Origin of the sequence: Franzmannia pantelleriensis, from assembly GCF_900102875.1 — a bacterium.
Taxonomy (GTDB): Bacteria; Pseudomonadota; Gammaproteobacteria; order Pseudomonadales; family Halomonadaceae; genus Franzmannia; species Franzmannia pantelleriensis.
The window spans coordinates 54,729-110,328 of the sequence record NZ_FNGH01000014.1 but is presented as its reverse complement, the minus strand read 5'-3'; the positions used below and the strand labels follow the sequence as shown (position 1 = coordinate 110,328).

Below are 55,600 nucleotides of genomic sequence, written 5' to 3'. Positions count from 1 at the left end.
TTCCGCCCGCTGCACGTCAACGCGGACTCGATTTCGGCCTAAACGCTAGCATCGCCAGAAAACAGAACGCCACCGCCCACGGGCGGTGGCGTTCTTTTACGTTCGTAACGCGTTAGCCTACTCCCCCGGCTGCCAGCCGTTGACGATCGGGTAGCGGCGATCGCGCCCGAAACCGCGCGGCGTCACCCTCACGCCGACCGGCGCCTGGCGGCGCTTGTACTCGCAGCGGTCGACCAGCTGCACCACGCGATAGACATCCTCGCGGGGAAAGCCCGCCTCGATGATCGCCTCGGCGCTCAAGTCGCCCTCGATATAGCGCGTCAGGATGGCGTCCAGGGTGTCGTAGTTGGGCAGCGAGTCGCTATCCTGCTGGTCCGGTGCCAGTTCGGCAGAGGGCGGACGCGTGATGACCCGTTCGGGGATCGCCGGTTCCTGGGTGTTGCGCCAGCGCGCCAGGCGATAGACCCAAGTCTTGTAGACGTCCTTGAGTGCGTTGTAACCGCCCACCATATCGCCGTAGAGGGTCGCATAGCCCACCGCCATCTCGCTCTTGTTGCCGGTGGTCAGCACCATCAAGCCTTTCTTGTTGGAGATCGCCATCAACAGCACGCCGCGCACCCGCGACTGCAGGTTCTCTTCGGTGGTGTCGCGCTCGGTACCGGCGAAACTTTCGGCCAGGGTCTCGCTGAACGCCTCCACCATCGGCGCGATCGGCATCACCTCATAGTTGACACCAAGCAGACGTGCCTGCTCGGCGGCGTCCTGCTGGGAGATCTCAGCGGTGTAGTGGTAGGGCATCATCACCGCGTGCACCCGCTCCGGGCCCAGGGCATCCACCGCAATGGCCAGCGACAGTGCCGAGTCGATGCCGCCGGATAGCCCCAACACCACGCCCTTGAAGCCGCTCTTGTTGACGTAGTCGCGGACGCCGGTCACCAGCGCACAGTAGAGACTCTCCTCGGCCTCCACCTCTGGCTCGATCTCGCCGCCACGCGGTACCCAGCCGCTCTTCTCCTTGACCAGCTGCACCGGCATCAGTCCCACCTGCCAGTGCGGCGCCTGCACCTGCAGCTTGCCCTGAGCATCGACGCAGGCCGAGCCGCCGTCGAACACCAGCTCGTCCTGACCACCAATCTGATTGACGTAGACCAGCGGCAGCCCCACCTCAGCGGCGCGCTCGGCGAACAGCGTCAGGCGTTCGGCGGGTTTGTCCTGATGAAAAGGCGAGGCATTGAGGGTCACCAGTATTTCGGCGCCGGCCTGCTTGGCCTTGCGTGCCGGCGCTTCCTGCCACATGTCCTCGCAGATCAGAATGCCGAGCTTGGCGCCCTTGTACTCGAACACCAGCGGCTCACTACCCGGCGTGAAGTAGCGCTGTTCATCGAACACCTGGTAGTTGGGCAGCGCCTGCTTGGCATACTCGGCCTGCCACTCCCCCTGGTAGAGCAGCCCCGCAAGGTTGTAGCGCTGTCCCTCGCGCATGCCGGGGTAACCGACGATCACCAGCACCTCGCGGGACATCTTCTCAGCCATCCGAGATCGCGCCTCGCGCAGACGCGTTTCCATGGAGGGTCGTAGCAGCAGATCCTCCGGCGGGTAGCCGGTCAGGAACAGTTCCGGCAGCACGACGATATCGGCGCCATGCTCGATACGCGCCTCGCGCACCGACTCGATGGCGCGCTCGGTATTGCCGGGAATATCACCGACCAAGGGGTCGAGTTGGGCCATCACCAGCGTCAGGTCTTGCATGGGCGTGAAAATCTCTCGAAACTCATGGTTAGTCCATTGTCCCGCATGGCCGCACCGCTGGCAAAGCCGCGGTAACTGCCCGCCTCCCGCAAGGAGTCATAGAAGGATGAACCTGTTGATCATTCGGCTGATCATCTTCGCCGTGCTGTTCTTCGCCGGCCTCAAGCTGTACAGCATGTATCGCGAATGGAAGCTCGACCGCGAAGAACTGCTGGACCACGATACCGGCGACAGCGACGCCAACCAGATCGTGCGCTGCACCTACTGCAAGGTGCACCTGCCGGAGAACGACGCCCTGCGTGAGCGCGGCGAGTGGTTCTGCTCCAGCGCCCACCGCGACAAGTACCTCGAAGAGCAGAAGGATGAGTAGCAACGTGCCTAGAGCGGCGCAGGGATGGGGTCACAGCGTGTCCGTAGCGCCCTGTCGCCGATAAGCCGCGGCTTATCGGCGTGTGAGCTGTGTCATATGGTGGTGTGCAGGCGCCCTTCCAACCGATAGGGGCTCGGGTCGAGGATCGCTTCGCGCTCCAGCAGCTGATCCACCAGCAGTCGCGTCGAGGCCGGCGCCAACACCAGGCCATTACGGTAGTGGCCGGCATTGACACTGAGATTCTCGAGCCCCGGCACCCGCCCGATAAAGGGCGTCCCATCCGGCGAGCCCGGCCGCAGCCCGGCCCAGTGATGCTCCACTTCGCACTCCGCCAGCGCCGGGATAATCCGCGTGGCGCTCTCCCACAGCGACTGCCTCGCCGTCTCGTCGGTGCCCTTGTCGAAACCGACTTCTTCCAGGGTCGAGCCGGCCAGCACGCGGCCGTCGGCGCGGGGAATCACATAGCGACCATCCATCAGCACCACTCGCTGCACCAGCCCCGGCGGCGCCTTGAACAAGAGCATCTGCCCCTTGACCGGTCGCACCGGCAGGCCCACACCGAGTGACCCGAGCAGCTCGGCGGCCCAGGCACCACCGCAGACCACCACCTCACCCGCAGTAAAACGCTCGGCGCCGGCTTCCACCGCCATGACTCGTCCTGCCTGATGCGAAAGCCCGGTTACCTCGACATTCTCGACGATGCGCACCTTGGGCATTGCCGCCAGGCGCGTGCGCAGCGCCTTGAGCAACCGAGGGTTGCGAATGCTGCCCAGGGTCGGCATCCACAGCGCGCCATGGCAGCCCGGCGCCGCCGCCGGCTCCTTGGCGTAGAGGAAGTCGGCCGCCACCCGCTCCAGCGGCTTGCCCACCGCCCGCGCCCAGCCCAGTGCACGCGCCTCGTCATCGACACGCAGGTAAAGCAACCCCTTCTGGCGATACTCCGGGTCGATGCCCGTCTCTTCCAGCAGCCGCAGCGCAAGCTCGGGGTAGTAGCCCTCCGACCAGGTCGACAAACGCGAGATCGGCGCCGAATAGCGCCAGGGGTAGAGCGGCGAGACGATCCCACCACCGGCCCAGGAGGACTCACGGCCGCACTCACCGCGCTCGAGCAGGGTCACCTCGTGGCCGGCGTCGGCCAACTGCAGCGTCGTCATCATGCCGATGACACCACCGCCAACGATTAGGAAATCACTCACAGTAGAATCCGATATGGCTTACATAGGCTTGGACTAGGGTGACAAGACCGGCACCACGGATGGAGCGTGCCTGCCAGGGAGGCCCCATGCGCCCAACGTGTCACCAAGACTATCACGAGACGCCAGCGGCAAACCGCCAGCGAGTACATCATCTAACTCAGGGGTTTACGCTAATCGAGCTGCTGGTGGTCATCGCCGTGGCGGTGATCATAGCCACCTGGGCCATTCCCAGCTACCAGCAGTTTACCGCACGCAATCAGGTAGCGGCCGAGGTGATGCGGATCAAGACGACGCTGGCCACCGCACGCAACACCGCCATCACGCGGCGTACCACCATCGCCGTCTGCCCGGTCGTCTCTGCCGACTCGACTGGCTGTGACTATACGGATTGGTCGCTACCCTTGGCCGTGGTGGAAGGTCAGGCAAGCAGCGGCAACCTGAGTGACGCAACGCTACTGCGTATTCTGAAGGGTACAGGCGGTCCGACCGTAAGCTTTAACCGCAGCACACCTATTCGCTACCAATTAAACGGCTTCACCCTAGGGCATAACGGCACCTTCGAGGTGTGCGGCACGCATATGGAAGGTGTGAAGATTATAGTCAGCAATACGGGGAGAACAAGAGTCCCGATAGATGACAAACCCACCTGCTAACTGACTCATCTCTTTTAATATCCTTCAGTTATTCCAAACGCTGTCCAGCCGATGTCCAATATAAAAGTGAGAACCAGAGGTGCTCACTATCAAACTTAATAAAGCTAATGACCATCAAATGGTCTCGATCCAGCTGGCCACCCCCGGAGTCACATTCGTGCTCTGATTATTATCTCTCCAGAAGAGTTGGAGGGACTCTGGCAACAGATTAAAAGCGGCTGAGAGTGCCTCTGCATCATGTGAATAGCTTGCATTACCACCACCCGACGAACTAACCGTAGCGTCTGAGAACTGCTTGGCCTCACCGTCCTCGGAGTCCTCCATGGGCGCTAAAATAAGAGCACCACTGAGGCCACCATTACCGCCACCTGTAATCCCAAACGTATCGCCTAACACTATAATAAGACCGTCAAAACCGGGGGTGCCAGAGGTTCCATAATCACCGTCAACAATCAAAATACCTGCACCACTCGCATTCCCCTGTACGGAAGCGTCGCCAGTAACATACGTAATCATGGGGGCACTGGCATTTCCTAAATTTGTCCCATTAGAGATAGAGGAAATCTGTTGCCCGGCCCCGCCATTAGCCGTAGTATCAGCCGCATAAACCTTCAGCGACTCGACGAACTCGGAAAACTTGGCCGCGTCGGTCAATATACTCTCACTTATTTCATTTGAGATACCGCCAGAGTAATTATCGATTCGATCATCGCCGATCTGAGACTCTATATAGCTCTGCTGACCCGCCGTTGAAATCGCCGGAAGGCTACCAGAGTCAACACTATCCTCTACAGCCCCTTCAACGATAAAGGAGTTGGAAGAAGGCGCACTAAAAGGGTTAACCTGGGCTGGGAAATTCAGAGCAGAAAGCCCTAGAAAGGATGAGTCCGGATCAATATAAACTACCTGGATAGTGCGATTGAGATCGCCGGCAAGCCCTCGAGAAGTAATCCTTGCTGTCTCATTATCCAGCCTGCATGTTTCATGCTGGTATCCCACCGTAGAGTCCTGTGCATTCGACACAGATATGGTTTCACCAAGACTTGGCGGATTACTGCAGGCCGGCAGGGAAGAAATCGAGTTCCCCTTGACACTGGTGAGCCGTTGCGAAGCACCAAACTCTGCCGCCATCTGAGCATTCGCGGAACTGCGATTACTCCCTGCAGCAGTTTCTTCAACTCGAGCACTCTGCAAGCCACTCACACCCAGCACAAGCGCCAGAGACATGAGAGTCAAGCTGACAATCAGTGTCATACCGCGTTGCTTATTCTTCATTTTCATACCCTCCGAAACATTCCCATGCTTCAGCTAAAGATGTCGGAAGAACGACGGGCAAACCTGAAGGCTATCGTCTTCCCAGAACCGTCGTTTAACGTTACGGTGACATCAACAAAGGCCTCACTGCCTTCCACGATGCCCTGCGCGAAAGAAATTTCTTCTACACCAAATATTACCGGCTGCGGGGTGGGGTTAGTTGATTCACACTTTGGAGCCACAATAATGCTACCTTCATTTACATAATATTCGAGTGCCTGCAGGTCGCCAGAAGAACAGTATCCGCCATATTCACCATCGCTGATTTGGATCACGAGATTACCTGAGTCCGTAACCTTTTGCTGCTCGGACCACGGACTGACGCCAATTGAACTCCTAACTTCATAAGCAATCACGTTTGTTATAAAACTAACTACCTCTTGCCTCCTGTTGACTTCCTCGACCGTGAGAAACGTCTGCCGAGTAGTCATAAAAAGCTGCGTCGCCCCCATTACAACTAACAGGCCAAGCACCAGCGCAACCATTAACTCAACGAGTGTAAAACCTTGCTGTTTGCTGGAGGAGCCGGGTGGGGAGTTAAAGAATGACATAATATTTACGCCCCCCCTGGCAGCTGAACCACATAGACGAGTCGGGAGACATCTCCCTCATCAGAGAAACGATCATCTTGCCATTCGACAATGATTTCATACTCACATGAATTTGGTTCAAGAATAGTCGAACCAGAGGATTCCATGTGAGGCAAAATATCGTTCCATGCTTCATACCATTCCGAAGTAATACTGCCAGGTGAAGGGCAATTATCGGAATCACTCCAAAGCTCTGCCCACAGCCGTTCAACGCCATCCTGTGCAGCCGCCGTTGCAATAGTTCGCTGGTAGGCAAGATTAGCGGACTGCAGCCCCTTGAGCTGCATGGCAGCGAGCCCAAGCAGCCCGAACGAAAGCACAACCACTGCTACTAATACTTCTAATAGTGTGAAGCCAGCCTGAATGCCTACTCGAGAACCATCTCGCAACTTACAAGTGTGTTGAACGGAGGCCTTAATCATCACAGTTCTCCAGTTCATCTCGCAGGTTTCTCACCTGCCCGGAGAGGAGAATGCTAATTTCCCTATGTACATCGCCTGCTCGTGATATGCAAATTGACACCTCACCACCGGTGCGCCCGAACCTATTGAAAATCAACTCGCCCCCTGATGCCAGAGCAATCTCTATAGAAGGATGGCTAGCAGCACGCTCATAAATAGCACTTCCATCGCGCACGATGCTAATTGGCCACCCTTTATCAGCACCAAGCGTGACCTCGACGCCATCTAATCGTTTACTTACAGCCTCTCGTCTTGCAGCCAACACCATAGACAAAACATCATTGGTGCTAGCCGACAGCTGCTGCTGCTGCCGTAGTTCAAAATAGCTAGGGACTGCTATAGTGGCGAGTATGATCGCAACTGCCATGGTAACTAGCAGCTCAATCAGTGTTAGCCCTGAATTCCTAGTTACCCTACCAGCACTCATCAGGACCACGCTCCCCTCTTTGATTTAGGGTTATTGTCTGGCACGCGGTATCTGCAGTTTGAGCACCTTGCGCCGCAGCACTCAACGTAAACTCTGCAGTACCCAACGTTGGTGCGCTTATAGTGTAAAAACCCTCTTCAGAGGCGGTGGGAAAGCTGGAACAATCCTGATAAGTATTGCTGACGGTATAACAGCGCTCCAACCGACTAGCCAAGTTGAGCAACGTTGCATGAGCATCGCTGCGGCGAGCTTCAAGCACATAGCGCTGATAGCTGGGGTAGGCGATCGACGCCAGGATGGCGATGATCGCCACGGCGATCATCAGCTCGATCAGGGTGAAGCCCCTCTGCCGCGACGGCCGGCGAGAGGCGATGCTAGTCGATTGCCCTGCACTCACTGCGGTGTCCCCCGCCTATGGTTGCCCTGCCTACTCAGGTTACCTTTCGTTTCAATATGCGGCATAAGTACCAGTTCTGGTAGTCCCCAGCCGCAAAAAACCGGGCAAGATGCCCGGTTTCCTTACCAGTCTATATCGTCAGAGTAGCCCATGCTGGCTAGCACTCACTCACTGGCAATCACACGCTCTCTCAACTCGCGCGGCATGGAGAAAGTAATCGTCTCCTCACGGCCGGCGAGTTCTTCCGGCGGCGTGGCGCCGAGGCCCTGCAGCCGCTCGATGACACCCTGGACCAGCACCTCCGGGGCGCTGGCCCCGGCGGTGAGGCCGATGGCGGTGACACCGTCGAGCCAGGCCGGGTCGATCTGGCTGGCCTTGTCGATCAAGTACGCCGGGGTGCCGACACGCTCGGAGAGTTCGCGCAGGCGGTTGGAGTTGGAGCTGTTGGGGCTGCCCACCACCAACACCAGGTCGCATTCGGCAGCCAGGCCGCGCACCGCGTCCTGGCGGTTCTGAGTGGCGTAGCAGATATCGTCCTTGCGCGGCCCCTCGATCTCGGGGAAGGTCGCGCGTAGAGCGTCAATGACCTTGGCGGTATCGTCCATCGACAGGGTCGTCTGGGTCACGAAGGCCAACCGGCTGGGGTCCTTGACCTGGAGGGCGGCAACGTCTGCCTCGTCCTCGACCAGGTAGATGGCACCACCGTGGGAGGTGTCATAGCGCCCCATGGTGCCTTCGACCTCGGGGTGCCCGGCGTGACCAATCAGGATGCACTCCTGACCGCGCTTGGCGTAGCGTAGTACCTCCAGGTGGACCTTGGTCACCAGCGGGCAGGTGGCGTCGAAGACCCTGAGGCCGCGACGGTCGGCTTCTTCCTGCACTGCACGCGAGACGCCATGGGCCGAGAAGATCACGATCACGTCGTCGGGTACTTCATGCAGCTCTTCGACGAAGACCGCACCGCGTTCGCGTAGGGTATCGACCACGAAGCGGTTATGGACCACCTCGTGGCGCACATAGATCGGCGCACCGAATACGTCGATGGCACGGTTGACGATGTCGATGGCGCGGTCGACGCCGGCGCAGAAGCCGCGCGGGTTGGCCAGCTTGATGTGCATGGCGGTCTCTCTTGCCGTGGGCATCAATGGGTGGTGGCCGGGCGAACCTGAATCACCTCGACCTCGAAGTTCAGGGTACGCCCCGCCAGCGGATGATTGAAGTCGACTTCTACCTGTTCGCCGTCGATGCTGGCAATCACGCCCGGCAACTCACCCCCAGCAGCGTCGGCAAACGACATCACCGTGCCCACCTCGGGTTCGATGTCGTCGAAGTCGTCGCGCTTGAGTAGCTGCACGTTCTGCGGATTATGCTGGCCGAAAGCGTGCTCCGGGGCGATCTGATAGCTGCCAGTGTCACCCTCGGCGAGGCCTTCGAGGGGCGCCTCGAAGCCGGGCGGCAGGTTGCCATCCCCCACCTGGAAGGTGGCCGGCTGCTTGTCGCGGGTCGAGTCGACGACGGTGCCGTCCTCGAGCTTGAGGGTGAAGTGCAAGGTCACTTCCATGTCGTCGCCGATGCGATGGACGGTATCGGGTTGATCGCTCATCTGTGTCTCTCTTGCCGTTGACGGGGCGCTGCCATGAACCTGATTGGACGCGCCGGCCGCCGTGGGGTTCAGCGTCGCGCGTCGCGGATCGATTCGATGATCAGGCCGGCGGCGCCGAGGGTAATGCCGATATCGGCGACGTTGAAGGCCGGGAAGTACCAGCCGGCGGCGTGGAAAGAGAGGAAGTCCACCACGTAGCCGTGTACCAGGCGATCGTAGAGGTTGCCCAGTGCGCCGCCGATGATCAGCGCCAGCGATGGGGCCAGGAGCACCTCGTGTGCCTTGAGACGGCGCATCCAGATCGTCAGGCCGATACTCGCACCGATCGCAATCGCCGCGAAGAACCAGCGCTGCCAGCCTGGGTGGCCGGCCAGGAAGCTGAACGCCGCACCGGTGTTATGCAGCAGCGTCAGGTTGAAGAACGGCAGCACCTCCACCGGGCGGGCGTAGCTCAGCCAGGCGCTGGCGGCGTACTTGGTCACCAGGTCGAGCACGATTACCGCCGCGGCCAGCCACAGCCAGCGCAGCGGTTTATGCATCGGTGGGGCGGGTGCCTTATCAGTCATCTCAGCAGTCTCGGGCATCGTCGGTCTCAGGCATCACTTAGGCATAGCGCCGGGTTTCACCCGGACCGTCGGGCAGGTTGCTGATACAGCGCCCACACAGGTCGGGATGCTCGGGATGGCTGCCCACGTCCTCGCGGTGGTGCCAGCAGCGGTCGCACTTGCTGTGCTCACTGGCGGCCACCGCCACCTTGAGGTTGCCCAGCTCGGTGGCCTCGGCGGCAGCGCCATCCGAGAGCGGCGCCAGGTGCACGTCGCTGGTCAGCAGCACGAAGCGCAGCTCGTCGCCGAGGTTGGCCAGCGTCTGGCGCAGCCTGTCATCGACGTAGAGCGTCACCTCGGCGGCCAGGCCGCTCTTGATCTGCTTGGCGTTGCGCGCGTCTTCCAGGCACTTGTTGACCGCCTGCTTGACCTCGAGGATCTGCTCCCAGACCTCGCGGCCCAGCGGGGTGTCATCGGCCAGCGTGTCCAGCCCGGTGTAGTACTCCTCGAGCAGCACGCTGTCGACGCGCGGCCCGGGGATATGCTCGTAGATCTCCTCGGCGGTGAACGACAGGATCGGCGCCACCCAGCGCGCCAGCGCCTCGACCACATGATAGAGCGCGGTCTGGCAGCTGCGGCGGGCCAGCGAGTCGGTCTGGGTGGTGTACTGGCGATCCTTGATCACGTCGAGGTAGAAGCCGCCCAGCTCGCGAGAGCAGAAGGTGTGCACCTGCTGGTAGACGTCGAGGAAGCGGTACTCGTCATAGGCGGTCTGGATGCGCGCCTGCAGTTGAGCGGCACGGTCGACCACCCACTGGTCCAGCGCCAGCATATCGTCGAAGGCCACCGCATCGCGCTCGGGATCGAAGCCGTTGAGGTTGCTGAGCAGGAAGCGCGCGGTATTGCGGATACGCCGGTAGACGTCGGCGGTACGCTTGAGGATCTCGTCGGAGACCGCCATCTCGCCGGAGTAGTCGGTGGACGCGACCCACAGCCGCAGGATATCGGCACCGAGCTTGTCCATCACTTCCTGGGGCGCGACCACGTTGCCCATCGACTTGGACATCTTGCGACCCTGGGCGTCGACGGTAAAACCGTGGGTGAGCAGGCCGCGATACGGCGGGTGGCCGTCGATGGCACAGCCGGTCAGCAGCGACGAGTGGAACCAGCCACGGTGTTGGTCGGAGCCCTCGAGGTAGAGGTCGGCGCGCGGCCCCTCGGCGTGGCCGAGCTGGTGGGAGTCGCGCAGCACGTGCCAGTGGGTAGTGCCGGAGTCGAACCACACGTCGAGGGTATCGGTGACCTTGTCGTAATCCGCCGCCTCGTCGCCGAGCAGCTCGGTAGCATCGAGGCGGAACCAGGCGTCGATACCCTCCTTCTCGACCCGCTGAGCGACCTCTTCCATCAGTTCGACGGTGCGCGGATGCAGCTCCCCGCTAGCCTTGTGCAGGAAGAACGGGATCGGCACGCCCCAGTTGCGCTGCCGTGAGATGCACCAATCGGGGCGGTTAGCGATCATCGAGTGCAGCCGCGCCTTGCCCCAGGCGGGGGTGAACTGGGTCGCCTCGATGCCCTCCAGGGCACGCTGACGCAGGGTCTTGCCATCGTGGCCCTTGAGATCCATGCCCACGAACCACTGCGCCGTGGCGCGGTAGATCACCGGGGTCTTGTGGCGCCAGCAGTGCATATAGCTGTGGGTGATGGTCTTGTGGGCCATCAGCGTGCCAACCTCGGCGAGCTTCTCGACGATCTGCGGATTGGCCTTCCAGATCATCTGACCGCCGAAGAACGGCAGGTCGTCAGCATAGACGCCGTTGCCCTGCACCGGGTTGAGCATCTCGTCGAAGCTCATACCATGGGCACGGCAGGTGTTGAAGTCGTCCACGCCATAGGCCGGCGCCGAGTGCACGATACCAGTGCTGCCCACCTCGGACTCGACGTAGTCGGCGAGATACACCGGCGACAGGCGATCGTAGAGCGGGTGGCGGAAGTCGATCAGGTCCAGCGAGGCGCCCTTGGCGGTGGCGACCACCTCGCCGCTGAGGCCGAAGCGCTCCAGGCAGCTCTCGACCAGGTCGGCGGCCAGCACCAGGAGGCGCTGGCCAACGTCGACCAGCGCATAGTCGAACTCGGGATGCACGTTGAGCGCCTGGTTGGCGGGAATGGTCCAGGGCGTGGTGGTCCAGATCACGATGGCGGCGGGCTTGGGCAGCTGGCCCAGGCCAAAGGCGGCGGCCAGCTTGTCATCGTCGGCGCAAGGGAAGGCCACGTCGATGGCGTCGGACTGCTTGTCCTGATACTCCACCTCGGCCTCGGCCAGCGCCGAGCCGCAGTCGAAGCACCAGTTGACCGGCTTGAGCCCCTTGAACACATAGCCGCCCTTGACCATCTCGGCCAGGGCGCGGATCTCGCCGGCCTCGTTAGCAAAATCCATGGTCTTGTAGGGGTGCTTCCAGTCGCCGATCACCCCCAGCCGGATGAAGTCGCTCATCTGCCCGTGGATCTGCTCGGTGGCGTACTCGCGGCATAGGCCACGGGCCTCTTCCGGGTCGAGATGCTTGCCATGGGTGGTCTCGACCTTGTGCTCGATGGGCAGGCCGTGGCAGTCCCAGCCCGGCACATAGGGCGCATCGAAGCCGGCCAGGCTCTTCGACTTGACGATGATGTCCTTGAGGATCTTGTTGACCGCATGGCCGATGTGGATGCTGCCGTTGGCGTAGGGAGGGCCGTCGTGGAGCACGAAGCTCTCGCGGCCGCGGCGCTCGTCGCGCAGCCGCTGGTTGAGGTCGAGCCGTTCCCACTGCGCGACCCGCTCGGGCTCGCGCTTGGGCAGCATCCCACGCATCGGGAAGTCGGTTTCGGGCAGATTCAGGGTGTGCTTGTAGTCGCTCATGAGTGTCCGTCAGCGTCGCGCCCGGCAGCCAAGTGGCCGGCCGAGGAATCGGAAGTCGCAGCCTCGCGCGCCAGCGGCGCCGATGCCAGAGGAAGAGTATCGTTTAGCCCGCCGGCATGGTGGGCAAAGTAGCGCCGCGCCTGAGCCTGATCGCAGGCGATCTGGGCCTTGAGCGGCTCGAGACCGTCGAAGCGCATCTCACCACGCAGCCGGGCGCAGGGAAACACCGTCAGCCGCACGCCGTAGAGGTCACCCTCGAAGTCGAACAGATGCACTTCGAGCACCGGGCGCTCGCTGCCCACGGTGGGTCGCCAGCCGACGTTGGCCACCCCCGGCAGCTGTCGCCCATCGGGCAGCGCTACCGCCACCGCATAGACCCCGCGCAGCGCGAGTGGCAGGCGCAGCAGCGGCAGATTGGCGGTGGGCACGCCGATGGTGCGCCCCAGCTGCTGATCGCGTACCACCCGGCCGCCCAGCGCATAGGGCCGGCCCAGCATGCGCTCGGCCTGGGCGAAGTTACCGCTGGCCAGCAGGGTGCGCACCCGGGTGCTGGAGACCCGCTCATCGTCGAGGGCGAAGGTACGGGTGTGCTCGACGCCCACACCACGCTCTGCGCCGACCTCGGCGAGCAGCGCGAAGTCGCCGCTGCGATCGCAGCCAAAGCGGAAGTCGTCACCCACCACCAGGTGCTTCACGTCGAGGCCATCGAGCAGCACGCGGTCGATGAACTGCTGGGCGGTGAGGCTGCGCAGCGCGTCGTTGAACGGCAGGCAGAGCACGAAGTCGGCGCCGTGGGCGTCGAGCAGGGCGACCTTGTCGCGCAGCCGGGTCAGCCGCGGCGGGGCCTGGTCGCCGGCGAAGTACTCCCGCGGCTGCGGTTCGAAGACCACCACGGTGACCGGCACGCCCAGCGCTCTGGCGCGCTCGCGGCACTGCTCGAGGATCGCCTGGTGGCCGCGGTGAACCCCATCGAAGTTGCCGATGGTGGCCACGCAGCCGCGATGCTCGTCGCGCAGGTTGTGCAATCCTCGAATCAGTTGCATGCGTTGCTCGCGTACTCCGTGCCGTACCTCAGCGAATAAAACCATCGATTATAGCGGCCCACACTACGGGCGCCTATGCCGCCGCCTAGCCATTCAGCTTGAACTGGCTGGGCCGCACGCCCAGCGCCAGCAGCCAGGCGAAATAGACGCCAGCACCGGCCACCACCAGGGTCGCCAACCAGCCAACCCGGGTCCACACGCCCCAACCCAGCCAGGCCTGCCAGTCCGGCGCCAGCCCCCACAACAGCGCGCCCATCACCGCGCAGCCGCCGCCCAGCTGCAGCGCGAAGCGCCCCCAGCCGGGCTGGAAGACCAGCACGCCCTCGCGGCGCAGCAGATAACCCAGCAGCCCGGCGTTCATGAACGCCGACAGCGCCGTGGCCAAGGCCAGGCCGGCATGCGCCAGCGGCCAGATCAGGATCAGGTTGAAGACCATGTTGGCGACCATGGCGATGATGCCCACCTTGACCGGCGTCTTGGTGTTCTGGCGGGCGAAAAACCCCGGCGCCAGCACCTTGATCAGCATGAAGGCGATCAACCCCAGCGAGTAGGCGCGTAGGCTCATCGCCGCCATGCGGATGTCGTGTTCGGTCATGGCGCCATAGTGGAACAGCGAGATCAACAGCGGCTCGGCCAGCAGCACCAGCGCCAGCGCCGCAGGCAGCCCCAGCAGCAGCACCGCGCGGATCGCCCAGTCGAGCATGCGGGCGAAGTGCTGCGGCGACTGGTCGGCGTGACGCTTGGAGAGCGCCGGCAAGATCACCGTGCCGATGGCGATGCCGAACACCCCCAGCGGCAGCTCCACCAGGCGGTCGGAGTAGTAGAGCCAGGACACGCTGCCGGGACTCAGCAGTGAGGCCAGCACGGTATCCAGCAGCAGGTTGATCTGCGACACCGAGACCCCGAACAGCGCCGGTGCCATCAGCAGCAGGATGCGCTTGACGCCGCTGTGGGCGAAGTTGGGCCAGGGCCGCGGCATCAGCCCCAGCCGCACCAGAAACGGCACCTGAAAAGCCAGCTGCGCCATGCCGGCGATCATGCCCCCCCAGGCCAGCGCCATGGCCGGCTCACTCATCAGCGGCGTCAGCAGTACCGCCGCGCCGATCAACGACAGGTTGAGCAGCACCGGCGTGAAGGCGGGGATCGCGAAGCGGTTCCAGGTATTCAGCACGCTGCCAGCGAAGGCAGTCAGCGAAATCAGCAGCAGGTACGGGAAGGTCAGGCGCAGCATGTCGGCGGTCAGCGCCAGCTTGGCCGGGTCGCGTCCGAACCCCGGCGCAAACACCCACACCAGCCAGGGCGCAGCGAACATCGCTAGCGCGGTGACCAGCAGCAGCACCACCGCCAGGCTGCCGGCCACCGCATCGAGCAACTCACGCACCTCTTCACGGCTCTTGCGCGTGGCGTATTCCGAGAGTACCGGGATAAAGGCCTGATTGAAGGCGCCCTCGGCGAACAGCCGGCGCATGAAATTGGGTACCTTGAACGCCACGAAGAAGGCATCGGCGCCGTTGCCAGCACCGAACATGGCGGCCACCACCACGTCACGCGCCAACCCCATGACCCGCGACAGCATGGTCATGGCGCTGACGATTAGCCCCGAGCGCATCAACCCGACCCGTGCCGGCGGTTGCGCGGTCGCGGCTGGGTCCTGCGGCGGCTGGGATGAGGAGTCGTCGTTGGCCACGTCGGGCGTCACTTCCGCTGCTGAGAGGAGAAACCAGGCACAAAAAAACCGGCCGCAGCCGGTTCTTTCGCAGAGAGCGTCCGGCTTACGCAGCCAGCGCCTTAATTCGCTTGTTCAAGCGGCTCTTGAGGCGAGCGGCCTTTTTCTTGGACAGCACGTCCTTGTCGGCGATGCGGTCGATGACCGGCTGCGCCTGCTTGAAGGTGTCCATGGCCTGAGCGTGGTCGCCGCCGTTGATGGCCTTGATCACGCGCTTGATGTAGGTGCGGACCATGCTGCGCTGGCTCGCCTTGAGTACGCGACGATTTTCTGCCTGACGGGCACGCTTGCGGGCTTGCTTGCTGTTAGCCACTGCTGTCTCCTTGGAGAATTATTTCACCGACTTTCGGTAACTAGTTGACCAAGCTGGGATTATGCTGCACTCCCAACCGGTTTGGCCGTACTGGGTTGCACTCAACCACCGGGCCGTGTCTGAGAGGATGGCGCATTCTATCACGCCAAAAGCCCGCTTGCTACTGCGAAACCCGCATGAGACGGGCATCATAGCACCACCAGGTTGTCACGGTGGATCAACTCCGGGGCCTCCATATAGCCGAGCAGCGCTTCGATCTGGTGACTCGGCTTGCCGAGCAGCCGTGCGGCATCTTCGGCACCGTAGTTGACCAGCCCCTTGGCCACCCGCTCGCCGCGCTCGTCAACGCACACCACCATGTCGCCGCGCACGAAGTTGCCACTGACCGCGGTGACGCCCACCGGCAGCAGACTCGAGCCGCGGCCGCGCAGCACCTGCACGGCACCGGCATCCAGGGTGAGGCTGCCGCGCACCTGCAGCTGCCCGGCCAGCCAGCGCTTGCGCGCGGCGAGCGGCGCCTGCTCGGGGCGCAGCAGGGTGCCCAGCCGCTCGCCCTCGATCAGCCGCGTCAGCACGTCAGGCTGGCGACCACTAGCGATCGCCGTGACCGCGCCGGAGCGCGCCGCCAGCCTGGCCGCCAGCACCTTGGTGGTCATGCCACCACGCCCCAGTGCCCCGCCGCCGCCGGCCATCGCCGCCAGTGCCGGATCGCCGGCGCGGCCCTCATGGATCAGCTGGGCGGTCGGGTCGTGGCGCGGATCGGCGTCGAACAGCCCCTCCTGATCGGTGAGAATCACCAGCGCCTCCGCCTCCAGCAGGTTGGCGACCAGCGCGCCGAGGGTGTCGTTGTCGCCGAAACGAATCTCGTCGGTGACCACGGTATCGTTCTCGTTGACCACCGGCACCACCCGCAAATCGACCAGGGTGCGCAGCGCCGAACGCGCATTCAGATAGCGCTTGCGATTGGAGAGGTCGTCATGGGTCAGCAGAATCTGGGCGGTAAGCAGACCGTGGCGGGCAAAGTGGCCTTCGTAGCACTCGGTGAGCCCGTTCTGGCCCACCGCTGCAGCGGCCTGCAGCTCATGCACTGCGGAAGGCCGCGCCTGCCAACCCAGGCGCACCATGCCCGCCGCCACCGCGCCGGACGACACCAGCACCACCTCGATACCGCGGCGATGCAGCTCGGCGATCTGATCCACCCAGCCGCCAATGGCCGGCTCATCGAGACCACGACCATCGTTGGTCAGCAGCGCGCTGCCGATCTTGACCACTACGCGCCGGGCGCCGCTCAGCGCCTCGCGCCCGGGTGACTGCTGATTGCTTTCCACTTGGCTCTCCAAGGCAATAGTCCTTTAACTCAGAGAAACGGCACGGACGCGTTACTGCACGTATTCCACTTCGACATCATAATCATCGTCGTCGAAATCGTCGTCGTCCTCATCGACCCGCTTGCGCTTGCGGCCCAGACGCGCCTCGGTGCGCGCCACCGACTCGGCCTCCATCCGCGCGCGCATCTCACGCTCACGCTCGGCGGCGGCCTCATCCTCGTTCTCGAGGCGGCGCTGCTCGGTCAACCAGCGGTGCGCGGCCTGCACCAGCGCCTCGGTGCCATCGCCGGAGATCGCCGAGATGCGATACACCGGGCCGTCCCAGGCAAGGCGCTCGAGGATCGCCTGGGCGGCGGCCTCGCGCTCCTCCTCGGGCAGCAGGTCGAACTTGTTGAGTACCAGCCAGCGCGGCCGTTCGGCCAGCGCCGGCGAGAATTGCTCGAGCTCATGCACGATCGCCTCGGCGGCCGCCACCGGGTCCGACTCGTCGAACGGCGCCACGTCGATCACGTGGAATAGCAGCCGGGTGCGGGTCAGGTGCTTGAGAAAACGCAGCCCCAGGCCGGCACCGTCGGAGGCGCCCTCGATCAAACCCGGCACATCGGCCATCACGAAGTGCTCGTGCATGCCCAGCTTCACTACCCCGAGGTTGGGCACCAGGGTGGTGAAGGGGTAGTTGGCGACCTTGGGCTTGGCCGCGGAAACCGCACGGATCAGCGTCGACTTGCCGGCATTGGGCATGCCCAGCAGGCCGACGTCGGCCATCACCTTCATCTCCAAGCGCAGGTTGCACCGCTCGCCCTCGGTGCCCAGGGTGGTGCGCCGCGGCGCACGGTTGGTCGACGACTTGAAGTGAATGTTGCCCAGTCCGCGGCGGCCGCCCTGGGCGACCAGCACGACCTGGCCGATCTCGGTGACGTCGGCGATCACCTCGAGGGTGTCCTCGTCGATCACCGTGGTGCCCACCGGCACCTTGACGTGCAGATCCTCGCCGGCCTTGCCGCTCATCTGGCGCCCCATGCCACCCTGACCGTTCTGGGCCTTGTAGAAACGCTGATACTTGAAGTCGATCAGCGTATTCAGCGCATCGTCACCGATCAGGTAGACACAACCGCCGTGGCCGCCATCGCCACCGTCCGGGCCGCCCTTGGGCACATACTTCTCACGGCGGAAGCTCAGGCAGCCGTTACCGCCCTTGCCGGCTTCGGCGATGATCGAGGCTTCGTCGACGAACTGCATGTTTCACTCTCCTGACGGACATTGCCGTCATGATACGCAAAAGGCCCCGCCATGGCGGGGCCTTTCACAACAGGTTCGCAGCGCTCTCAGGCAGAGACGACGCTGACGAACTTGCGGTTTTTCGGACCCTTGGTCTCGAACTTGATCACGCCGTCGCTCAGGGCAAACAACGTGTGATCGCGGCCGAGGCCGACGCCGGTGCCGGCGTGGAACTTGGTGCCGCGCTGACGCACGATGATGTTGCCAGCGGTCACGACCTGGCCACCGTACAGCTTGACACCAAGGCGTTTGGATTCGGAATCGCGGCCGTTACGCGTGGAGCCGGCTGCCTTCTTATGAGCCATTGCAAATACCTCGCTCTATCAGGGGGCGTGTCCGCTTAGGCGGAGATCCCGGTGATCTTGACTTCAGTGAACCACTGACGGTGGCCCTGACGCTTCATGTGGTGCTTGCGGCGACGGAACTTGATGATGGTCACCTTGTCGCCACGGCCGTGGGACACGACCTCTGCAGAGACCTTGGCACCCTCGACCAGCGGCGCGCCGACCTTAGTCTCGTCGTCGCTACCGACCAGCAGCACCTGGTCAAACTCCAGCGTTTCGCCGGTGGCAATTTCCAGCTTCTCGAGTTTCAGGGTCTGCCCTTCCTGAACGCGGTACTGCTTGCCACCGCTCTTGATAACTGCATACATGTCTAGACTCTCCAAACACTCATCGGGGTTGCGCTCTTCATCGGCCTGCGGCGAGTGGCGCCCCTTTTGGCAACCATCTGACAGGGAGCATGATGAGTCGGGTCGCGGATTATAGCCGCCTCGCTACCGCGACACAAGGCCCTGGCCACGCCCATCCTTGCTTGACGCCCCCATGAGGCGCCCATAGCATAGCCCTCAATCCAAGGTCGGCCCGCTCCGGGCGACAGGCCCCACCTCTTACAAGCAGCGCGCCCATGCAGCCGACAGCATCGCCCCTTCACGCGGCGGTGGCCGAGGATTTCGCCGCCGTCGACCGCACCATCCTGGCCAAGCTCGCCTCGCGGGTGCCGCTGGTCGAGTCCATCGCCGGCTATATCGTCGAGAGCGGCGGCAAGCGGCTGCGCCCGCTGCTGGTGCTGCTGGCCGCACGCTCCCTCGACTACCGCGGTGACAAGCACATTACCCTGGCCACCCTTATCGAGTTCATGCATACCTCGACGCTGCTCCACGACGATGTCGTCGACGAGTCACACATGCGTCGCGGCAAGGCCACCGCCAACGACGCCTGGGGCAATGCGCCCTCGGTGCTGGTCGGCGATTTCCTCTATTCGCGCTCCTTCCAGATGATGGTCGAGATCGGCTCGATGCGGATCATGGAAGTGCTTTCGTCGGCCACCTGCACCATCGCCGAAGGCGAGGTGCTGCAATTGACCAATGTCGGCAACCCCGACGTCGATGAAGCCGCCTACTTCGACACCATCCAAGGCAAGACCGCGATGCTGTTCGAGGCCGCCAGCCACAGTGGCGCGATCCTTGCCGCGGCCAGCCCCAAGCAGGAGGCCGCCCTGCAGCACTACGGCCGCTACCTGGGCCTGGCCTTCCAGCTGGTCGACGACCTGCTTGACTACCAGGGCGACGCCTCGGCAATGGGCAAGAACGTCGGCGACGATCTCGCCGAGGGAAAGCCCACCCTGCCGCTGATTTACGCCATGCGTGAAGGCACCCCGGAGCAGGCCCAGCTGATCCGCCGAGCGATCCGCCAGGGCGGCCTCGAGCGGCTCGATGAGGTACTGGCGATCGTCGAGCAAACCGGCGCCCTGTCTTACACGCGCCAGCGCGCCGAGGAGATGTCCGCCAAGGCACTGGAGCAGCTCGAACAGCTGCCACCGAGCCGCTATCGCGACAGCATGGCAGAGCTGGCGCAACTGGCGGTGGAACGTACCACCTGAGCCGTCCCCGCCACTTGCATCATGGCACAGAATCCGTATACTTCCCCACCGTTGAGGCGCAAGCCCAACCGCGTCGGAGCGTAGCTCAGCTTGGTAGAGCGCTGCCTTCGGGAGGCAGAGGTCGTAGGTTCGAATCCTGTCGCTCCGACCAAAGAATTCCCTTACGCCCTGCGATTTATTCGCGGGGCGTTTTCGTATGCTAATCTGGCGGCTCATGCCGCTGCCGGAGCGTCAGCATGCTGACGGTTGCCCAACAACAGACGTTAACCACCCTGCTGCGCCAGGCGCTGCCCTCGCTGCAGGCCGTCTACCTGTTCGGCAGCCAGGCAAGCGGACAGGCCCGACATGATAGCGATACCGACCTCGCCATCCTGCTTCCCAAGCCCGCAGACGCCGAAACGCTTTGGCGCCTCGGCGACGAAATCGCCGGCGCGCTCGGCCAGGATGTCGACCTGGTCGATTTACGCCAGGCAAGCACCGTGATGCGGCACCAGATCATTACCCAAGGCACCCGCCTTTGGCGACGCGATCAAGCTGCGGACGAATTCGAGCTCAGCTGCTTGAGCGAATACTGGGATCTACAGATCATGCGCCGCGACATTCTCTCCGATATTCGCCAGCGGGGCAGTGTCTATGACCGATGACGTGCTGCTCAACAAGGCAGCCACCATCGAGCGCTGCGTGGCTCGCGCCCAGCAGGAGTACCAAGCCGCGGGCGCAGGATTCACCCAGGATTTTACTCGCCAGGACGCTGCCATTCTCAACTTGCAGCGCGCCTGTGAAGCGGCCATCGACGGCGGTTCTCACCTGGTTCGCCGCCAGGCCTTGGGTGCACCGCAGAGCGCCCGCGACGTATTCGACTTGTTGGTCGCCGCAGGACAGCTCGACGCTCCGCTTGGCGACGTGCTCAAGCGCATGACGGGATTTCGCAATATTTCGGTGCACGATTACCAGAAGATTCAGATCCCGATCGTTGTCGCCATCATCACCAAGCATAGCGACGACCTGCTGAGTTTCGCCCGGCGGCTGATCGAACTGAGCTGAGCTTACCCGTCACTCCCCTGCCAATATCCAGCGCGCCGCCTTCTCAGCGATCATCAGCGTGGGTGAATTGGTGTTGCCGCTGGTGATGGTCGGCATCACGCTGGCGTCCACCACCCGCAGGCCATCGACGCCGTGCACCCGCAGGTGCGAGTCGACCACCGCCATGGGATCCTCGGCGCGGCCCATCTTGGCCGTGCCCACCGGGTGGAAGATGGTGGTGCCGATATCCCCGGCCAGCCGCGCCAGGTCGTCGTCGCTCTGGTACTCGATGCCGGGCTTGACCTCCTCCGGCCGATACTTGGCAAAGGCCGGCTGCTCGGCAATGCGCCGGGTGACCCGCAGCGAATCCGCCGCCACCTTGCGATCCTCCTCGGAGCTCAGGTAGTTGGGGGCGATCGCCGGCGCCTGCCGCGGGTCGGCGCTCTTGATCCGCACCGTGCCACGGCTGGAGGGGTTGAGGTTGCAGACGCTGGCGGTGATCGCCGGGAAGTCGTGCAGCGGCTGGCCGAAGGCCGGCAGGCTGAGCGGCTGAACGTGGTACTCGAGATTGGGATGCGCATAGTCGTCGCTGCTGCGGGTGAAGGCACACAGCTGCGACGGCGCCATGCTCATCGGCCCGGTGCGGTGTAGCAGGTACTCCATGCCGATCCTGGCCTTGCCTAGCCAGGAGGCCGCCAGGGTGTTGAGGGTCTTGGCACCGCTGACCCGATAGACCGAGCGGATCTGCAGGTGATCCTGAAGGTTCTCCCCCACCCCCGGCAGCTCGCGCACCAGCGGAATGCCGTGCTCGGCGAGCAGGCCCGCGGGACCAATGCCCGAAAGCTGCAGCAGCTGTGGCGAGCCTATCGCACCGGCGGAGAGGATTACCTCGCGTTGCGCACGGGCAACCTCCTCCTCACCGCCACGCTCGACGCGAACCCCGGTGCAGCGTGGCGCGCCACCCCGATCGAACTCGAGCCCCAGTACCTGGGTGGAGTGCCAGAGCGTCAGGTTGCTGCGCTTCTCGACACCCCGCAGAAACGCCTTCGAGGCGTTCCAGCGCCAGCCACCGCGCTGATTGACCTCGAAGTAGTCGACCCCCTCGTTGTCACCGCGGTTGAAGTCGTCGGTACGTGGAATCCCTGCCTGCACCGCCGCCTCGGCGAAGTCGTCCAGCACCGCCCAACTGAGGCGCTGCTTCTCGACCCGCCACTCGCCGCCGTGGCCATGAAAATCACGGTGGGCGGCATCGCCGTCGCCGTTTTCATCCAGCCGACAGTGGTCCTCATGCCTGACGAAGTCGGGCAGGCAGCTCTCCCAGCGCCAGTCGTCGTCGCCCACCGCCTCGGCCCAGCCGTCGTAATCACGCGCCTGGCCGCGGATATACAGCATGCCATTGATGCTCGAACAGCCACCCAGCGTCTTGCCGCGCGGATAGATCAGCGATCGCCCGTTTAGTCCCGGATCCGGCTCGGTGCGAAACATCCAGTCGGTGCGCGGATTGTCGATGCAGTAGAGATAGCCCACCGGGATATGAATCCAGTGGTAGTTATCGCGTCCTCCCGCCTCGATCAGCAGCACCCGGTTGCCTGGATCGGCACTCAGGCGATTGGCCAGCAGGCAGCCGGCGGTACCGGCTCCCACCACGATATAGTCGAACGCTGTCGCATCATTGCGCATTGGCCACCCTGTCTCGTTGCTGTGTCGTGCGGCGTACGCTCTGCTCGATGCCGCCGGCCTACCTCAGCCTAACGGGTTGCCAGCGCCCGACAATTGACCTTTCGGTTAGCGGGCGGCTAGCTGCTCGGTCAATGATAGAATGCCGGACACGCAGCAAAGCCGGGGATAGAGCGATGAAAGTGCTGGTGGTGGAAGACAACGACAATCTAGCGCGCTCCATCTCGGCAGCGCTCGAGGACACCGGCTTCAAGGCCGAGGTGAGCCGCGACGGCCGCAGCGCCGAACACTGCCTGGAGCTTGGCGCCTACGACCTTCTGGTTCTCGATTTAGGGCTGCCCGAACTCGACGGCATCAGCCTGCTGCGTCGCCTGCGGCAGCGTCAGGACACTATCCCGGTGCTGATCATCTCCGCACGGGACGCCCTGGACCAGCGTATTCTGGGACTCGAGGAGGGGGCCGACGACTATCTCTGCAAGCCCTTTTCACTGGATGAAGTCGCCGCCAGGGCCAAGGCGCTGGTGCGTCGGGCTAAACAGTTCGGAGGCGAGACCCTGTGCTGTGGCCGCCTGGAACTCCAACCCGATGCGATGGAGCTAAGGCTGGACGGTGACCCCGTGGTATTGCACCGCCGCGAGCTAGAGGTGCTGGAGTATCTGATGATCAATCAGGGTCGTTTGGTCAGCAAAGGGCAGATTGCCGACCGCCTCTCCACTACCGATGATCTGGTCAGCCACACCGCAGTGGAGACCTATGTGTCGCGCCTGCGCAAGAAGCTTGGCGTCGATGTCGGCCTCAAGACGGTACGCGGCCTTGGCTATCTGCTCGACCCACAGGATGCCGGCTGATGCGTTCGATTCGTACCCGCCTGCTGGTCTGGATCGGTCTGCCTTTCACCGGCCTGGCAATGCTGGCACTGCTCTCCAGTTACTTCTTGCTGTCGCGGCAAATCAACGAGACCTTCGATGACATGCTGCTCAACGCCGCCGAGCGGGTCGAACGGCGCATCCACTCGGTGGATGGCGAGCTCCGTGTCAACATGCACTATTTCAGCATCAGCACCCTCGGCAGCCGTGGCGATGGCAAGATCTTCTATCGCATCCAGGAGGTCGACGGCGACATGCTGGTCGGCTTTGCGGGTCTCGAAGGGCCGCCTGACGTGCCCGACCAGCCGCTATTCTACGACGTCGACTATGCCGGTAACTCACTGCGTGCCGTCGCTCTGACCTTTCCATTGACGCGCGCTAATCAGCACCGCGAGATCGAAGTGATCGTCGCCGAGTCCACGGAGCCACGTCGGGCTTTGGTCAGCGACTTCATGTTGACGCTGAGCAGCCTGATGGCGGTAGGCGGGCTGCTCGCCATCTCCATCGCCCTGCTGGCCATCCATAAGGGCCTCGCCCCGCTGAATGCCATCCGCCGCGCCCTGCACCGCCGCTCGCCGAATGACCTGGAGCCACTGGTGGGCGACGTGCCGCGCGAGGTCGCGCCGCTGATTCAGAGCATCAATCAGTTGATGGAGCGCATGCGCCTGAGCATCCAGAACACTCAGCAGCTCAATGCCGACGTATCCCATCAGCTGCGTACGCCAGTCTCGGAAATCCGCGCCTTGAGCGAGCTGACGCTGACGCGCAGCCGCGAACCAGAGACCCGAACCAACCTCAGTGAGATCAGGCGCATCGCCGAGCACGCCGGCCACACCGTCGAACAGTTGCTCAGATATGCCAAGACGCGCCATGAGCTTGTCGACAGCGCCACGCTGGCCAGCGTCGATCTGGCGGACATCTGCCGTGACGCCTGTGCTCAGGCGGCAACGAGCATCTATCAGCGCGGCCAGGAGCTGGCCCTGGAGGCCGATGAGCAAACGCCAGCACTGCTCGGCGATCCCATCATGCTACGCTGGATGGTGCAGAACCTGATCGACAACGCCAGCCTCCACGCAGGCGGCGAGCAGCCCTATCGCGGCAGCATTCAGGTCGCCGTCGAGTATCGCGACGGCCGCTGCCTGCTGGCCGTGCGCGACGCCGGGGTGGGCGTCGACGAATCGCGCCTAACGCACCTTACCGAGCGTTTCTATCGTGCCGATACGCGTACCCAGGGCAGCGGCCTGGGCCTCGCCATTGCCGAACAGATCGCCCAGGCCCACGGCGCGCGGCTGACCCTGCGCAACCGTAAGGCGGGAGGATTCGAAGCCATCGTCAGCTTCCCGGTGCCGCCTTTCCATAGCGTGCCCGTACCCAGCGCAGCATCCACGGCGTAAGCGCGATCAGCAGCAACAGGCGCAGCACATGATGCGACACGACATAGACAGGATCGACGTCGACGGCCACGGCGATGACCGCCATCTCGCCCACCCCACCGGGCAGCAGCGCGAGCAGCACCGCGACGAAGCTCAGCTCGGTGGTAAATGCCACCAGCAGTGCCACCCCCGCCGCCAGGGCCACGGCAAACAGCGCAAACAGCAGCCCGACGCGTCCCACCTTCACCACGCGACGCCAGGAGGTGGCCGAAAAGCGCGAGCCGATCGAGCTGCCCAGAATCAGAAAGGTGGCCAGCAGACACACGCTGGGCAGCGCCAGCGGCACACCGAGGCTGGTGAGCAGCGCACTCACCACTAGCGGGCCAAGGAACTCGGCCAACGGCAGGCGCAAGCAGCGCCCCAGCCACCAACTCGCCGGCGCCAGCAGCCACCAGAGCAGGTCGACGCTGAGCAGGCCAGCCTCATCCGTCATGGTCACGTCATCGACCAGTAGCGCCGCCATCAACGCAGCGGACGACACCACCACCGCCAGGCGCATGGAGTGGGAAATAGCGATCCAGCGCACGTCACCGCCAGCACGCTCGGCCAGCACCAGCGCCGAGTTCATGCTTCCCGGAAACGCGCTGAACAAGGCATTGAGCGGAGCGACACCGCCACGCACAAAGAGCGCTCCGCCGCCAACCAGCAGCAGCGCCATATAGAGCAGCATGGCGATAACACTGGGGTACCATTCCACCAGCTGCGCCAATTCCCCAGCATCCACGCGCTGACCAATGAAGACCCCGAGGGTGGCAATGGCCAGACGGTGTAGCCGTTTGTCCACCGCGGTGGTGACGCCCAGCAGCGACACCGCCAGTACCATGAACAGTGCCCCCAGCATCCACGCCAGGGGCAGTGATAGCAGAGTCGCGATAGCGCCGCCCAGGGCGCCCAACCCCAGGGTTTTCCAGGTCAAGGGCACCATCTGGTTAGCTCGACGCGTCGGTCGACACGCTCCGCTTGCGTCCCAACCGCGCTATCAATGGCCGTCCGAACAGCGACACCAACATCAGCACCATGATACCCATCGCCACCGGGCGCTCGAACAGGTAGGTGATGTCACCGCCGCTGATCTGGTGGGAGTGCAGCAGCGATTTCTCGGCCATGGCCCCCAGCAGCATGCCGATCACCATCGCGGGCACTGAATAACCGTAATGTCGGAACAGCCAGCCCACCACGGCAAAGATCAGCACCGTCGCCGGCCCCGTCATATTGCCAGTGAGGCCGAAGGAGCCCATCACTGCCAGCACCAGCACCGAGGGAATCAGGTAGCGCATCGGCACCTTGATGATATTCGCCAGCAGCGGGATGAACAGCAGCCCCACGGCCACCAACAGGAAGACCTGAGCGAAGTTGGCGAAGATGATGGCGTAGACCACGTCGGTCTGCTGGCGAATGAACTGCGGGCCGCCGGTGATGTTGTGCATGGCGAAGGCGGCCAGCATCACCGCTGTGGCGCCGCCTCCGGGTATTCCCAAGGCCAGCAGCGTGGCCATCGACCCCGCCTCGGAGGTACTGTTGGCCGACTCGGACGCCACCACCCCCTTGGGATTGCCCTTGCCGAAGGAGGCGGGGTCGGGATCGCGGCGCTGGGTCTCGACGTAGGAGAGCAGGTTCGACACCGACGATCCCACCCCCGGCACCGCGCCGACGAAGACACCGATCAGGCCACCGCGGATCATCACCCATGGGTAACGACAGGCCATCTTGAAGCCAGCAAAGATCTCGCTGATGCGCACCTTGCGCGACGCTTCAGATTCGACGATAAAGCCCTTGTTGGCCAGCTTGAACAGCTCGGAGGCGGCAAACATGCCCATCATCGCCGGGATCACCGGCACCCCGTCGAGCAGATACGTCTGGCCCATGGTGCCACGCGCCATGCCCAGCTCGTTGAAGCCAATGGTGCCCACCAGCAGGCCAACGAAGCCGGCGATCAGGCCCTTGAGCACCTGTTCGCCCTTGAGGCTGGCAATCAGCGTCATCCCCCAGAGGATTACCGCAAACATCTCTGCCGGCCCCAGCCTGAGCACCATCAAGGAGAGCGGCTGGATCATCACGAACAGGATCATATAGCCCATCAGCACGCCGATCACCGACGATGCCAGGGCAATGCCCAGGGCCTGGTTATGGCGCCCCTGACGGGCCATCGGGTAGCCATCGAAGGCGGTGGCGATCGCCGACGAGGTGCCGGGAATATTCATCAAGATCGCCGGGATGCCGCTACCAAAAGAGCCACCGGTAAAGATCGCAGTCAGAAACAGCATTGCCTGGACGAAATCCATGTACAGCGTCATCGGCAGGAAGATCGCCATGGCCATGGAGATCTGCAGCCCCGGCGTGGCGCCGAAGATCAAACCGATGATGATCCCCGGCACCACTACCAGCCAGGGGCTAAAGTCGGTAAACAGCAGATTCAGGCCCTGCTCGACGGCCGTGAAATCGATCATGGTGTCACCCCGTTAACCCTGAAGGATCAGCATGTGCATGGGATAGGGCAGCATCAGCGCGAAGAAGAACGCCACGCCGAACCCAAAGGCCACGCTATAGCCGCCCAACAGCAGCCAGTTGCGCTCGCCTTTCAGCACCAGGAAGGCGGCGATGAAGAGCACCGTGGCCACGTCGAAGCCGAGCGTTTCCAGCGACATCACATAGGCGGCGAAGAGGCCTACCACCGGTAGCGTCTGGCGTAACGGCTCGGCGTCGGGGCGCGCCAGCAACGTGCCCTTGCGCAGGCGCATCACCAGCTCCAGCAGCACGATGGCCAGAACGATCAGGGCCAGGGGAAGAATCAGCAGCAGGTTCTGGACGGCGGACGAGACGCGAATGGCATCGAACAGATACCACAGCGTAAAGCCAGCCAGCGCCATGAGGACCAGCAGGTCCCCATAGTCGCGATCACGGGTGGTCATGACATCACTCCCAGCCGCCCCATGCAGGGCATGGGGCGGCGGTAAAGGCAAGCATCAGTTAAGCAGGTGGGCGTACTTCTCGAAGGTCTCGTAGTTCTCGCGCATCAGCTCATTGGCACGCTCGGGACCGACCCAAACGCCGCCGATATCCTGGCTTTCGAGCTCATCCTGGACATCCTTGCGCGCCAAGGCGTTCTGGATCGCATCGGCAAGCACTTCGAAACGCTCGGGATGCTGACGCTCGAATTCGCTGGTCACCGCGAAGCCGCGCATTGACCCCTGCAGCACCGGCACCTCGAGATCCATCTCACTGAGCGCTTCGTTGATCGGCGGCGCATCCCACTGGTCGATACGCTCGTCATTGACGATCGCCAGCGGCGTCAGGAACTCGCGGATACCCTCGCTGCCCTGAGCACTGATTGACACGAAATCGACCTGCTGGCCGGCGACCGCCGAGCGCGCCTCACCGCCACTGTTGTAGGTCACCAGGTTGAGGTTTTCCTGCGGAATGCCGGCTTCATCGAGCAGCAGACGCACCATCAGGTGACCCGCAGAACCCTGCACCACCGAGCCGCGCACCTGACCGGGATTGTCGCGAATGGTCTCGAGCAGCGTCGGCAGGTCCTCAAAACCGCTGTCTTTGTTGGCCGCGATCAGATCCAGATCGAACCACTGGAAATTGAGGTAGGAGAAATCGTCGACACTGTAGTCGGCACCGCCACTCAGGATGGTATTGGTCAGGTACGGAGCGAATGTCGAGGCATAGATGGTATAGCCGTCGTCCGGCATGTTGAGCATGTAGTTGGCTGACACCTGGGTGCCGGCTCCGGGACGGTTGGTGACCTGTACCGGCACCCCGAGCTCCTCGGCGACGAAGCTCGACATGGTCCGGGTCATTCGGTCGGCGCTTCCCCCGGTACCGAAACCGACCACCATATTGACGGGGCGATCAGGGAACTCCTCGGCGGCAACCGGCAGTGCGAGCGAGGTCAGCATAGCCGCGGCGCCAATCAGCAGCGTTTTCTTCTTGAGGATATTGAGCGTGTTGAGCATGACGTTTCGCCTCTTGTAAGGACTTATTGTCACAGGCAAGTGCCTGCGTGCAGAGGCACGCTATCCGACGAAACTGTCATCAAGCTTGCACGGCGCCTTTTCTAGACCAAAGTTGAATGCACAAGTGGCCACCTCACATTGACCTCGTGTGCCGACGTCACCTCAAGTCGCGCTCCAGTTCAACTGTTGGCAGCCACCAGGCGACGATGCCCAGCAGTGGCAAGTAGGCACACAGCTGATAGACGGTTTCGATACTGGTCTGGTCAGCCAGATAACCAAGCAGCGCAGCGGCGATACCGGCCATCCCAAAGGCAAGACCGAAGAATAGCCCCGAGATCAGCCCGATACGGCCAGGCACCAGCTCCTGGGCATAGACCACGATCACCGAGCCGGTGCCAACCAGCACCGTCGCCAGCAGCAGAATTGACCAGGTGCGCCATGCTGATGCCACCGAGCACCGTAAAGCTGGCCATCGTCGCCGCCCCGTACTCGCCGGCCACCGCATTCGATCGACCTGGACGCATATTACGCTCCTGATAATGCCGTCCCCTCAGACGCCTGCCGAGGCGCCAGACCCATTGCCGCTAAAGCCTACAGGCGTTGCTCAGATCGACCAAGCAACCCGCATGTTCCTTCGGGTGAGTGGCGCAGGCATCTGAGCCTGGCGCCCCGGCAGAAATGGCGCAATACGTCAACTATCCGGCGCCTTATGTAGTGTTGTCTGGCCACCGTTCAACCACACTCCCCTCATCACATTCACCCGCGGGAGGAGCGTCCCCATGAATCGCAACGTCATTCTCACCTGCGCCGTCACCGGCGCAGGCGACACCACCGCCAAGAGCGACAAGGTCCCCGTCACCCCCAAGCAGATCGCCGATGACTGCATCGCTGCGGCCCGGGCCGGCGCCAGCATTGCGCATATCCATGTGCGCGACCCGGAGACCGGCGGTATCAGCCACTCCGTGGCGCACTTCCGCGAGGTGATGGAGCGGGTCCGCGAGGCAGACGTGGATATCGTCATGAACATCACCGCCGGCGGCGGCGGCGACTGGATCCCCGACGCCGAGGACCCCACCCGCGGCGGCCCGGGCACCGATATCCAGACCCCGGCGGAGCGCCATGCGCCGGTGGCCGAGCTGCTGCCGGAGCTCTGCACCCTGGACTGCGGCAGCCTCAACTTCGGCGACATGGTCTACGTGAACACCGCCGACTGGCTGCGCGAGCATGCCCGCCTGGTACAGGCCGCCGGGGTCAAGCCGGAGCTGGAATGCTTCGACCTTGGCCATGTGTGGTTCGCCCGCCAGCTACAGCAGGAGGGCCTGCTCGACGGCGACCCGCTCTACCAGCTCTGCTTAGGCATCCCCTGGGGCGCCGAGGCCGACACCGAGACCATGCTGGCCATGCGCAACAAGCTGCCGGAAAACGCCCACTGGGCCGCCTTCGGCATCGGCCGCCAGCAGATGCCCATGGTCGCCCAGGCGGTGCTGCTGGGCGGTCATGCCCGGGTCGGCCTGGAGGACAACCTCTACCTGGAGAAGGGCGTCCTGGCCACCAACGGCCAACTGGTCGAGAAGGCCGGCACCCTGATTGAGAACCTCGGCGCCCGGGTGATGACCCCCGCCGAGACCCGCGCCCATCTCAAGCTGCGCGACCCGCGCACCGGGAAGGTCGTTGGAGGTGACGCATGAGCCGCCAACTGAGCGTGATCGGCACCGGCGTCATCGGTAACGGCTGGATCGCCCGGGCCCTGGCTCGGGGCTGGGACGTGGTGGCCTTCGACCCGGCCCCGGAGGCCCCGGCGCGCACCCGCGCCTTCGTCGACAACGCCTGGCCATCCCTGGAGCGCCTGGGCCTGGCGGAGGGCGCCAGCCCCGCGCGGCTCACCTTCGTCGACAGCCTCGAGGCCGCCGTGGCCGGCGCCGACCTGATCCAGGAGAACGTCCCGGAGCGCCTGGCGCTCAAGCGCGAGATCCTCGCCGCCCTGGACGCCGCCGCCGAGGCGGAGGTGATCATCGGCTCGTCCACGTCGGGCTTCAAGCCCAGCGACCTGCAGCAAGACTGTGCCAAGGCGCCGGGGCGGGTGATCGTCGCCCACCCCTTCAACCCGGTCTACCTGCTGCCGCTGGTCGAGCTGGTGGGGGGCGAGGCCACCGCCAGCGAGCAGACCACCCAGGCTCAGGCCCTTTATCGCGACCTGGCCATGCGCCCCCTGGTGGTACGCCGTGAGATCGAGGGGCATATCGCCGACCGCCTGATGGAAGCGCTGTGGCGTGAGGCCCTGCACCTGGTCAACGACGGCGTGGCCACCACCGAGGAGATCGATGCCGCGGTGGTCTACGGCTGCGGCCTGCGCTGGTCGCTGATGGGCACCTTCCTGACCTTCCACCTGGCCGGCGGCGAGCCGGGCATGCGGCATATGCTGGAGCAGTTCGGCCCCGCCCTGAAGCTGCCCTGGACCAAGCTCGAGGCCCCCGAGCTAACCGATGAGCTGATCGACAAGGTGGTCGAAGGCTGCGAGCACCAGGCCGCCGGCCGGCCGGTCAGCGAGCTCGATCGCCGTCGCGACGACTTCCTGGTCGAGCTGCTCGATCTGGTGCACAAATACTGGCCCGAAGCGGAAGGCCTGGAGGGGCGCATCTGATGGTGATCCTCGAGACCCGGGTGGCCCCGGCGTGGGTCGACTACAACGGCCATATGAACGATGCCGAGTACGCCAGGGTCTTCTCCCTGGCGGTGGAGGCGCTGATGGACCAGGTCGGCCTGGATGCTGCGGGTCGCGCCCATCATGGCTATACGCTCTACACCCTGGAGACCCATCTCTGCTACCGCCGCGAAGTTCATCAGGACCAGCCGCTCGAGGTGGCGCTGACCCTGCTGGATCGCGACGCCAAGCGGCTGCACGCCTTCTTCGAGCTGTTCGACGAGGAGCGCAACCTGCTGGCCACCAGCGAGCAGATGCTGATGGGCATGAACCAGCAGAGCGGCCGCCCCGACGCCTTCCCGGCGCCGGTGGCCGAGGCGCTGGCCGAGCTGCCCCACGCCGAGCCAGAGCACTGGCCGCTGCTGGCCGGGCGCCGCATCGGTATCCGGCGCTGAGCGCATGAACATCGACACCTTCATCCAACGCTTCGCTACCGGCTTGGACGAGCTTGGCGCGTTTACCCCAGCGGCAGCGAGGCCCCACTACGACGCACTCTGTGCCGTCTTTGCGCCTGCCGACCCGCCAGACATGGCCATTAGCGACGACGGTATGGCCGGTGTGGCGGTACGCCGCTTCACGCCACGAGCGTGCCTGCCTGGGCGAGTGCTCTTCGTGCATGGCGGCGGCTTTACCATTGGCTCCGTACGCAGCCATCACGGCATCGCCGCCAGCCTCGCCGAACAGCTGGGCCGCGAGGTCATCAGCGTGGATTACCGCCTGGTGCCGGAGGTCGACTATGCCAGCATGCTCGACGACTGCCAGTCGGTGTCCGAGGCCATTGCGCCGGTGGCCTGGGTGGGTGACAGCGCCGGGGGCCGGCTGGTGATGGATCTGGCTTACCATTGCGCGGCACCACCCGCGCTGGGATTGATCTACCCACCGGTGGGCGGGCTCGACGCCTCGACGCTGGGCCCCGATGCACCGCTGCTGAGTCGCAACGACGTGCTGTCGATTGCCCGCTCATGCCCAGCGGCACTGCCAGGTGCCGCCGAGTCACAACCGCCAGGACCGCACTCGGTCGTGCTGAGCGTGGAGCACGATCCCCTTACGCCAGCGCTGGAAGCCGCCATCCAGCGCTGGCGCGATGCCGGGGCAGTTGTCGACTACCGCTGCGCCTCGGGCATGGTGCATGGCGCCCTGCACGCTCACGCCCTGCTGCCCGAGATGCAAAACGCCTGGCAGGACTTCTGCCAGGCGCTGAAGCGTCATCTTTCGCCACCGAGGCGTCATTCGTAGGCGGCATTCACCGCATCAATGGCGGGTGCCCCGTCACGTGCCTCGACGCCATCCAGCCATTCGGCCACGACGCCGAGATTCGCGCCGATCCAGTCGCGGGCGACCTCATCGGCAGGGCGGTCTTGGTAACTGTAGCCATGCACCCAGTCGTTCTGATCCTCGATATCCACCACGAACTGTGACAGGAAGCGGTGCAGTTGGGGATCCTCGTCAGCCAGGCTGGCAGGCACGATGCTCCACACCGTACTCTCTATCGCAGCGATACCGGCATCGTCGGCATCCTCGAGATAGACCAGGTCAAAGCTGACGTTCATCCAGTGGGGCTCCCAGCCAACGAAGGTCACCCACTCCTGATTGGCCATCATCTGCTCGGCCTGGGCCAGCATCGCCGCCGTGGAGCTTTCACGCAGGTTCCAGTCGCCAAGCCCCGCCCGACCGCCATCGATAGCCTCGAGAATGGCGGTATTGATGCCGGTCCCGGCCTCGATCCCCTGGATTTCCGCGTCGAAACGGTCGCGGTGGTCGTTCAGGTCCGCGACCGACGTGACCCCAGCCTCATAGACATAGCGAGGGACGACCAGGCCTGAGTTGGCACCGCGGATGTTGGAAACCAGCTTCTCGACCTTGCCATCGGCTACCAGCGGCTCGACCATGTCGGTCTGGACCGGATACCAGCCGCCCAGATAGACCTCGAGATCGCCTCCTGTCAGCCCCTCGAGAATCACGCTCACGGCCAGTTCACGCTGACGCGTCTCGTAGCCCATGGCCTGCATCAGCTGAGCCGCCACCTCCGACTTGACGGTAACGCCGGGCCAGGGCGGCACACCCAAGCGCACCTCATCAAGATCGGCCTGCGCCTGGGCAGTAAACAGCAGCGGAGCGATCACGACAGCACGGCACAACACACGCGGTGATAACGCAAACTTAGCGAACATGGGAGCTTGCCTCTTATTGAAAGTGTGCTGCCAGTCTGCCCGGCTCAAGAGAACAAACTTGACGTTACGCGACGCATTACCCACGCTTTACGTCTTTTCTTACATGACCATGGGCTGCCTATGACATCGGCAGCCAAGCGTACGTCGATAGTGGCCAATCATGCGACTCCATTATTCAGGCCCTGAACCCGAGACCATCGGTTTCCTCCTGCTGCCGCGCTTCGCCATGGTGGCGCTGTTCTCCGCCATCGAGCCGCTGCGGATCGCCAATCGCATGGCGGGTCGTGAGCTGTTCCGCTGGCACCTGATCGGACGGGACGGCGCCCCGGTGGAGGCCAGCAACGGCATGCCCCTGGGCGTTGATATGGCCCTGGACCAGACCCCGGATGTCCCCAGCCTGGCGGTCTGCGCCAGCTTCGCTCCCGACGCGGCACTGACCCCAGACCTGCTGGGCTGGCTGCGCGAGCGGGCGGCCCGCGGCTGCGTGCTGGGCGGCATGGATACCGGCTGCGTGGCGCTCGCCGCAGCGGGGTTGCTGGACGACCAGACCGTGACCCTGCACTGGGAGAGCCTGCCAGACTTCCGCCGCCGCTTTCCCCAGGTCGACGCCGTGGAGTCCTTGTTCGAGGTGGACGCGCGGGGCTTCTCCTGCGCCGGCGGCAGCGCCGCCATCGATATGGCTCTGGACCTAGTGGAACGCCGCCATGGCGAGGCGCTAGCGGCACGGGTCAACGCCCAGCTGGTACATGCCCGAGGCCGTCTGCCCGCCAGCCGCCAGCGCCCCGCAGCACCGCCCCATCTGCCCACCGAGCTGCGCCGTGCCATCGGCCTGATGGAGGCCAACCTGGAGTCGCCGCTGGCCATCGCCGACCTTGCCCAGCGCCTGGCGCTCTCCTGGCGCGGCCTGGAGCGCCTGTTCCTGCGCTACCTGGAGCGGCCGCCCCGCGACCACTACCTGGGGCTGCGCCTGGATCACGCCCACGGCTTGCTGCTCGAGACCTCACATCGGGTGCTGGATATCGCCCTGGCCTGCGGTTTCGCCTCCGCCTCCAGTTTTACTCGCGCCTTTCGACAACGCCACGGTGTCACACCCAGCCAGTTGCGACGCCAGCGGGATAGGGCCTGGCTGTCGAATGGTGCATAGTTGGCGTCGAATAGTGCCGCTTTTCCCTTTACCACAGCGGGCAAGCTAAGCCTCTCGACTCACCCTGGAGAGGCCACCATGAACGCGTTTTCGCCCCCGACCCTGCCGCCCACCCCAGACTACGACGCCTGGCCCATCGAGGCCGATATTCGCTCGGTCGACCACGATGCCCGCGTACTGACCCTAAGCTGGAGCGACGGCCGCAAGAGCCGCTATCACAGCATCTGGCTGCGCGAGAACGCCGCCGACGAAAGCACCGTGAACCCGGCGACCCGCGAGCGCATTCTCGACCTCTCCTCCCTGCCCGCCTGGCCAGAGATTGTCGCTGCCGAGATCGATGAGAGCGGCGCGCTCTGCGTCACCTTCGCCCCGGAGCATCGCCATCTACGCTTCCACCCCGGCTGGCTGCGCGCTCACGACTACGACAACGCCGGCGACCCCGAGGCGCCGCTGGTGCCAGTCAGGCGCTGGCACGGTGGCCCCGACGCCAGCCCAGACAGCCTCGATGCCAGCGGCCTGCTCGACACCGAGCCGGCTAGCGAGGCCGAGGAGGCGATTCTCGCCCCGGCGCTGGAGAGCGTGCTGGGCAAGGGGCTGGTGCGCCTGCGCGGCTTGCCCACCGAGCCCGGCTCGCTAGAGGCCATCGCCCGACGCATCGGCCCGCTGCGGCCCACCAACTTCGGCCTGCTGTTCGACGTCAAGGCCAAGCCAAACCCGGACTCCAACGCCTATACCTCCATCGCCCTGCCGCCGCACACCGACCTGCCGACCCGCGAATACCACCCCGGCTTGCAAATGCTGCACTGCCTGGAGAACAGCGTAGAGGGCGGTCAGGCGGTGATGCTCGACGGCTTCGCGGTAGCCGAGGCGCTGCGCCAGCGCGACCCCGATGCCTTCGCCACCCTGACGCGGGTGCACTGGTGCTACGCCAATACCGCCAAGACCAGTGACTACGTCTGGTACTCGCCGATGATCCGCCTCGACGCACATGGCGAGTTGCTCGAGGTGCGCATCGCCGACTTCCTGCGCGGCCCATTGCAGGCGCCCTTCGAGGAAGTGGAGGCTACCTATGACGCCCTGATGACCCTGCAGGCGATGCTGCGCGAGCCGGGCTTCGCCATCCGCTTCACCTATGCGCCCGGTGATCTGGTGATCTTCGACAATCGCCGGCTACTGCATGCCCGCGACGCCTTCGAGGGCACCAGCGGCCACCGCTGGCTGCAGGGCTGCTACATGGAGCGCGACGAGATCCGCTCCCGCTATCGTATGGTGCAGCGCGCCCGGCGCCGGCGTTGGATCGCCGCGAGTCAGCAGGTCTAAAGCGAACCCCGCTCGACGGTGGTACTCGGCGACTCACCGAAGCGGCGCCGATAGGCCCGTGAGAAGTGCGCCGGCTGAGTAAAGCCGGCGGCCAACGCCGCCTGGGTGACGAGGCAGCGGCTATCGGCGAGAATCCGCCGCGCCTGATCGAGGCGCAGACCCAAGTAGCACTGCTTGGGGCTCTCACCGAAGTGAGCCATGAACAGCCGCGTGAGCTGGCGCTGGGACTGGCCCACCAAGCGACATACCTCGGGAATCGGCAGCGCCTGGGCCAGGTTGGCCTCCATCACCGCCAGCGCGCGCACCACCGTGCGCGGCAGCGCCTCGTAGAGGTGGCGCTGGGCCAGCGAGGCCTCGCCCCGGGCCCGCTGGTGAACCAGCTGGCGCCCCACCGCGTTGGCCAGGGCCGGCCCATAGGCCTGTTCGATCCAGTCCAGCATCATGTCGATCCCGGCTGACCCTCCGGAGCCGGTCAGACGCTCGCTGCCGAACTCATAGCGGGCCTGGCTGATCGCCAGGTGCGGAAACTCCTGGCGAAAGGCCGGCACGCTCTCCCAGTGCAGCGCCACCCGATGCCCCTCCAGCACCCCTGCCCGGGCGAGGATGAAGGGCGCCGTATCCAGCCCGCCCAACCAGCCGCCATGGGCGGCAATGCGACGCAGTACCGCCCGCTCCGTTGCCCCCACCGTCAACTCGGCTTCATAGGACGAGACCACCATCAGGCCGGCATCGTCAGCGAGTGTCTCCAGCGCGTCATCCACGTCGATGCGCACGCCGTTGCTGGCCACCACCGACTGACCGGTGGCGGAGCGCAGTCGCCAGGCGAAGAGATTGCGGCCGAAGCGGTTGGCCACCCGCAGCGGCTCGAGCAGACAGAACAGCGTCAGCATCGAGAATTTGGGCACCAGCCATACGTCCAGGGTGTGCTCGGCCTCATCGGGCGTCAGCAGCGGGGGCGAGTCAGGCCGCGGATAGGGCCATTTGTCGGGGTAGGTTTCCATGATGGCTAATAAAATCAATCATACGGCCAATTTTATCAAGTCCGGAGCCGCAACCGCGGATAAGGTAATAAGCACTCGTCCAACGCCAGTGACCGAATCTTGTGGAGACGCCGTCATGACCCACATCAGGCTCCAGTCTGAAGGCCAACGCCTGGTCCTCGACTACCGGGATCAATCGCAGGAGTTCACCGCCCTGTGGCTGCGCGAGCGCAGTCCCGATCCCCAGACCCGGGACCCGCGCACCGGGCAGCGCCTGATCGAGGCCGCCGAGCTGCCGCTGGGCCTGCGCCTGGAGTCGGCGGATAGCGTCGATCACGCCCTGAGGCTGCACTTCAGCGATGGCCACCGCTGCGAGGTCCCGCTGCAGGAGCTGCTCGACGAGGCCGTGGATCCGCCCCAACGCCTCTGGGACGCCGCCAGTGCGCCCGCTCCCCGAGCCGACTTCGCCACCGCCCTGAGCGACGACGGTGCCCTGCTGGCCATGCTCGACGCGCTGCAGCGTGACGGCTTCGTGATGGTCTCCGGGGTCCCCGGCGAAGCGGATGGCATGCGCCCGCTGATCGATCGCATCGGCCCGCTGCGGCGCACCAACTGGGGCGGCATCGCCGACGTCAAGTCGGTGGCCAATGCCTACGACTTGACCATGACCCAGCGTGGCCTCGAACCGCACACCGACAATCCCTACCGGGATCCCATTCCCGGCTATATCTGGCTGCACTGCCTGACCAACGCTGCCGAGGGCGGCGACAGCACCCTGGCCGATGGCTTCATGGCCGCTCGACTGCTGCGCGAGCGCGATCCTGAGGCCTTCGACTGCCTGAGCCGGGTGCGTCCCGGCTTTCGCTACCGCGACGATACCACCCACCTCGAGAGCGAGGGGCCGCTGATCGAGCTGGATAGCCAGGGTGAGCCCATGCGGGTGCGTTACTCCAATCGCACCGAACGGGTGCCGGCTCTTGCCCCCGACGTGCTCGATGCCTACTTCGCCGCGCGCCGCGCCTTCCATGAGCTGATCACCGGCGAGGAGCTGACCCTGCATCTCAAGCTCGATCCGGGGCAGATGCTGATCATCGACAACTATCGGCTGCTGCACGGGCGCCGTGCCTATCAGCTGGCCGGCGGCGTGCGCCACATGCGCCAGGGCTATGTCGACCGTGACAGCACCGCCAGCCGCCGCCGGGTACTGCGCCGCCAGGCCGAGCTTAACGCCCAAGGAGAGTCCGCATGAATCAAGCGCGTTTTCGCCACTTCGGCGAGGCCCAGCGAGACGACTGGGCACTGATCGACGCCCGCTTCCGCGACTACGTCGAGGATGCCCCACGCCGGGTGTTGGCCCATCTGCACAACCTCGCTGGCGACACCCACGGCTACCCGGTGGACCGCTACCAGCACTGCCTGCAGACCGCCACCCGGGCGCTGCGCGACGGCGCGGATGAGGAGATGGTGGTCTGCGCCCTACTCCACGATATCGGCGACGACCTGGCCCCGGCCAACCACGCCGAGGTCGCCGCGGCCATCCTCGAGCCTTTCATCGACCCCCTCAATACCTGGATGATTCGCCACCACGAACTCTTCCAGGGCTACCACTATCGCCACTACTTCGGCCAGGATCGCCACGCCCGCGAACAGTATCGCGACCACCCGGCCTATGTGCGTACCGTGCGCTTCTGTGACGACTGGGACCAAGCCAGCTTCGACCCCGACTACGACACCCTGCCCCTGGAGCACTTCCTGCCGATGGTGGAGCGGGTACTGTGTCGCACACCCCGCGGCGGGCTGCCAGAGCCGCTGCCCGAACACCAGGTGGAGCACGACTGATCATGCCCCAGACCTGTGCCAACTACCTGCTGCGACTGCTGGACGCCTATGGCGTGGACACCGCCTTCGGCATTCCCGGCGTGCATACCATCGAGCTCTACCGCGGCCTGGGCGACAGTCCCATCCGCCACGTCACCCCACGCCATGAGCAGGGCGCCGGCTTCATGGCCGATGGCTACGCGCGGGCCAGCGGCAAGCCCGCGGCCTGCTTCATCATCAGCGGCCCGGGGATGACCAATATCGCCACCGCCATGGGGCAGGCGCTGGCCGACTCGGTGCCCATGCTGGTGATCTCCAGCGTCAACCGTCGCGACACCCTGGGGCGCGGCCAGGGACGGCTGCACGAGCTGCCCTGCCAACAGCAGACCCTGGCCGGCGTCAGCGTGTTCAGCCATACCCTGCTCGACCCGGCGGCGCTGCCGGAAGTGCTGGCGCGCGCCTTCGCTATCTTCCAGAGCGCCCGGCCGGGACCGGTGCATATCGAGATTCCTCTGGACCTGCTGGCCGCCCCCGTGGAGGCCCCGCCACCGCGCCCGCTACGGGTCTACCCGCCGACAGCCCCGGCGGCCGCCATCGCCCAGGCCGCCGACTGGTTGGCCGGGGCCGAGCGCCCCCTGCTGCTGCTGGGCGGCGGCTGCGCCAGCGCCCCGCAGGCCGCCCGCGCCCTGGTCGAACGCTTTCAGGCCCCGGCGCTGACCACCATCAATGCCAAGGGCGTCCTGGGTCAGGATCACCCGCAGGACCTCGGCGCCACCGCCAGCCTGCCCGCCACGCGCCGCCTGGCCGCCGAGGCGGACGTGATCCTGGCGCTGGGTACCGAGCTCGGCGAAACCGACTACGATCTGGTGTTCGATGACGGTTTTCGCCTCGACGGACGGCTGATCCGGGTCGACATCGATCCCCAGCAGCTGGGCCGCAACCAGCCCGCCAACCTGGCCCTGCTGGCCGACGTGGGCCAGGTGATGCACGACCTCGCCGAGGCACTACCACTGCGCGCCGACGACGGCCGCGCCGCGGCGGTGCGCGACGCGCTGGCCCTCGAGGCGGACCCGGAGCTCGTCCCCTATGTGCCGCTCTATGCCACGCTCCGGGCGACGCTGCCCGACGCCATTCTGGTAGGTGACTCCACCGGGCCCGTCTATGCCGGTAACTTTCTTGCCTCGCTGCCGGCGCCACGCCGCTGGTTCAATGCCGCCACCGGCTACGGCACCCTCGGCTACGGCCTGCCGGCGGCGCTCGGTGCTGCCCTGACCTGCCCGGAGCGGCCAGTGGTCGCCCTGGTGGGCGACGGCGGCCTGCAGTTCGTGCTCGGCGAACTGGCCACCGCCCGTGACCTGGACCGCCCCGTGGCAGTAGTGATCTGGAACAACCACGGCTATGACGAAATTCGCCGCTACATGGCCATGCACGAGGTGCCTCAGCTCGGCGTCGATCTGGCGCCGCCGGACTTCGCCGCCCTGGCCGACGCCTACGCCTGTCGCTACCGGGCGCTGGGCGACCCCGCGTCTCTCGGCGAGGCGCTTGCCCACCTCAGCGACGACGACTCACCGCTACTGATCGAGGTGGACGCAGCGGCCTGGATCGCTGCCACGCTAACTTCGCATCGCTAATCGACAACAAGGATCCCTGACATGCGCAACAGCGCCTTACTCACCAGCCTGCCCCTCCTCGGCCTCCTGCTGCCGCTCAACGCGTTCGCCAGCCAGGATGCCAGCGACGAGCTACGCCTTGTGGTACCTCCCTGGCCGGGTGTCACGGTCAAGTCGGAAATTGTCGCCCAGCTGGCAGCGCCTCTAGGCTATCGGGTCGAGGCGCTCGAGGTCAGCTCCACGGTGGGCTACCAGACCCTGCAGAGTGGCGACAGCGATGCCTTTCTTGCCGGCTGGCTCCCCTCCCAGCAGCAGAGCTATGACGCGGCCATGGAGACCGGCAGCATCGTCGACCTTGGCAACAACGTCAGCGGCGCGCGCATGGGTTTCGCGGTACCCGGCTATGTCTATGAGGCAGGCGTAACCCACGCCGAACAGTTGGCCGATCCCGAGATCCGTGAGCGCTTCGGCGCCGAGATCTATTCCATCGAGAGCGGCTCCACGGTCAGCGACCACCTCCACGAAGCCGTCGAGGCCGATACCTACGGCCTCAGCCAATGGAGACTCCGTGAGTCCTCGACGCCAGGCATGCTGGCCGAGGTGGACGCGGCCACGCGTGACCAGAGCTGGATCCTCTTCTACGGCTGGACGCCGCACTGGATGGCGCCGGCATACGACATGCAGATACTCGATGATCCCGCCAGCGTGTTCGGAGAGAACAACGGCGCAAGCGATGTTCGCACCATCGTGGCCCGCGCTTACCATGCGGACAATCCCAACATGATCCGGCTGCTCGACCAGTTTGAACTGACGGCCGACGAGCAGAGTGAGTTCATCCGCGACTTCGGCCTCGAAGAGGGCGAGCTGGAAACCGTCGCCCGCGACTGGCTGCTGGCCAACCCCGAGCGGCTCGAGACCTTCCTGGAGGGTGTCACCACACGCGACGGCGAGCCCGGTCTGGCGGCGGTGCGCGCCAGCCTGAAATAAGGCATCCCTAGCCGGCGTGACACCGGCCCCAGCGTTTCTGACAGTGAGACCCCCTATGCATTATTCCCGACTGACCGACCGCATCGCCGGCGAAGGGGCCGCGGCCTGGGATATCCACTACCGTGCGCTGGCCCGCCAGACCGCCGGCGAGGCGATCACCGTGCTCTCGGTGGGCGATCCCGACTTCGCCACCCCGGCACCCATCGTCGAGAGCGCCGTGGCCAGCCTGCGCGGCGGCGCCACCCACTACCCCGACGTGCAGGGCAAGCTGGCGCTGCGCCAGGCCATCGCCGATGACTACCATCGCCGGGGCCTCGCCGCGGGCCCGGACAACGTCATCGTCATGGCCGGCGCCCAGTGCGGTCTCTACGCCGCCGCCCAGTGCCTGCTCGATCCCGGCGACGAGGTGCTGGTGCCCGAGCCCAGCTACGTCACCTACGAGGCGGTGCTGCGTGCCACCGGTGCCAAGCTGGTGCAGGTGCCGCTGAGCGGCGAGGCGGACTTCCGCCTCGACCCGGCGGCCCTGGAGGCGGCCATCACCCCGCGCACCCGGGCCCTCCTGCTCAACAGCCCCCACAACCCCACCGGCCAGCTGATCGACGCCGAGACCTGGGCGGCGATCGCCGCGCTGTGCCAACGTCACGACCTCTGGCTGATCTCCGACGAGGTCTATGCCGAGCTGATCTTCGAGGGCGAGCACCTGTGCCCCGCCGGCCTGCCTGGGATGGCCGAGCGCAGCGTGGTGATCAGCAGCCTCTCGAAGTCACATGCCATGACCGGCTGGCGCCTGGGCTGGGTACTGGGGCCCAAACCGCTGATCCAGCACCTGACCCACCTGGCGCTGTGCATGCTCTACGGCTGCCCTGACTTCATCCAGGACGCCGCCTGCGACGCCCTGACCACGCCGCCCGCCGAGCTGCAGGCGATGCGCGACGTCTACCGGGGGCGCCGCGATGCCGTCTGCGCGGCGCTGGCCGAGTGTCCGGCGGTGGCGGCGATCCGCCCGCCGGCGGGAATGTTCCTGATGGTGGATATTCGTGCCACCGGCCTCTCCTCCCAGGCCTTCGCCGACCGCCTGCTCGACGAGGAGGGCATCTCGGTGCTCTCCGGCGAGGCCTTCGGGCCCTCGGCAGCAGGCTTCGTGCGCCTCAGCCTGACCGTGGAGGCCGAACGCCTCGCCGACGCCTGTCGACGCCTGGCGGCCTGTGCGGAGCGCGCCCGCGCTGCCGGCGCCTCGCCTGCCCTGTCACCCACCGCGGCCCCGGAGGCCGATTGCCTATGACATCATCACTCGAGCGTTCCCTCCGTCCCCAGGCCGCCACCCCCGCTGCGGTGGTGGCCGACCACCTGATCAAACGCTATGGCGATCTGGAGGTGCTCAAGGGCGTCTCCCTGAGCGTCCCCGAAGGCACCGTCACCTCCATCATCGGCGCCAGCGGCTCGGGCAAGAGCACCCTGCTGCGCTGCATGAACCTGCTGGAACGCCCCGACCGCGGCGACCTGGCGATTGCGGATGAGGCGATTCGCTTCGCCCGCAATCCCCAGGGCGACATCATCGGCCTGGATCGGCGCCAGCTGCAGCGACTGCGCGCCAAGGTGACCATGGTCTTCCAGCAGTTCAATCTCTGGCCCCACCTCAGCGTGCTGGGCAACGTCATCGAGGCCCCCATGCGGGTCAAGAGGCTCTCCCGCCGGCGTGCCATCGCCCTCGGCGAGCACTACCTGGAACGGGTCGGCATGGCCGACAAGCGCGACGCCTACCCCGCCTTCCTCTCCGGCGGCCAGCAGCAGCGGGTGGCCATCGCCCGCGCCCTGGCCATGGAACCGCGCCTGCTGCTCTTCGACGAGCCCACCTCGGCGCTCGACCCAGAGCGTGTCAACGAGGTGCTGGGAGTGATTCGCGGCCTGGCCGATGAGGGCCGCACCATGCTGCTGGTCACCCACGAAATGCACTTCGCCCGCGAAGTCTCCGACCAGCTGGTCTATCTCGACCAGGGGCGCATCGCCGCCTCCGGCACCCCGCAAGACGTCTTCGAGGATCCCCGCTGCCGCCACTTCGTGGCGCCCGCGGCATGAACGCTCCACCAACCATAACGACAGGAGAAGACCATGAAATTCCCCCTGATGATCGCTAGCGCCGCCGTCGCCATGAGCCTCGGTCTCACCGCCCAGGCCGACGCCCCCCTCAAGGTCGGCATCTCCGGCGAGCCCTACCCGCCCTTCACCTACAAGGCCGCCAGCGGCGACTGGACCGGCTTCGAGGTGGAACTGGCCCATGCCATCTGCGACGCCATGGGCCGTGACTGCGAGATCACCCCCACCGGCTGGAGCGGTATCATTCCCTCCCTCAACGCCGGGCGCATCGACATGATCATGAACTCCATGTCGATCACCGAGCAGCGCCAGCGGGTCATCGATTTCACTCGCCCCTACTACTTCACCCCCGGCGCTTATGTCGCCGCCAGCGACCTGACGCTGGACATCCCCGACGACCTGGACGGCCTGGTGATGGGGGTACAGAGCGCTACCACCAACGCCGCCTATGCCCGCCGCGAGCTGCGCGACAGCGGCGTGGATATTCGCCTCTACGACCAGGCGGAACAAGTCAATAATGACCTGCTGGCCGGGCGCCTTGACCTGATCCTCGCCGACGAGATCGCCATGCTGCAGTTCCTCGACCGGGACGAAGCGAGCGACTTCGAAGTCAAGGCCACCGCCCCACACCACGAGGCCTACGGCGAGGGTATCGGCATTGGCCTGCGTCAGGAGGATGACGCTCTGCGCGAAGCGCTCAACGCGGGCATCGCCGCGGTCATCGAGGACGGCACCTGCGGCGAGCTTTCCGAGCAGTACCTGGGCACCGACGTCTGCGTCTACGACTGAATCCTCGACGGCTGCCATGCCCCCCGGCGCCAGCGGCGCCGGGGCACTTCGTTGTGTGACCAAGGAAAGGCTCAACCATGACTGCGATGACACCGGAGGGGCTTGGCGACTGGGCCGGTCCCATCCTGGCCGGGGCCATGACCACGCTGCAGATCGCCGTGCTGGCCTATGCCATTGGCCTGCTGCTGGGGCTGCTTGGCGCCGGCGCCAAACTCAGTCCCTGGGCGCCCCTGCGCGCCCTGGCCACCGCCTACTCGACGCTGATCCGCGCGGTGCCCGAGCTGCTGCTGATCATTCTGCTCTACTATGCCGGCGCCCAGGCCCTGGACGCCCTGCTGGCACGACTCGGTATAGGCGGCGCCGTGCAGATCACCGGCTTCGCCACCGCCGTGGGCGTGCTGGCCTTCGTCCAGGGCGCCTACATGACCGAGGTGTTCCGCGGCGCCATCCTGGCCATCCCTCACGGCCAGCTGGAGGCCGCCGATGCCTATGGCTTCTCGCGCTGGACGCGCTTCCACCGCATCGTGCTGCCGGGGATGCTGCCCAATGCCCTGCCGGGCATGTCCAACCTGTGGCTGATCCTGATCAAGGACACCGCCCTGATCAGCGTGATCGGCTTCTACGAGCTGTTCTTCACCATCCAGCAGGCCGCCGCCAGCAGCCGCGCCTACTTCCTCTTCTACGCCGCCGCCGGCGTCATCTACCTGCTGATGACCCTGACCTCCACGGCGCTGTTCGCCCGCCTCGAGCGTCATGTGCGCCGCGGCCAACCCACGGAGGCCTGAGATGGACTTTTCCTGGCTGAGCGACCCCTTCTACCAGGCCTACCTGTGGGAGGGCTTCGTCAATACCCTGTGGCTGCTGCTGGTCTCGGCGGTGGGCGGTTTGCTCCTCGCCGTGGCGGTGGCCCTGGCCCGGCTGCGCGGCCCGCGGCCCCTGGCCTGGCTGGCCTGGGCCTTTACCACCGTGATTCGCGGCACCCCGCTGCTGGTGCAGCTGTTCTTCTTCTACTATGGGGTGGGCCGGCTGCTGGAGGGGGTCCCGGGCATCCGCGACAGCGTCTTCTGGCCGCTGCTGCGCGACCCCTTCTTCTTCGGCGCCCTGACCTTCATCCTCAGCGTCGGCGCCTACGCCGGCGAAGTGATCCGCGGTGCCATGCAGAGCGTGCCCCGCGGCGAGCTGGAGGCCGGCCGCGCCTTCGGCCTCTCCGGCTTCCAGGTGCTCTATCGGCTGTGGCTGCCGCGAGCCATCCAGCTCTGCCTGCCGACCCTGACCGGCGAGATGATCCTGCTGCTCAAGTCAGTACCGCTGGTCTCCACCATCGCCCTGATGGACTTGCTGCAGGCGGCCAATATCATTCGCGACGAGACCTTCCTGGTCTACGAGCCGCTGCTGCTGATCGCCGGTATCTACCTGGCCACCACCATCGTGCTGACCCTGTTGCTACGCCTGGTGGAGCTGAACTTCCCCGGCATGCGCCCGACCCGGCGCCGCTGGCTGCCGCTTCGTTAAACAAGCAGTGGGATTACGCCATAGCAGGCTCGGAAGGCACGGGCGAAACTCGAGCTGGCGGTGAAGTCGCACGCCGCTGGCCAACCCCGACGCGGCTGACTAGCCTGAAAAAGGCAGCTCTTGCGTTCGCTTTTACGGACGCTAGGGCTCCCCTCCAATCGACAAGAAACGGAGAAGATCATGCCTGCTTACGCCACGCGCTTTTCGTCACTGCTGCGCAGCGGCCTACTCGCCCTGGCGGCCTCCTGCCTGGCGCTTTCTCCCATGGCCCAGGCCGATGGCCACGGCGACTGGCCCGAGCGCGATATCGATTTCATCATTCCGTTCGGCGCCGGCGGTGGCAGCGACGCCTGGGCACGCACCATTTCTACCGGCGCCCAGGAGCATTTCGGCGTCGGCTGGAATCTGCAGAATCGCCCCGGTGCCGGTGCCACCCTCGCCTGGGAATACCTTCTGGATCAGCCCGCCGATGGCTACACCGCCATGCTTTCCAGCCCGACCCCGGTGATGACGGCGCTGATGGAAGACGACCCGCTGGTCGACCCCCTGGACTTCAAGGCAGCCGCGTATATCTCTGCCTTTCGCTCCTTGATCGTTGCCAGCAACGACAGCCCCATGGCGGACTGGGACGGGCTCAAGGCGGCCGCCGAGGATAGCCCGGTGGTGATCGCCGGCACCAACGCCCTGCTGGCCGGGGTGGCCAATATCTTCGACCAGGCCGGTCTCGAGGCCGTCTATGTGCCCTACAGCTCCACCGGCGAAGCGGTCAGCGACTTTCTGGGCGGTCATGTCGACCTGCTCGCGGCCACCGCGTCTACGGCGCTCGGTATCGTCCCTGAACGCGGTACCGTGGTAATGAATACCAGCGATATTGCGCTGCCCGAGGACGTCGAGGAGCAGCTGGGTGGCAATGTCCCCATCGCCGCCGATTTCGACTTTGAGGGCATGCGCTTCCCGCGCCCGATCGGCTTTCATCCCGATACCCCCGACGCAGTCGTCGCCGAGTTCTCGCGCCGGCTGGAAACGCTGCTGACCGAGGACGAGAGCGTTCCCGCCATGCTCGACCGAATGGGGGAGGAGGTCATCTTCATGGGCTTCCCCGAGGCCAACGAGGATTACGTTCGGCTGGTCGAACGCATGCGCACCGCCATCGAGCTGCTCGACTAATCCAAGGTAACGCGGCAGTGACCCGGGGTGGGTCCCTGCCGCCCTTTCGGGAGCCACGCCATGCAGCGCAAGCCAAGCCGCCGAGCACCGGCAGGATGGTGGCGTACCAACCAGGCGCTGGGACTCGGCATTGCGATTGCCGTTGCCGTGCTGTTCGCCTATCTCTGGCAGCAGGACTGGTATCACCGCGAACAGCGTGATGGGTTCATCCTCGGCTTTTTTCCTGGACTGGGGCTTGCCGCCATGCTGGTGACCGCCCTGGCGCTCACCCTCGACCGGTGGCGCCACACCGTGGTCGAAGAAATCGCCACGCTGGATTGGCGCGACCTGCTCTGGGCGGTGGTGCTCAGCGCCGCCGCCCTGAGCCTGTATGCGCTGATGGAACCGCTGGGCATGCTGCTGCCCATCGCCCTGTTCCTGGCGCTGATGATGCTGCTGCTGGGGCTTCGCCCCTGGTACCTCGCGGCGGGTCTGGCCGCCGCCATCGCGCTGATCATCCTGGCCGTGTTCACGCTGCTGGGTATCCGCCTCCCCGGCGCCTTCCTGCCGCTGCTGATCTGATCTCCGGCAGCCAAGGGGCCACCCCGACGGAGCCGATCCATGTTTCAACCCGATGCCTTTATCGAGGCCCTATACCTGGTGCTCAACTGGAACACCCTGATGTGGCTGACCATCGGCGTGTTCGTCGGGGTGGGCCTGGGCGCGATACCCGGCCTGACCACCTCCACCGGGGTCGCCTTGATGCTGCCGCTGACCTTCACCCTGGACATCACCGGCGCCCTGGGCCTGGTCATCGGCCTCTACAAGGGCGCACTGTTCGGCGGCTCGATCTCGGCCATCAGCTTCGCCACCCCCGGCGCGCCGGACTCCGCCGCCACGGTCTTCGATGGCTACCGCATGACCCAGAAGGGCCAGGGACGCAAGGCGCTGCTGACATCGCTCTACTCCTCGGTGACCGCCGACTCCCTCTCCGACGTGCTGGTGATCCTGATCGCCCCGATGATGGCACTGGCGGCGCTGCAGTTCGGCCCCGCCGAGCGCACCTGGCTGATGGTGGTGGCCATCGCCCTACTGGGGGCCCTCTCGGGCAAGCACGTGGCCAAGGGCCTGTTCGCCGCCGCCATCGGGCTCTATATCGGTACCATCGGCTCCGACCCCATGGGCGGCGCTTCACGCAACACCTTCGGCCTGGCCTGGCTGCGCGACGGCATTAGCCTGGTGCCACTGATCATCGGCCTGTTCGCCATGAGCCGCATGCTGGAGCAGGCCGTCGAGCTGATCCATGAGTCGCGCCTGGGCCACAAGGTCGAGCGCAAGATGAACGACCTGTTCAGCAACAAGGAAGACACCCTGACCTTTCGCGAATACCTGAGCAACTGGCGCGAGATGAGCATCGGCCTGGGCGTCGGCAGTTTTGTCGGCATGCTCCCGGGGTTGGGGGCCACAGTGGCCTCGTTTCTCGCCTACGGGATCGCCAAGCGCCTACTGCCTCACAAGCGGCTCGGAACCGGGGTGATGGGCGGCGTGGCCGCCGCCGAGTCCGGCAACAACGCCACCGCCGGCCCCACCCTGGTCCCGCTGCTGGCCTTCGGCATCCCGGGTAGCGCTACCGCAGCGCTGATCGGCGGTGCCCTGCTGCTGCAGGGCATTACGCCCAGCCCGCGCATGTTCGAACTGCATGCCGATGTCATCTATGCCCTCTTCACCATCCTGATCCTGGCCAACCTCTTCAATCTGGTGATCGGGCGGGGGTTCGCCTTCTTCTATGCCAAGCTGGGCGGACTGCCCAAGCCGGTGCTGGTGCCAACCATCATGGTGCTGGCGGTGATCGGCAGCTTTGCCACCCAGGGCAACCCCTACGACGTGGGGGTCATGCTGTTCTTCGGCTTCGTCGGCTTCTTCATGCGCCGCTTCGGTATCCCCGAGGCGCCGCTGATCATCACCTTCCTGATCGCCCCCATGCTCGAGGAGAGCATGCGCCGGGCGGTGCTGATCAGCGGCGGCGACTGGCTGGGCGGCCTGCTCAACAGTCCGCTGAGCCTTATCCTGATGGGGCTCGCCGTGCTGGTGCTGGTGCTCTCATACCGCATGCGCTTCTCGGAGCGACTCGAGGCCATGGCCCACGAGCAGGATAGCCAAGGCGCCGCCGATGACGATGCAACGCGTTGATTACGGCGGCCTGAACTCGCCACGTGAAAGTCGATGCCGCTGCTGCCGCTTCGCTAGACAAGCCGTGGAATCATGCTGACCGAGCGATTGATCGATACGCTTGCCGGGCCCGGCTCAGGCGCCGCGGCGCCTGTCGGGATCGTGGCGCATCTCCCGCGGCGATACGCCATAGCAGGCTCGGAAGGCGCGGGCGAAACTCGAGCTGGAGGTGAATCCACAGGCGAGCCCCGCCGCGAGCACGTCGAGGTCGGTCTCCTCGAGCAGTTGCCTGGCGCGCTCTAGCCGTCGCCGCAGGTACCACTGGCGCGGCGAGGTGGCGAGATGCTGTTCGAACAGGCGCTGCAGCTGGCGCGGCGAGACACCGCTGCGGCGTGCCACCTCGGCGAGGCTCAGCGGCTCCTCGAGGTGGCGCTCGATCAGCGCCACGGCCTCTATCAGGCGGCGATTGTGCGTCCCCAGGCGGCGCACCAGCGACATGCGCTGCTGGTCATCGCGGGTGCGCATGCGCTCATGCACCAGCTGCTCGGAGACGTCGATGGCCAGCTTGGTGCCATGGCGCCGGGCGATCACCTCCAGCGCCATGTCCATGGCCGCGGCCCCGCCGGCGCAGGAGAAGCGCCGCGAGCCGAGCTCGAACAGCTCGTCGGAGGTGGCGATCGCTGGGAAGCGCTCGCGAAAGGCCGGCAGGCTCTCCCAGTGCAGCGTCACCCGCTCGCCGCCGAGCAGCCCCGCCGCAGCGAGCAGGAAGCAGCCGGTATCGAGCCCACCCAGCACACAGCCGGCCTGGTCGAGGTGGTGCAACCAGGCCAGCAGCGGGCGCTTGAGGTGCTGTTCCGGCGCAAAGCCGCTGCACACCGCCAACGAGGGCACGTCATGTACCTCGCCCATGGCCCGATCGACGAGCAGGGTCATGCCGTTGGAGGCGGTGACCGGCTCACCGTCCTCGCTGATCAACGTCCAGTCGAACAGCGGCCTGCCGCTGAGGCGGTTGGCAATGCGCAGCGGCTCCACCGCGGCGAAGAAGGCCATCATCGAGAAGTCCGGCAACAGCAGGTAGCCGACGGTTTCGGGTAGCGCACCGCGGTAATCGAGTCGCAATCGTTCCTCCTCCCGGTGGGCGCCCAACAGGCGTCTAGAGCCAGTCCTCGAGGCGCAGTGCCCGACTGCTCCAGGCCCCCAGCCGGCGCAGCCAACTGCCCGGCTCGCGGCGCAGCACCTCGGACTGGTCGGCGTTATCGGTATGCCACTCGAGGCCGCCGGCTTCATCCAGGCCCACGGAATAGCTCAGGGCCGGGCTCATGCCCAGCTCGGCCAACGCCCACAGCTCGCGATTGAGGGTCTCACTCTCCACCAGCACCCCCACCTCGCTGTTCCACCAGATCGAGCGCGGATCGATATTGTAACTACCCACGAACAGCTGATCATGGTCGAAGCCCAGCGCCTTGATATGCAGGCTCGACGAGGAGGCCCCCGGCACCCCGAGGCTGGCGGCTTGCTGATGGTCGGCACGCAGTTCGTAAAGCCGTACGCCGCTGGCCAGCAGCTCGGGCCGATAGCCGGCATAGGCGCCGTGCACCGGCGGCACGTCGGTGGCCTCCAGCGAGTTGGTGATCACCGCCACCTCGACCCCATCTCGCGCCAGGCGCTGCAGCTGGGCGGCGCCCTGTCGGGTAGGAATGAAGTAGGCGGAGATGATCAGCAGCCGCTGCTCGAGGGCGTCGATGATCTCGACCAGGTCCGCGGTGAGGGTCTCCTCCAGGGCCGGACGTCCGCGCCCCGCCAGCTTGGCGGGCGGGTCCCACAGCGCGCGTCCCGGCGCCCAGGTCAGCGGCGCCAGCAGCGACTCGGGGGACGCATCGGCAAAGCGCTGGCGCAGCGCCACCAGGTAGGGCGAGTCGTGACGCTGGGCCTCGAGCCATACCGCCAGATCGTCGCGCAGCTCGCGCCAGGCGTTAGGCTCGGCCTGGCGGAATCGCGCCAGCGGCAGCGCCAGGTGATGGCGCCAGTAATCATCGAAACTACGCGACAGATCGCGTGCCACCGGCCCCACCGCCAGCAGGTCGAGGTCAGCGAAATTGCGCTGTTCATCGGCGTTGAAGTATTCGTCGCCGAGGTTGCGCCCGCCGGTGATCGCCACCAGGCCATCGCTAAGCCACAGCTTGTTGTGCATGCGGCGATGCTGACGACGCAGGTCGGCGGCCATCATCACGCCGCGACTCAGCAGGGTGCCACGCCCGCGCAGCAGCGGATTGAACAGCCGCACCTCCACCTGCGGGTGGCTGTCGATGGCGGCCAGCAATGCTTCGTTGTTGAGGCTGGCCAGATCGTCTAACAGCAGCCGTACCCGGACGCCGCGCTCGGCGGCCTCCAGCATGCGTACCAGGAGTACCCGCGAGGTAAGGCCATCGTCGGCGATGTAGGTCTGCACGTCGAGGGTGCGCTCACTGCTGGCCAACAAGGCGGCGCGCAGGGCGAAGGATTCATCGCCGTCAACCAGCAGCCGGAAGCCGCTGTGCTCGGGCACCTGCTGCGCGGTATGTTGCTCGGCCACCCAGCCGCCCAGCGCGGTCTCCTCGGCCTCGTGCAGCGGCAGGGCCCAGGAGTGGCTGCGCACCACCGGCGTCGGCGCGCACCCCGCCAGCAGCAGACAGCCGACCAGCAGCGATGTCAGGACGAGACGCGCGACGACATTGGCGCGACCAATCACCGCAGGTCACTCGTCATGCTGCTGCGCCATCTGCCGTTTGCGTCGCTTGTTGCGTCGGTAGAGCCGCGCCAGCGCAATGCCTAGTGCCACGACCACCATCAGCGCCAGGGTCACGCCCTGCCAGGCGCGGGCAGCGTCGCCGAGCAGCGTTTCGAGGGTGATGATGACGATGAAGCCAAGCGCCTGGCTGGCAATCGCCAGGGCGCGCAGGATATCGAAGGCAGGCTTGGCCATGTGCAGCTCCGGGGGTGACAGTCGAGCGATGCAACAGTACGCTTCTAGCGCATGATGCTACGCGTCCCTAGTGTAACAGTGGCCGCACAGCGTCGCTGCCCCCTGCCGCTGTCCTGACCTGTGGAGCCCGCCGGATGGATGCCATCGCCATTGGCCCAGTACTGCTTTCCCTACCTCGTCTGTATGCCTTCGGCGCAGGCCTGGTCCTGCTGTTGACGAGCCTGGTGCTGCTCGGCCTGCCCAAGGGCACTCATGCCCGCTGGTTCAACACCCTGGTGATCGTGTGGCTGGTCGGCGCACGCCTCGGCTACGTGTTCACGCATCCCGAGGCCTATGCCGAGGCACCGCTGGACATCGTCAAGTTCTGGCAACCCGGCTTTCACGGCCTGTGGGGACTGCTGGCGGCGCTGATCTGGACCGCCTGGGCGCTGCGCGCTCACCTGATCAAAATGCTCGGCGGCATGGCGCTGGTGATCGGCAGCTCGGCGCTGTGGCTTGCGGTAGTGACCATCTCCCCGTTGGGAGGAGAAATCGCCCTGCGCGAGCTGCCCGACCTGACCCTGGATAACCTCGACGGCGAGCCGGTCACCCTGAGTGCCATCGAGGACGACCTGGTGATCGTCAACCTGTGGGCCACCTGGTGCCCGCCGTGCCTGCGCGAAATGCCGCTGCTGGTCGATGCGGACCAACGCGACGGCGTCAGCGTGGTCATCGCCAACCAGGGCGAGGACCTGATGCAGGCCATGCGCTATCTCGATGAGCAGGAGTTCGTGCTCAGCTATCCGCTGCTCGACCCGCACCAGGAGCTGACCGTGCTCACCGAGTCGCCGGGGCTGCCCACCACCCTGCTGTTCGACGCCGACGGCCGCGTCCTCGAGCAGCATATCGGCGAACTTACCCGCGCCCAGCTCGACGGCTGGCTAGACCGCCACTAGCGCACGCATCGTCAGCCCGGACGACGATCAGCGCTTAAGTGCCGCGCCCGTTTCCGTTACCATACCGCGCCCCGCTGGCGTCATGACCTGCCGTCGTGACGCCGGGGCGCGTTTTCGTTGAGCATCCGAGGCATCATGAGCGAATTTTCTCCCGGTCAGCGCTGGATCAGTGACGGCGAAGCCGAGCTGGGCCTGGGCACCATCCTGAACGTCGACTTCCGTAGCGTCACCGTGCTGTTCAGTGCCAGTCAGGAAACCCGAACCTACAGCGTGCGCCAGGCGCCGCTGACCCGTGTGGCTTTCGCCCCCGGCGATCGCGTGCAGTCCGCCGAGGGCTGGCAGATGATCGTCGACGACAGCAAGGAGGTCGACGGCCTGGTGGTCTATATCGGCGAGGACGACGAGGGCAACCTGCGCGAGCTGCCCGAAGCGCGCCTCGCCGACAGCATGCAGTTCGACCAGGCCCGCGACCGCCTGCTGACCGGCCAGGTCGACCGCAACGACTGGTTCGACCTGCGCTTTCGCACCCTGCACCACCATCAGCGCATCGAGCAGAACCCGGCGCTGGGCCTGGCCGGCCCCAAGATCGATCTGATCCCGCACCAGCTGTATATCGCCGACGAAGTGGCCCGACGCCACGCCCCGCGGGTGCTACTGGCCGACGAAGTGGGCCTGGGCAAGACCATCGAGGCCGGGCTGATCCTGCACCGCCTGCTGCTCACCGGCCGCGCCGAGCGGGCGCTGATCCTGGTCCCCGACAGCCTCACCCACCAGTGGCTGGTCGAGCTGCTGCGCCGCTTCGCCCTCGACGTGCGGCTGCTCGACGAGCACCAGAGCCTGGCGCATCTCGATGGCAACCCCTTCGAGTCGGCGCAGTTGATCCTGGCCAGCCAGCAGTGGCTATTCGCTAACCCGCAGCGCCAGACCCAGGCGCAGTCCTGCGATTGGGACCTGCTGATCGTCGACGAGGCCCACCACCTCGACTGGCAGCCTGAGAAGACCGGCCCTGGCTACGCCTGCGTCGAGGCGCTGGCGGCCCGTACCGAAGGGGTGCTGCTGCTCACCGCCACCCCCGAGCAGATGGGCGTGGAGAGCCACTTCGCGCGCCTGCGCCTGCTCGACCCCGAGCGCTATCAGGACCTCGAGCACTTCAAGGCCGAAGAGCACGGCTATGCCCGCGTCGCCGAGGCGGTAGACGCCCTCGAACGTCTCGCCGAGAACGACTCAGCCAGTACAGCCGACCGCGACGGCGTGGCGGCGGTGATCGATGACGCCGACAGCCAGGCGCTGCTGGCAGTGCTCACTTCTCCCGAAAGCAGCGACGAGCAGCGCCAGGTGGCGCGCCGTGAGCTGCGTGAGCAGCTGCTCGACCGCCACGGCACCGGACGGGTGATGTTCCGCAACAGCCGTCGCCACGTCGGCGGTTTTCCATCGCGCCAGCTGCACGTCACGCCGTTGGCGCTGCCCTCGGCGTATCGTCGCGTGCTGCGCCGCCTCGAGCGCGACGAGGACTACCTCGACGAGCTGCTGATCGAGACCGGGCTCGACCACCCCGAGGTGGTGCTCTACCTCGACGCCATGTATCGCGCCCTGCCCCACGATCCGCTCAACGAGGAGCCGTGGTGGCGCATCGACCCGCGCGTCACCTGGCTGCTCGAGCTGCTCACCGAGGTTGGCCGCGACAAGCTGCTGGTGATCGCCCACGACCGCGACACCGCCACTGACCTGGCCAAGGCGCTGCAGGCGCTGGGCGGCATCCATGCCCCGGTGTTCCACGAAGGACTGTCGCTAGTGGAACGCGACCGTGCCGCGGCGGCGTTCGCCGATGATGAGGAGGACGGCTGCCAGGTCCTGGTATGCTCGGAGATCGGCTCCGAGGGCCGCAACTTCCAGTTCTGTCGCCACCTGGTGATGTTCGACCTGCCGCTGCATCCCGACCAGCTCGAGCAGCGCATCGGCCGCCTCGACCGCATTGGCCAGCGCCACGCCATCGAACTCCATGTGCCGGTGTTCGAAGCCAGTCCCGGCGAGCGTCTGCTGCGCTGGTACCGCGACGGCATGGACGCCTTCAGTGCCCCCCACGGCGTCGGCAGCGACCTGTTCGCGGCCTTTGGCGACGCCCTGGCCGACGCCCTGCTCGACGAAGAGAGCCTTGCCGAGGTAATCGACGAGACCCGCACGCTGTTTCAGGCGCGGCTCGCCGAGCGCGATGCCGGCCGCAACCGCCTGCTGGAATGGGGCGCCTGTCGCCCGGCCCAAGCCGACGCGGTAATCGATGCCATCCGCGAACTCGACCACGACAAGGCGCTGCCGCGCTACCTCGACCAGGCGATGGATATCTTCGGCGTGGATAGTCAGGAGCTCGGCGGCCGGGTCATGCACCTGCAGCCGAGCCAGCACATGCTCGACGGCCTGCCCGGGCTGGTGAAGGGCGAAGAGGGCTTCTCGGCGACCCTGTCGCGGACGGTGGCGCTGACCCGCGACGATGTCCAGCGACTCTCCTGGGAACATCCGCTGCTGCGCGAAATGATGGG

57 protein-coding genes and 1 tRNA gene (2 of these 58 only partly in view) are annotated in these 55,600 nt (G+C 65.3%); 29 read left to right on the top strand and 29 right to left on the bottom strand.

What is annotated here, in order from left to right; translation table 11 throughout:
* On the top strand, positions 1-42 hold the final stretch of the coding sequence (locus BLT16_RS17135; protein WP_089659737.1) for an outer membrane protein assembly factor BamD. The gene continues 789 nt to the left of window position 1, outside the view; only the last 42 of its 831 coding nucleotides appear in the window; the start codon falls outside the window, past its left edge; its stop codon occupies positions 40-42.
* A gap of 75 nt (positions 43-117) precedes the next feature.
* Here the strand turns inward: BLT16_RS17135 and BLT16_RS17130 are convergent, their stop codons facing one another.
* On the bottom strand, positions 118-1,749 hold the full coding sequence (locus BLT16_RS17130; protein ID WP_089659736.1) for an NAD+ synthase: 1,632 nt from the start codon (positions 1,747-1,749) through the stop codon (positions 118-120).
* Between the two features lie 106 nt (positions 1,750-1,855).
* Between BLT16_RS17130 and BLT16_RS17125 the strand changes: the two genes are divergently transcribed.
* Positions 1,856-2,119 (top strand): PP0621 family protein, encoded by a 264-nt coding sequence (locus BLT16_RS17125; protein WP_089659734.1) that lies wholly within the window; start codon positions 1,856-1,858, stop codon positions 2,117-2,119.
* Positions 2,120-2,211: 92 nt separating this feature from the next.
* Here BLT16_RS17125 and thiO read toward each other — a convergent pair whose 3' ends face one another.
* Positions 2,212-3,315 carry a glycine oxidase ThiO gene (gene thiO, locus BLT16_RS17120; RefSeq protein ID WP_089659731.1) on the bottom strand — a complete coding sequence of 368 codons (1,104 nt, stop codon included), beginning with the start codon at positions 3,313-3,315 and terminating at the stop codon, positions 2,212-2,214.
* A gap of 86 nt (positions 3,316-3,401) precedes the next feature.
* Between thiO and BLT16_RS17115 the strand changes: the two genes are divergently transcribed.
* Positions 3,402-3,968 (top strand): GspH/FimT family pseudopilin, encoded by a 567-nt coding sequence (locus tag BLT16_RS17115; protein ID WP_176817263.1) that lies wholly within the window; start codon positions 3,402-3,404, stop codon positions 3,966-3,968.
* A 114-nt stretch (positions 3,969-4,082) separates the two neighbouring features.
* On the opposite strand, the gene BLT16_RS20715 is transcribed toward BLT16_RS17115, so the two are convergent.
* From BLT16_RS20715 to rplU, 16 genes are all read right to left on the bottom strand, one after another.
* Positions 4,083-5,243, bottom strand: a complete 1,161-nt coding sequence (locus BLT16_RS20715) for a pilus assembly PilX family protein (protein ID WP_143025088.1) — start codon at positions 5,241-5,243, stop codon at positions 4,083-4,085.
* Between the two features lie 29 nt (positions 5,244-5,272).
* Positions 5,273-5,833, bottom strand: coding sequence for a prepilin-type N-terminal cleavage/methylation domain-containing protein (locus BLT16_RS17105; RefSeq protein ID WP_089659725.1), 561 nt, complete (start codon positions 5,831-5,833; stop codon positions 5,273-5,275).
* A gap of 5 nt (positions 5,834-5,838) precedes the next feature.
* Complete coding sequence (pilV, locus tag BLT16_RS21145) at positions 5,839-6,294, bottom strand: type IV pilus modification protein PilV (RefSeq protein WP_089659723.1); 456 nt, start codon at positions 6,292-6,294, stop codon at positions 5,839-5,841.
* Positions 6,287-6,760, bottom strand: a complete 474-nt coding sequence (locus tag BLT16_RS20710) for a pilus assembly FimT family protein (protein ID WP_245701737.1) — start codon at positions 6,758-6,760, stop codon at positions 6,287-6,289. The genes pilV and BLT16_RS20710 overlap by 8 nt, the downstream gene beginning before the upstream one ends.
* Positions 6,747-7,157, bottom strand: coding sequence for a type IV pilin protein (locus BLT16_RS17095; RefSeq protein WP_281243319.1), 411 nt, complete (start codon positions 7,155-7,157; stop codon positions 6,747-6,749). The genes BLT16_RS20710 and BLT16_RS17095 overlap by 14 nt, the downstream gene beginning before the upstream one ends.
* Before the next feature lie 164 nt (positions 7,158-7,321).
* Positions 7,322-8,275, bottom strand: a complete 954-nt coding sequence (ispH, locus tag BLT16_RS17090) for a 4-hydroxy-3-methylbut-2-enyl diphosphate reductase (protein WP_089659721.1) — start codon at positions 8,273-8,275, stop codon at positions 7,322-7,324.
* 23 nt (positions 8,276-8,298) lie between these two features.
* Complete coding sequence (gene fkpB, locus BLT16_RS17085) at positions 8,299-8,760, bottom strand: FKBP-type peptidyl-prolyl cis-trans isomerase (RefSeq protein ID WP_089659719.1); 462 nt, start codon at positions 8,758-8,760, stop codon at positions 8,299-8,301.
* 68 nt (positions 8,761-8,828) lie between these two features.
* Positions 8,829-9,326 (bottom strand): signal peptidase II, encoded by a 498-nt coding sequence (lspA, locus tag BLT16_RS17080; RefSeq protein WP_245701734.1) that lies wholly within the window; start codon positions 9,324-9,326, stop codon positions 8,829-8,831.
* Positions 9,327-9,363: 37 nt separating this feature from the next.
* A complete protein-coding gene (gene ileS, locus BLT16_RS17075; protein ID WP_089659715.1) occupies positions 9,364-12,198 on the bottom strand; it encodes an isoleucine--tRNA ligase in 2,835 nt (944 codons plus the stop codon).
* Positions 12,195-13,241: a bifunctional riboflavin kinase/FAD synthetase gene (gene ribF, locus BLT16_RS17070; RefSeq protein WP_089659713.1), complete on the bottom strand. Its 1,047-nt coding sequence runs from the start codon at positions 13,239-13,241 to the stop codon at positions 12,195-12,197. The genes ileS and ribF overlap by 4 nt, the downstream gene beginning before the upstream one ends.
* Before the next feature lie 85 nt (positions 13,242-13,326).
* The gene (gene murJ / locus BLT16_RS17065; protein WP_089659769.1) at positions 13,327-14,850 is read right to left on the bottom strand and encodes a murein biosynthesis integral membrane protein MurJ; all 1,524 of its coding nucleotides are present in this window, start codon (positions 14,848-14,850) and stop codon (positions 13,327-13,329) included.
* Positions 14,851-15,013: 163 nt separating this feature from the next.
* Positions 15,014-15,280, bottom strand: coding sequence for a 30S ribosomal protein S20 (rpsT, locus tag BLT16_RS17060; protein WP_089659712.1), 267 nt, complete (start codon positions 15,278-15,280; stop codon positions 15,014-15,016).
* 188 nt (positions 15,281-15,468) lie between these two features.
* Positions 15,469-16,608 carry a glutamate 5-kinase gene (proB, locus tag BLT16_RS17055; protein ID WP_089659766.1) on the bottom strand — a complete coding sequence of 380 codons (1,140 nt, stop codon included), beginning with the start codon at positions 16,606-16,608 and terminating at the stop codon, positions 15,469-15,471.
* 51 nt (positions 16,609-16,659) lie between these two features.
* Positions 16,660-17,847, bottom strand: a complete 1,188-nt coding sequence (gene cgtA / locus BLT16_RS17050; protein ID WP_089659711.1) for an Obg family GTPase CgtA — start codon at positions 17,845-17,847, stop codon at positions 16,660-16,662.
* A gap of 86 nt (positions 17,848-17,933) precedes the next feature.
* On the bottom strand, positions 17,934-18,191 hold the full coding sequence (gene rpmA / locus BLT16_RS17045; protein WP_089659709.1) for a 50S ribosomal protein L27: 258 nt from the start codon (positions 18,189-18,191) through the stop codon (positions 17,934-17,936).
* Between the two features lie 35 nt (positions 18,192-18,226).
* Positions 18,227-18,538 carry a 50S ribosomal protein L21 gene (rplU, locus tag BLT16_RS17040; protein ID WP_089659708.1) on the bottom strand — a complete coding sequence of 104 codons (312 nt, stop codon included), beginning with the start codon at positions 18,536-18,538 and terminating at the stop codon, positions 18,227-18,229.
* A 254-nt stretch (positions 18,539-18,792) separates the two neighbouring features.
* Between rplU and ispB the strand changes: the two genes are divergently transcribed.
* From ispB to hepT, 4 genes are all read left to right on the top strand, one after another.
* Positions 18,793-19,767, top strand: a complete 975-nt coding sequence (gene ispB, locus BLT16_RS17035) for an octaprenyl diphosphate synthase (RefSeq protein WP_089659706.1) — start codon at positions 18,793-18,795, stop codon at positions 19,765-19,767.
* Positions 19,768-19,841: 74 nt separating this feature from the next.
* Positions 19,842-19,918 (top strand) — tRNA-Pro (locus BLT16_RS17030).
* 85 nt (positions 19,919-20,003) lie between these two features.
* A complete protein-coding gene (gene mntA / locus BLT16_RS17025) occupies positions 20,004-20,411 on the top strand; it encodes a type VII toxin-antitoxin system MntA family adenylyltransferase antitoxin (RefSeq protein WP_089659704.1) in 408 nt (135 codons plus the stop codon).
* Positions 20,401-20,811 (top strand): type VII toxin-antitoxin system HepT family RNase toxin, encoded by a 411-nt coding sequence (hepT, locus tag BLT16_RS17020; protein ID WP_089659702.1) that lies wholly within the window; start codon positions 20,401-20,403, stop codon positions 20,809-20,811. The genes mntA and hepT overlap by 11 nt, the downstream gene beginning before the upstream one ends.
* Before the next feature lie 9 nt (positions 20,812-20,820).
* Here hepT and BLT16_RS17015 read toward each other — a convergent pair whose 3' ends face one another.
* A complete protein-coding gene (locus BLT16_RS17015) occupies positions 20,821-22,470 on the bottom strand; it encodes a GMC family oxidoreductase (protein WP_089659700.1) in 1,650 nt (549 codons plus the stop codon).
* 173 nt (positions 22,471-22,643) lie between these two features.
* Here BLT16_RS17015 and BLT16_RS17010 point away from each other — a divergent pair, with 173 nt between their 5' ends.
* Both BLT16_RS17010 and BLT16_RS17005 read left to right on the top strand, forming a co-directional pair.
* The gene (locus tag BLT16_RS17010; protein WP_089659698.1) at positions 22,644-23,315 is read left to right on the top strand and encodes a response regulator transcription factor; all 672 of its coding nucleotides are present in this window, start codon (positions 22,644-22,646) and stop codon (positions 23,313-23,315) included.
* Positions 23,315-24,727 (top strand): sensor histidine kinase, encoded by a 1,413-nt coding sequence (locus tag BLT16_RS17005; protein ID WP_089659696.1) that lies wholly within the window; start codon positions 23,315-23,317, stop codon positions 24,725-24,727. The genes BLT16_RS17010 and BLT16_RS17005 overlap by 1 nt, the downstream gene beginning before the upstream one ends.
* On the opposite strand, the gene BLT16_RS17000 is transcribed toward BLT16_RS17005, so the two are convergent.
* From BLT16_RS17000 to BLT16_RS16980, 5 genes are all read right to left on the bottom strand, one after another.
* Complete coding sequence (locus BLT16_RS17000) at positions 24,666-25,691, bottom strand: AbrB family transcriptional regulator (protein ID WP_089659694.1); 1,026 nt, start codon at positions 25,689-25,691, stop codon at positions 24,666-24,668. The two genes, BLT16_RS17005 and BLT16_RS17000, sit on opposite strands and share 62 nt — an antisense overlap.
* A 4-nt stretch (positions 25,692-25,695) precedes the next feature.
* Positions 25,696-27,213, bottom strand: coding sequence for a tripartite tricarboxylate transporter permease (locus BLT16_RS16995; protein WP_089659692.1), 1,518 nt, complete (start codon positions 27,211-27,213; stop codon positions 25,696-25,698).
* Positions 27,214-27,225: 12 nt separating this feature from the next.
* A complete protein-coding gene (locus tag BLT16_RS16990; protein WP_089659691.1) occupies positions 27,226-27,675 on the bottom strand; it encodes a tripartite tricarboxylate transporter TctB family protein in 450 nt (149 codons plus the stop codon).
* A gap of 54 nt (positions 27,676-27,729) precedes the next feature.
* A complete protein-coding gene (locus BLT16_RS16985) occupies positions 27,730-28,728 on the bottom strand; it encodes a Bug family tripartite tricarboxylate transporter substrate binding protein (protein ID WP_089659689.1) in 999 nt (332 codons plus the stop codon).
* Between the two features lie 157 nt (positions 28,729-28,885).
* On the bottom strand, positions 28,886-29,179 hold the full coding sequence (locus BLT16_RS16980) for an MFS transporter (protein ID WP_218124466.1): 294 nt from the start codon (positions 29,177-29,179) through the stop codon (positions 28,886-28,888).
* Positions 29,180-29,507: 328 nt separating this feature from the next.
* Here BLT16_RS16980 and BLT16_RS16975 point away from each other — a divergent pair, with 328 nt between their 5' ends.
* From BLT16_RS16975 to BLT16_RS16960, 4 genes are read left to right on the top strand one after another with little or no spacing between them, the layout of a single operon-like run.
* Positions 29,508-30,416, top strand: a complete 909-nt coding sequence (locus tag BLT16_RS16975; RefSeq protein ID WP_089659687.1) for a beta-keto acid cleavage family enzyme — start codon at positions 29,508-29,510, stop codon at positions 30,414-30,416.
* Positions 30,413-31,369: an L-carnitine dehydrogenase gene (locus tag BLT16_RS16970; RefSeq protein WP_089659685.1), complete on the top strand. Its 957-nt coding sequence runs from the start codon at positions 30,413-30,415 to the stop codon at positions 31,367-31,369. The genes BLT16_RS16975 and BLT16_RS16970 overlap by 4 nt, the downstream gene beginning before the upstream one ends.
* Positions 31,369-31,824, top strand: coding sequence for a thioesterase family protein (locus BLT16_RS16965; RefSeq protein WP_089659683.1), 456 nt, complete (start codon positions 31,369-31,371; stop codon positions 31,822-31,824). The genes BLT16_RS16970 and BLT16_RS16965 overlap by 1 nt, the downstream gene beginning before the upstream one ends.
* A 4-nt stretch (positions 31,825-31,828) precedes the next feature.
* Entirely contained in the window at positions 31,829-32,665 is an 837-nt protein-coding gene (locus BLT16_RS16960) for an alpha/beta hydrolase (protein WP_089659681.1), read from the top strand.
* On the opposite strand, the gene BLT16_RS16955 is transcribed toward BLT16_RS16960, so the two are convergent.
* Positions 32,656-33,600: an ABC transporter substrate-binding protein gene (locus BLT16_RS16955; protein WP_089659680.1), complete on the bottom strand. Its 945-nt coding sequence runs from the start codon at positions 33,598-33,600 to the stop codon at positions 32,656-32,658. The genes BLT16_RS16960 and BLT16_RS16955 overlap by 10 nt on opposite strands.
* A 160-nt stretch (positions 33,601-33,760) precedes the next feature.
* Between BLT16_RS16955 and BLT16_RS16950 the strand changes: the two genes are divergently transcribed.
* Positions 33,761-34,744 carry a GlxA family transcriptional regulator gene (locus BLT16_RS16950; protein ID WP_089659679.1) on the top strand — a complete coding sequence of 328 codons (984 nt, stop codon included), beginning with the start codon at positions 33,761-33,763 and terminating at the stop codon, positions 34,742-34,744.
* 78 nt (positions 34,745-34,822) lie between these two features.
* Complete coding sequence (locus tag BLT16_RS16945) at positions 34,823-36,064, top strand: TauD/TfdA family dioxygenase (protein WP_089659678.1); 1,242 nt, start codon at positions 34,823-34,825, stop codon at positions 36,062-36,064.
* On the opposite strand, the gene BLT16_RS16940 is transcribed toward BLT16_RS16945, so the two are convergent.
* Positions 36,061-37,065 carry a GlxA family transcriptional regulator gene (locus BLT16_RS16940; RefSeq protein ID WP_089659677.1) on the bottom strand — a complete coding sequence of 335 codons (1,005 nt, stop codon included), beginning with the start codon at positions 37,063-37,065 and terminating at the stop codon, positions 36,061-36,063. The two genes, BLT16_RS16945 and BLT16_RS16940, sit on opposite strands and share 4 nt — an antisense overlap.
* Before the next feature lie 115 nt (positions 37,066-37,180).
* On the opposite strand from BLT16_RS16940, the gene tmpA reads away from it, so the two are divergent.
* From tmpA to BLT16_RS16880, 12 genes are all read left to right on the top strand, one after another.
* Positions 37,181-38,293: a 2-trimethylaminoethylphosphonate dioxygenase gene (gene tmpA, locus BLT16_RS16935; protein ID WP_089659676.1), complete on the top strand. Its 1,113-nt coding sequence runs from the start codon at positions 37,181-37,183 to the stop codon at positions 38,291-38,293.
* Positions 38,290-38,883, top strand: a complete 594-nt coding sequence (locus tag BLT16_RS16930; protein ID WP_089659675.1) for an HD domain-containing protein — start codon at positions 38,290-38,292, stop codon at positions 38,881-38,883. The genes tmpA and BLT16_RS16930 overlap by 4 nt, the downstream gene beginning before the upstream one ends.
* Positions 38,884-38,885: 2 nt before the next feature.
* On the top strand, positions 38,886-40,493 hold the full coding sequence (locus BLT16_RS16925) for a 5-guanidino-2-oxopentanoate decarboxylase (protein ID WP_089659674.1): 1,608 nt from the start codon (positions 38,886-38,888) through the stop codon (positions 40,491-40,493).
* Between the two features lie 21 nt (positions 40,494-40,514).
* On the top strand, positions 40,515-41,459 hold the full coding sequence (locus BLT16_RS16920) for a glycine betaine ABC transporter substrate-binding protein (RefSeq protein WP_089659673.1): 945 nt from the start codon (positions 40,515-40,517) through the stop codon (positions 41,457-41,459).
* Positions 41,460-41,514: 55 nt separating this feature from the next.
* Entirely contained in the window at positions 41,515-42,741 is a 1,227-nt protein-coding gene (locus BLT16_RS16915; RefSeq protein WP_089659672.1) for a pyridoxal phosphate-dependent aminotransferase, read from the top strand.
* Entirely contained in the window at positions 42,738-43,535 is a 798-nt protein-coding gene (locus tag BLT16_RS16910) for an ATP-binding cassette domain-containing protein (RefSeq protein WP_089659671.1), read from the top strand. Before BLT16_RS16915 ends, BLT16_RS16910 begins: the two co-directional genes overlap by 4 nt.
* Before the next feature lie 33 nt (positions 43,536-43,568).
* Entirely contained in the window at positions 43,569-44,342 is a 774-nt protein-coding gene (locus tag BLT16_RS16905) for a transporter substrate-binding domain-containing protein (RefSeq protein WP_089659670.1), read from the top strand.
* Positions 44,343-44,419: 77 nt separating this feature from the next.
* Complete coding sequence (locus tag BLT16_RS16900; RefSeq protein ID WP_089659669.1) at positions 44,420-45,127, top strand: ABC transporter permease; 708 nt, start codon at positions 44,420-44,422, stop codon at positions 45,125-45,127.
* Position 45,128: 1 nt separating this feature from the next.
* Positions 45,129-45,854 (top strand): ABC transporter permease subunit, encoded by a 726-nt coding sequence (locus BLT16_RS16895; RefSeq protein WP_089659668.1) that lies wholly within the window; start codon positions 45,129-45,131, stop codon positions 45,852-45,854.
* A 180-nt stretch (positions 45,855-46,034) separates the two neighbouring features.
* Complete coding sequence (locus BLT16_RS16890; RefSeq protein WP_089659667.1) at positions 46,035-47,021, top strand: tripartite tricarboxylate transporter substrate-binding protein; 987 nt, start codon at positions 46,035-46,037, stop codon at positions 47,019-47,021.
* Between the two features lie 60 nt (positions 47,022-47,081).
* A complete protein-coding gene (locus BLT16_RS16885) occupies positions 47,082-47,582 on the top strand; it encodes a tripartite tricarboxylate transporter TctB family protein (protein WP_089659666.1) in 501 nt (166 codons plus the stop codon).
* 39 nt (positions 47,583-47,621) lie between these two features.
* Positions 47,622-49,190, top strand: coding sequence for a tripartite tricarboxylate transporter permease (locus tag BLT16_RS16880; RefSeq protein ID WP_089659665.1), 1,569 nt, complete (start codon positions 47,622-47,624; stop codon positions 49,188-49,190).
* Positions 49,191-49,304: 114 nt separating this feature from the next.
* Here the strand turns inward: BLT16_RS16880 and BLT16_RS16875 are convergent, their stop codons facing one another.
* From BLT16_RS16875 to BLT16_RS16865, 3 genes are read right to left on the bottom strand one after another with little or no spacing between them, the layout of a single operon-like run.
* Entirely contained in the window at positions 49,305-50,288 is a 984-nt protein-coding gene (locus BLT16_RS16875; RefSeq protein WP_089659664.1) for a GlxA family transcriptional regulator, read from the bottom strand.
* Positions 50,289-50,322: 34 nt separating this feature from the next.
* Complete coding sequence (locus tag BLT16_RS16870; protein ID WP_245701733.1) at positions 50,323-51,897, bottom strand: phospholipase D family protein; 1,575 nt, start codon at positions 51,895-51,897, stop codon at positions 50,323-50,325.
* 6 nt (positions 51,898-51,903) lie between these two features.
* The gene (locus BLT16_RS16865) at positions 51,904-52,131 is read right to left on the bottom strand and encodes a hypothetical protein (RefSeq protein ID WP_089659663.1); all 228 of its coding nucleotides are present in this window, start codon (positions 52,129-52,131) and stop codon (positions 51,904-51,906) included.
* 134 nt (positions 52,132-52,265) lie between these two features.
* Between BLT16_RS16865 and BLT16_RS16860 the strand changes: the two genes are divergently transcribed.
* Complete coding sequence (locus BLT16_RS16860) at positions 52,266-53,066, top strand: TlpA disulfide reductase family protein (protein ID WP_089659662.1); 801 nt, start codon at positions 52,266-52,268, stop codon at positions 53,064-53,066.
* Positions 53,067-53,201: 135 nt separating this feature from the next.
* Positions 53,202-55,600, top strand: partial view of an RNA polymerase-associated protein RapA gene (rapA, locus tag BLT16_RS16855; RefSeq protein WP_089659661.1) — the 5' portion only. The gene runs 550 nt beyond the window's last position; only the first 2,399 of its 2,949 coding nucleotides appear in the window; its start codon is at positions 53,202-53,204; the stop codon falls past the right edge of the window.

What these genes read in the sequence shown, in the direction of transcription:
- BLT16_RS20715 (WP_143025088.1), bottom strand. Translation starts at nt 5,243, where the DNA reads ATGAAGAATAAGCAACGCGGTATGACACTGATTGTCAGCTTGACTCTC.
- tmpA (WP_089659676.1), top strand. Translation starts at nt 37,181, where the DNA reads ATGACCCACATCAGGCTCCAGTCTGAAGGCCAACGCCTGGTCCTCGAC.
- BLT16_RS17005 (WP_089659696.1), top strand. Translation starts at nt 23,315, where the DNA reads ATGCGTTCGATTCGTACCCGCCTGCTGGTCTGGATCGGTCTGCCTTTC.
- BLT16_RS16860 (WP_089659662.1), top strand. Translation starts at nt 52,266, where the DNA reads ATGGATGCCATCGCCATTGGCCCAGTACTGCTTTCCCTACCTCGTCTG.
- BLT16_RS16985 (WP_089659689.1), bottom strand. Translation starts at nt 28,728, where the DNA reads ATGCTCAACACGCTCAATATCCTCAAGAAGAAAACGCTGCTGATTGGC.
- BLT16_RS17000 (WP_089659694.1), bottom strand. Translation starts at nt 25,691, where the DNA reads ATGGTGCCCTTGACCTGGAAAACCCTGGGGTTGGGCGCCCTGGGCGGC.
- cgtA (WP_089659711.1), bottom strand. Translation starts at nt 17,847, where the DNA reads ATGCAGTTCGTCGACGAAGCCTCGATCATCGCCGAAGCCGGCAAGGGC.
- BLT16_RS17125 (WP_089659734.1), top strand. Translation starts at nt 1,856, where the DNA reads ATGAACCTGTTGATCATTCGGCTGATCATCTTCGCCGTGCTGTTCTTC.
- BLT16_RS16925 (WP_089659674.1), top strand. Translation starts at nt 38,886, where the DNA reads ATGCCCCAGACCTGTGCCAACTACCTGCTGCGACTGCTGGACGCCTAT.
- BLT16_RS16970 (WP_089659685.1), top strand. Translation starts at nt 30,413, where the DNA reads ATGAGCCGCCAACTGAGCGTGATCGGCACCGGCGTCATCGGTAACGGC.
- BLT16_RS16880 (WP_089659665.1), top strand. Translation starts at nt 47,622, where the DNA reads ATGTTTCAACCCGATGCCTTTATCGAGGCCCTATACCTGGTGCTCAAC.
- BLT16_RS16900 (WP_089659669.1), top strand. Translation starts at nt 44,420, where the DNA reads ATGACTGCGATGACACCGGAGGGGCTTGGCGACTGGGCCGGTCCCATC.
- BLT16_RS17115 (WP_176817263.1), top strand. Translation starts at nt 3,402, where the DNA reads ATGCGCCCAACGTGTCACCAAGACTATCACGAGACGCCAGCGGCAAAC.
- BLT16_RS17130 (WP_089659736.1), bottom strand. Translation starts at nt 1,749, where the DNA reads ATGCAAGACCTGACGCTGGTGATGGCCCAACTCGACCCCTTGGTCGGT.
- fkpB (WP_089659719.1), bottom strand. Translation starts at nt 8,760, where the DNA reads ATGAGCGATCAACCCGATACCGTCCATCGCATCGGCGACGACATGGAA.
- mntA (WP_089659704.1), top strand. Translation starts at nt 20,004, where the DNA reads ATGCTGACGGTTGCCCAACAACAGACGTTAACCACCCTGCTGCGCCAG.
- rpmA (WP_089659709.1), bottom strand. Translation starts at nt 18,191, where the DNA reads ATGGCTCATAAGAAGGCAGCCGGCTCCACGCGTAACGGCCGCGATTCC.
- BLT16_RS16905 (WP_089659670.1), top strand. Translation starts at nt 43,569, where the DNA reads ATGAAATTCCCCCTGATGATCGCTAGCGCCGCCGTCGCCATGAGCCTC.
- murJ (WP_089659769.1), bottom strand. Translation starts at nt 14,850, where the DNA reads ATGCGCTCGGGGCTAATCGTCAGCGCCATGACCATGCTGTCGCGGGTC.
- hepT (WP_089659702.1), top strand. Translation starts at nt 20,401, where the DNA reads ATGACCGATGACGTGCTGCTCAACAAGGCAGCCACCATCGAGCGCTGC.
- BLT16_RS16885 (WP_089659666.1), top strand. Translation starts at nt 47,082, where the DNA reads ATGCAGCGCAAGCCAAGCCGCCGAGCACCGGCAGGATGGTGGCGTACC.
- BLT16_RS16990 (WP_089659691.1), bottom strand. Translation starts at nt 27,675, where the DNA reads ATGACCACCCGTGATCGCGACTATGGGGACCTGCTGGTCCTCATGGCG.
- ribF (WP_089659713.1), bottom strand. Translation starts at nt 13,241, where the DNA reads ATGCAACTGATTCGAGGATTGCACAACCTGCGCGACGAGCATCGCGGC.
- BLT16_RS16920 (WP_089659673.1), top strand. Translation starts at nt 40,515, where the DNA reads ATGCGCAACAGCGCCTTACTCACCAGCCTGCCCCTCCTCGGCCTCCTG.
- BLT16_RS16960 (WP_089659681.1), top strand. Translation starts at nt 31,829, where the DNA reads ATGAACATCGACACCTTCATCCAACGCTTCGCTACCGGCTTGGACGAG.
- BLT16_RS16910 (WP_089659671.1), top strand. Translation starts at nt 42,738, where the DNA reads ATGACATCATCACTCGAGCGTTCCCTCCGTCCCCAGGCCGCCACCCCC.
- BLT16_RS16915 (WP_089659672.1), top strand. Translation starts at nt 41,515, where the DNA reads ATGCATTATTCCCGACTGACCGACCGCATCGCCGGCGAAGGGGCCGCG.
- BLT16_RS16865 (WP_089659663.1), bottom strand. Translation starts at nt 52,131, where the DNA reads ATGGCCAAGCCTGCCTTCGATATCCTGCGCGCCCTGGCGATTGCCAGC.
- BLT16_RS16895 (WP_089659668.1), top strand. Translation starts at nt 45,129, where the DNA reads ATGGACTTTTCCTGGCTGAGCGACCCCTTCTACCAGGCCTACCTGTGG.
- BLT16_RS16890 (WP_089659667.1), top strand. Translation starts at nt 46,035, where the DNA reads ATGCCTGCTTACGCCACGCGCTTTTCGTCACTGCTGCGCAGCGGCCTA.
- BLT16_RS16995 (WP_089659692.1), bottom strand. Translation starts at nt 27,213, where the DNA reads ATGATCGATTTCACGGCCGTCGAGCAGGGCCTGAATCTGCTGTTTACC.
- BLT16_RS20710 (WP_245701737.1), bottom strand. Translation starts at nt 6,760, where the DNA reads ATGAGTGCTGGTAGGGTAACTAGGAATTCAGGGCTAACACTGATTGAG.
- lspA (WP_245701734.1), bottom strand. Translation starts at nt 9,326, where the DNA reads ATGACTGATAAGGCACCCGCCCCACCGATGCATAAACCGCTGCGCTGG.
- BLT16_RS17010 (WP_089659698.1), top strand. Translation starts at nt 22,644, where the DNA reads ATGAAAGTGCTGGTGGTGGAAGACAACGACAATCTAGCGCGCTCCATC.
- BLT16_RS17105 (WP_089659725.1), bottom strand. Translation starts at nt 5,833, where the DNA reads ATGTCATTCTTTAACTCCCCACCCGGCTCCTCCAGCAAACAGCAAGGT.
- ispB (WP_089659706.1), top strand. Translation starts at nt 18,793, where the DNA reads ATGCAGCCGACAGCATCGCCCCTTCACGCGGCGGTGGCCGAGGATTTC.
- rplU (WP_089659708.1), bottom strand. Translation starts at nt 18,538, where the DNA reads ATGTATGCAGTTATCAAGAGCGGTGGCAAGCAGTACCGCGTTCAGGAA.
- BLT16_RS16930 (WP_089659675.1), top strand. Translation starts at nt 38,290, where the DNA reads ATGAATCAAGCGCGTTTTCGCCACTTCGGCGAGGCCCAGCGAGACGAC.
- BLT16_RS16940 (WP_089659677.1), bottom strand. Translation starts at nt 37,065, where the DNA reads ATGGAAACCTACCCCGACAAATGGCCCTATCCGCGGCCTGACTCGCCC.
- ispH (WP_089659721.1), bottom strand. Translation starts at nt 8,275, where the DNA reads ATGCACATCAAGCTGGCCAACCCGCGCGGCTTCTGCGCCGGCGTCGAC.
- BLT16_RS16965 (WP_089659683.1), top strand. Translation starts at nt 31,369, where the DNA reads ATGGTGATCCTCGAGACCCGGGTGGCCCCGGCGTGGGTCGACTACAAC.
- BLT16_RS16950 (WP_089659679.1), top strand. Translation starts at nt 33,761, where the DNA reads ATGCGACTCCATTATTCAGGCCCTGAACCCGAGACCATCGGTTTCCTC.
- BLT16_RS17015 (WP_089659700.1), bottom strand. Translation starts at nt 22,470, where the DNA reads ATGCGCAATGATGCGACAGCGTTCGACTATATCGTGGTGGGAGCCGGT.
- ileS (WP_089659715.1), bottom strand. Translation starts at nt 12,198, where the DNA reads ATGAGCGACTACAAGCACACCCTGAATCTGCCCGAAACCGACTTCCCG.
- BLT16_RS16945 (WP_089659678.1), top strand. Translation starts at nt 34,823, where the DNA reads ATGAACGCGTTTTCGCCCCCGACCCTGCCGCCCACCCCAGACTACGAC.
- BLT16_RS16955 (WP_089659680.1), bottom strand. Translation starts at nt 33,600, where the DNA reads ATGTTCGCTAAGTTTGCGTTATCACCGCGTGTGTTGTGCCGTGCTGTC.
- pilV (WP_089659723.1), bottom strand. Translation starts at nt 6,294, where the DNA reads ATGATTAAGGCCTCCGTTCAACACACTTGTAAGTTGCGAGATGGTTCT.
- BLT16_RS16975 (WP_089659687.1), top strand. Translation starts at nt 29,508, where the DNA reads ATGAATCGCAACGTCATTCTCACCTGCGCCGTCACCGGCGCAGGCGAC.